The organism is Arthrobacter sp. 7Tela_A1 (assembly GCF_049311065.1).
Taxonomy (GTDB): Bacteria; Actinomycetota; Actinomycetes; order Actinomycetales; family Micrococcaceae; genus Arthrobacter_B.
The window spans coordinates 1-56,511 of sequence record NZ_JAXIOO010000021.1 but is presented as its reverse complement, the minus strand read 5'-3'; the positions used below and the strand labels follow the sequence as shown (position 1 = coordinate 56,511).

51 protein-coding genes, 1 tRNA gene and 1 pseudogene (1 of these 53 only partly in view) are annotated in these 56,511 nt (G+C 65.6%); 17 read left to right on the top strand and 36 right to left on the bottom strand.

Features of this window, described 5'->3' with window-relative positions; all coding sequences use genetic code 11:
* The 16 genes from TVB01_RS10465 to TVB01_RS10390 form a co-directional block, all read right to left on the bottom strand.
* Nucleotides 1–1,334, bottom strand: the start of a protein-coding gene (locus TVB01_RS10465) for a DEAD/DEAH box helicase (RefSeq protein ID WP_422455838.1). The gene continues 1,516 nt to the left of window position 1, outside the view; 1,334 of the gene's 2,850 nt are visible here — the first part of the coding sequence; its start codon is at nt 1,332–1,334; the stop codon falls past the left edge of the window.
* A gap of 30 nt (nt 1,335–1,364) precedes the next feature.
* Nucleotides 1,365–2,150 carry a twin-arginine translocase subunit TatC gene (gene tatC, locus TVB01_RS10460; protein WP_422455837.1) on the bottom strand — a complete coding sequence of 262 codons (786 nt, stop codon included), beginning with the start codon at nt 2,148–2,150 and terminating at the stop codon, nt 1,365–1,367.
* A gap of 47 nt (nt 2,151–2,197) precedes the next feature.
* Nucleotides 2,198–2,497, bottom strand: a complete 300-nt coding sequence (tatA, locus tag TVB01_RS10455; RefSeq protein ID WP_422455836.1) for a Sec-independent protein translocase subunit TatA — start codon at nt 2,495–2,497, stop codon at nt 2,198–2,200.
* Nucleotides 2,498–2,529: 32 nt separating this feature from the next.
* Nucleotides 2,530–2,868, bottom strand: coding sequence for a hypothetical protein (locus tag TVB01_RS10450; protein WP_422455834.1), 339 nt, complete (start codon nt 2,866–2,868; stop codon nt 2,530–2,532).
* A 73-nt stretch (nt 2,869–2,941) separates the two neighbouring features.
* Nucleotides 2,942–4,951, bottom strand: coding sequence for a helix-turn-helix transcriptional regulator (locus TVB01_RS10445; protein ID WP_422455833.1), 2,010 nt, complete (start codon nt 4,949–4,951; stop codon nt 2,942–2,944).
* Nucleotides 4,952–5,113: 162 nt separating this feature from the next.
* Nucleotides 5,114–5,509: an FKBP-type peptidyl-prolyl cis-trans isomerase gene (locus tag TVB01_RS10440; protein ID WP_227896651.1), complete on the bottom strand. Its 396-nt coding sequence runs from the start codon at nt 5,507–5,509 to the stop codon at nt 5,114–5,116.
* A 48-nt stretch (nt 5,510–5,557) separates the two neighbouring features.
* A complete protein-coding gene (locus TVB01_RS10435) occupies nt 5,558–6,439 on the bottom strand; it encodes an FKBP-type peptidyl-prolyl cis-trans isomerase (RefSeq protein ID WP_422455832.1) in 882 nt (293 codons plus the stop codon).
* A gap of 155 nt (nt 6,440–6,594) precedes the next feature.
* The gene (pafA, locus tag TVB01_RS10430; RefSeq protein ID WP_422455831.1) at nt 6,595–7,956 is read right to left on the bottom strand and encodes a Pup--protein ligase; all 1,362 of its coding nucleotides are present in this window, start codon (nt 7,954–7,956) and stop codon (nt 6,595–6,597) included.
* Entirely contained in the window at nt 7,956–8,711 is a 756-nt protein-coding gene (gene prcA, locus TVB01_RS10425; RefSeq protein ID WP_422455830.1) for a proteasome subunit alpha, read from the bottom strand. Before prcA ends, pafA begins: the two co-directional genes overlap by 1 nt.
* 3 nt (nt 8,712–8,714) lie before the next feature.
* Nucleotides 8,715–9,539: a proteasome subunit beta gene (gene prcB / locus TVB01_RS10420; protein WP_422455829.1), complete on the bottom strand. Its 825-nt coding sequence runs from the start codon at nt 9,537–9,539 to the stop codon at nt 8,715–8,717.
* A 3-nt stretch (nt 9,540–9,542) separates the two neighbouring features.
* Nucleotides 9,543–9,752 carry a ubiquitin-like protein Pup gene (locus tag TVB01_RS10415; RefSeq protein ID WP_422455828.1) on the bottom strand — a complete coding sequence of 70 codons (210 nt, stop codon included), beginning with the start codon at nt 9,750–9,752 and terminating at the stop codon, nt 9,543–9,545.
* A 39-nt stretch (nt 9,753–9,791) separates the two neighbouring features.
* Nucleotides 9,792–11,384, bottom strand: a complete 1,593-nt coding sequence (gene dop / locus TVB01_RS10410) for a depupylase/deamidase Dop (protein WP_422455827.1) — start codon at nt 11,382–11,384, stop codon at nt 9,792–9,794.
* Between the two features lie 14 nt (nt 11,385–11,398).
* The gene (gene arc, locus TVB01_RS10405; protein WP_422455826.1) at nt 11,399–13,153 is read right to left on the bottom strand and encodes a proteasome ATPase; all 1,755 of its coding nucleotides are present in this window, start codon (nt 13,151–13,153) and stop codon (nt 11,399–11,401) included.
* A gap of 109 nt (nt 13,154–13,262) precedes the next feature.
* Entirely contained in the window at nt 13,263–14,312 is a 1,050-nt protein-coding gene (locus tag TVB01_RS10400; protein ID WP_422455825.1) for a tRNA (adenine-N1)-methyltransferase, read from the bottom strand.
* Between the two features lie 70 nt (nt 14,313–14,382).
* Nucleotides 14,383–15,549, bottom strand: coding sequence for a site-2 protease family protein (locus TVB01_RS10395; protein ID WP_422455824.1), 1,167 nt, complete (start codon nt 15,547–15,549; stop codon nt 14,383–14,385).
* Nucleotides 15,546–16,268, bottom strand: coding sequence for an HAD family hydrolase (locus TVB01_RS10390; protein WP_422455823.1), 723 nt, complete (start codon nt 16,266–16,268; stop codon nt 15,546–15,548). Before TVB01_RS10390 ends, TVB01_RS10395 begins: the two co-directional genes overlap by 4 nt.
* A gap of 100 nt (nt 16,269–16,368) precedes the next feature.
* Between TVB01_RS10390 and TVB01_RS10385 the strand changes: the two genes are divergently transcribed.
* Nucleotides 16,369–17,247, top strand: coding sequence for a PAC2 family protein (locus TVB01_RS10385; protein ID WP_422455822.1), 879 nt, complete (start codon nt 16,369–16,371; stop codon nt 17,245–17,247).
* Nucleotides 17,248–17,320: 73 nt separating this feature from the next.
* On the opposite strand, the gene mshC is transcribed toward TVB01_RS10385, so the two are convergent.
* The 3 genes and pseudogenes from mshC to TVB01_RS10370 form a co-directional block, all read right to left on the bottom strand.
* On the bottom strand, nt 17,321–18,613 hold the full coding sequence (gene mshC, locus TVB01_RS10380) for a cysteine--1-D-myo-inosityl 2-amino-2-deoxy-alpha-D-glucopyranoside ligase (RefSeq protein WP_422455821.1): 1,293 nt from the start codon (nt 18,611–18,613) through the stop codon (nt 17,321–17,323).
* Between the two features lie 61 nt (nt 18,614–18,674).
* Complete coding sequence (locus TVB01_RS10375) at nt 18,675–19,499, bottom strand: undecaprenyl-diphosphate phosphatase (protein WP_422455820.1); 825 nt, start codon at nt 19,497–19,499, stop codon at nt 18,675–18,677.
* A gap of 157 nt (nt 19,500–19,656) precedes the next feature.
* A pseudogene (locus TVB01_RS10370) lies at nt 19,657–19,902 on the bottom strand (hypothetical protein); the annotation flags it as partial.
* A gap of 41 nt (nt 19,903–19,943) precedes the next feature.
* Here TVB01_RS10370 and TVB01_RS10365 point away from each other — a divergent pair.
* Nucleotides 19,944–20,177: a DUF5703 family protein gene (locus tag TVB01_RS10365; RefSeq protein WP_422455819.1), complete on the top strand. Its 234-nt coding sequence runs from the start codon at nt 19,944–19,946 to the stop codon at nt 20,175–20,177.
* A gap of 12 nt (nt 20,178–20,189) precedes the next feature.
* Here the strand turns inward: TVB01_RS10365 and TVB01_RS10360 are convergent, their stop codons facing one another.
* Nucleotides 20,190–21,341, bottom strand: a complete 1,152-nt coding sequence (locus tag TVB01_RS10360; protein WP_422455818.1) for an acyl-CoA dehydrogenase family protein — start codon at nt 21,339–21,341, stop codon at nt 20,190–20,192.
* Between the two features lie 50 nt (nt 21,342–21,391).
* Nucleotides 21,392–22,693, bottom strand: a complete 1,302-nt coding sequence (locus TVB01_RS10355; protein WP_422455817.1) for a M20/M25/M40 family metallo-hydrolase — start codon at nt 22,691–22,693, stop codon at nt 21,392–21,394.
* 193 nt (nt 22,694–22,886) lie between these two features.
* Between TVB01_RS10355 and TVB01_RS10350 the strand changes: the two genes are divergently transcribed.
* From TVB01_RS10350 to TVB01_RS10335, 4 genes are all read left to right on the top strand, one after another.
* Nucleotides 22,887–22,970, top strand: a tRNA-Leu gene (locus tag TVB01_RS10350).
* Between the two features lie 157 nt (nt 22,971–23,127).
* Complete coding sequence (locus tag TVB01_RS10345) at nt 23,128–24,441, top strand: hemolysin family protein (RefSeq protein WP_422455816.1); 1,314 nt, start codon at nt 23,128–23,130, stop codon at nt 24,439–24,441.
* Nucleotides 24,442–24,584: 143 nt separating this feature from the next.
* Entirely contained in the window at nt 24,585–26,057 is a 1,473-nt protein-coding gene (locus tag TVB01_RS10340; protein ID WP_422455815.1) for an APC family permease, read from the top strand.
* Nucleotides 26,050–26,472: a universal stress protein gene (locus TVB01_RS10335; protein WP_422455814.1), complete on the top strand. Its 423-nt coding sequence runs from the start codon at nt 26,050–26,052 to the stop codon at nt 26,470–26,472. Before TVB01_RS10340 ends, TVB01_RS10335 begins: the two co-directional genes overlap by 8 nt.
* On the opposite strand, the gene TVB01_RS10330 is transcribed toward TVB01_RS10335, so the two are convergent.
* Genes TVB01_RS10330 through TVB01_RS10315 form a run of 4 tightly spaced genes read right to left on the bottom strand, consistent with a single transcriptional unit; the run spans nt 26,469 to nt 31,318 of the window.
* Nucleotides 26,469–27,701 (bottom strand): kynureninase, encoded by a 1,233-nt coding sequence (locus TVB01_RS10330; protein WP_422455813.1) that lies wholly within the window; start codon nt 27,699–27,701, stop codon nt 26,469–26,471. The genes TVB01_RS10335 and TVB01_RS10330 overlap by 4 nt on opposite strands.
* A 38-nt stretch (nt 27,702–27,739) precedes the next feature.
* Nucleotides 27,740–28,648, bottom strand: coding sequence for a MaoC family dehydratase (locus tag TVB01_RS10325; protein ID WP_422455812.1), 909 nt, complete (start codon nt 28,646–28,648; stop codon nt 27,740–27,742).
* Nucleotides 28,645–29,985 (bottom strand): 3-oxoacyl-ACP reductase, encoded by a 1,341-nt coding sequence (locus TVB01_RS10320; protein ID WP_422455811.1) that lies wholly within the window; start codon nt 29,983–29,985, stop codon nt 28,645–28,647. Before TVB01_RS10320 ends, TVB01_RS10325 begins: the two co-directional genes overlap by 4 nt.
* 1 nt (nt 29,986) lies before the next feature.
* Nucleotides 29,987–31,318 carry an acetyl-CoA C-acetyltransferase gene (locus tag TVB01_RS10315; protein WP_422455810.1) on the bottom strand — a complete coding sequence of 444 codons (1,332 nt, stop codon included), beginning with the start codon at nt 31,316–31,318 and terminating at the stop codon, nt 29,987–29,989.
* A 72-nt stretch (nt 31,319–31,390) separates the two neighbouring features.
* On the opposite strand from TVB01_RS10315, the gene TVB01_RS10310 reads away from it, so the two are divergent.
* Complete coding sequence (locus tag TVB01_RS10310) at nt 31,391–32,155, top strand: TetR/AcrR family transcriptional regulator (RefSeq protein WP_422455809.1); 765 nt, start codon at nt 31,391–31,393, stop codon at nt 32,153–32,155.
* Nucleotides 32,152–34,248 (top strand): acyl-CoA dehydrogenase, encoded by a 2,097-nt coding sequence (locus TVB01_RS10305; RefSeq protein WP_422455808.1) that lies wholly within the window; start codon nt 32,152–32,154, stop codon nt 34,246–34,248. The genes TVB01_RS10310 and TVB01_RS10305 overlap by 4 nt, the downstream gene beginning before the upstream one ends.
* A 77-nt stretch (nt 34,249–34,325) precedes the next feature.
* Here the strand turns inward: TVB01_RS10305 and glgA are convergent, their stop codons facing one another.
* Nucleotides 34,326–35,522: a glycogen synthase gene (glgA, locus tag TVB01_RS10300; protein ID WP_422455807.1), complete on the bottom strand. Its 1,197-nt coding sequence runs from the start codon at nt 35,520–35,522 to the stop codon at nt 34,326–34,328.
* 107 nt (nt 35,523–35,629) lie between these two features.
* Between glgA and glgC the strand changes: the two genes are divergently transcribed.
* Together glgC and TVB01_RS10290 are read left to right on the top strand one after the other, a co-directional pair.
* Nucleotides 35,630–36,880 carry a glucose-1-phosphate adenylyltransferase gene (gene glgC, locus TVB01_RS10295; protein ID WP_422455806.1) on the top strand — a complete coding sequence of 417 codons (1,251 nt, stop codon included), beginning with the start codon at nt 35,630–35,632 and terminating at the stop codon, nt 36,878–36,880.
* 175 nt (nt 36,881–37,055) lie between these two features.
* Nucleotides 37,056–38,579 (top strand): SDR family NAD(P)-dependent oxidoreductase, encoded by a 1,524-nt coding sequence (locus tag TVB01_RS10290; RefSeq protein WP_422455805.1) that lies wholly within the window; start codon nt 37,056–37,058, stop codon nt 38,577–38,579.
* Here the strand turns inward: TVB01_RS10290 and TVB01_RS10285 are convergent.
* The gene (locus TVB01_RS10285) at nt 38,551–41,340 is read right to left on the bottom strand and encodes a cation-translocating P-type ATPase (RefSeq protein ID WP_422455804.1); all 2,790 of its coding nucleotides are present in this window, start codon (nt 41,338–41,340) and stop codon (nt 38,551–38,553) included. The genes TVB01_RS10290 and TVB01_RS10285 overlap by 29 nt on opposite strands.
* Nucleotides 41,341–41,457: 117 nt before the next feature.
* Here TVB01_RS10285 and TVB01_RS10280 point away from each other — a divergent pair, with 117 nt between their 5' ends.
* From TVB01_RS10280 to pepN, 3 genes are all read left to right on the top strand, one after another.
* Complete coding sequence (locus TVB01_RS10280) at nt 41,458–42,465, top strand: YeiH family protein (RefSeq protein WP_422455803.1); 1,008 nt, start codon at nt 41,458–41,460, stop codon at nt 42,463–42,465.
* Nucleotides 42,466–42,536: 71 nt separating this feature from the next.
* Nucleotides 42,537–44,189, top strand: coding sequence for a hypothetical protein (locus TVB01_RS10275; RefSeq protein WP_422455802.1), 1,653 nt, complete (start codon nt 42,537–42,539; stop codon nt 44,187–44,189).
* A gap of 4 nt (nt 44,190–44,193) precedes the next feature.
* The gene (pepN, locus tag TVB01_RS10270) at nt 44,194–46,806 is read left to right on the top strand and encodes an aminopeptidase N (RefSeq protein WP_422455801.1); all 2,613 of its coding nucleotides are present in this window, start codon (nt 44,194–44,196) and stop codon (nt 46,804–46,806) included.
* A gap of 41 nt (nt 46,807–46,847) precedes the next feature.
* On the opposite strand, the gene TVB01_RS10265 is transcribed toward pepN, so the two are convergent.
* The 7 genes from TVB01_RS10265 to TVB01_RS10235 form a co-directional block, all read right to left on the bottom strand.
* The gene (locus TVB01_RS10265; protein WP_422455800.1) at nt 46,848–47,180 is read right to left on the bottom strand and encodes a cupin domain-containing protein; all 333 of its coding nucleotides are present in this window, start codon (nt 47,178–47,180) and stop codon (nt 46,848–46,850) included.
* Between the two features lie 46 nt (nt 47,181–47,226).
* Nucleotides 47,227–48,297 carry a lipoate--protein ligase family protein gene (locus TVB01_RS10260; protein ID WP_422455799.1) on the bottom strand — a complete coding sequence of 357 codons (1,071 nt, stop codon included), beginning with the start codon at nt 48,295–48,297 and terminating at the stop codon, nt 47,227–47,229.
* A 103-nt stretch (nt 48,298–48,400) separates the two neighbouring features.
* Complete coding sequence (locus TVB01_RS10255; RefSeq protein ID WP_422455798.1) at nt 48,401–48,658, bottom strand: type B 50S ribosomal protein L31; 258 nt, start codon at nt 48,656–48,658, stop codon at nt 48,401–48,403.
* Between the two features lie 140 nt (nt 48,659–48,798).
* Complete coding sequence (locus tag TVB01_RS10250; protein ID WP_422455797.1) at nt 48,799–49,665, bottom strand: hypothetical protein; 867 nt, start codon at nt 49,663–49,665, stop codon at nt 48,799–48,801.
* A gap of 87 nt (nt 49,666–49,752) precedes the next feature.
* Complete coding sequence (locus TVB01_RS10245) at nt 49,753–50,559, bottom strand: TrmH family RNA methyltransferase (protein WP_422455796.1); 807 nt, start codon at nt 50,557–50,559, stop codon at nt 49,753–49,755.
* A complete protein-coding gene (locus tag TVB01_RS10240) occupies nt 50,560–51,360 on the bottom strand; it encodes a sulfite exporter TauE/SafE family protein (RefSeq protein WP_422455795.1) in 801 nt (266 codons plus the stop codon).
* Nucleotides 51,361–51,372: 12 nt separating this feature from the next.
* Nucleotides 51,373–52,161, bottom strand: coding sequence for an ABC transporter ATP-binding protein (locus tag TVB01_RS10235; protein WP_422455794.1), 789 nt, complete (start codon nt 52,159–52,161; stop codon nt 51,373–51,375).
* A 116-nt stretch (nt 52,162–52,277) separates the two neighbouring features.
* On the opposite strand from TVB01_RS10235, the gene serB reads away from it, so the two are divergent.
* Nucleotides 52,278–53,192, top strand: a complete 915-nt coding sequence (gene serB, locus TVB01_RS10230; RefSeq protein ID WP_422455793.1) for a phosphoserine phosphatase SerB — start codon at nt 52,278–52,280, stop codon at nt 53,190–53,192.
* Nucleotides 53,193–53,194: 2 nt separating this feature from the next.
* On the opposite strand, the gene TVB01_RS10225 is transcribed toward serB, so the two are convergent.
* Both TVB01_RS10225 and TVB01_RS10220 read right to left on the bottom strand, forming a co-directional pair.
* The gene (locus TVB01_RS10225; protein ID WP_422455792.1) at nt 53,195–53,938 is read right to left on the bottom strand and encodes an SDR family oxidoreductase; all 744 of its coding nucleotides are present in this window, start codon (nt 53,936–53,938) and stop codon (nt 53,195–53,197) included.
* A 118-nt stretch (nt 53,939–54,056) separates the two neighbouring features.
* Entirely contained in the window at nt 54,057–54,785 is a 729-nt protein-coding gene (locus TVB01_RS10220) for a beta-ketoacyl-ACP reductase (RefSeq protein ID WP_422455791.1), read from the bottom strand.
* 114 nt (nt 54,786–54,899) lie between these two features.
* On the opposite strand from TVB01_RS10220, the gene TVB01_RS10215 reads away from it, so the two are divergent.
* The 3 genes from TVB01_RS10215 to TVB01_RS10205 are packed head-to-tail and all read left to right on the top strand — an operon-like array spanning nt 54,900 to nt 56,422.
* Nucleotides 54,900–55,292: a DUF3099 domain-containing protein gene (locus TVB01_RS10215; protein WP_422455790.1), complete on the top strand. Its 393-nt coding sequence runs from the start codon at nt 54,900–54,902 to the stop codon at nt 55,290–55,292.
* Nucleotides 55,289–55,546, top strand: a complete 258-nt coding sequence (locus TVB01_RS10210; protein WP_422455789.1) for a hypothetical protein — start codon at nt 55,289–55,291, stop codon at nt 55,544–55,546. Before TVB01_RS10215 ends, TVB01_RS10210 begins: the two co-directional genes overlap by 4 nt.
* Nucleotides 55,547–56,422: an SURF1 family protein gene (locus TVB01_RS10205; RefSeq protein ID WP_422455788.1), complete on the top strand. Its 876-nt coding sequence runs from the start codon at nt 55,547–55,549 to the stop codon at nt 56,420–56,422.
* The last annotated feature ends 89 nt before the right edge of the window (nt 56,423–56,511 follow it).

Below are 56,511 nucleotides of genomic sequence, written 5' to 3'. Positions count from 1 at the left end.
CCTGCCGTGATGTCTACGTGGGCTTCACCGTTGAACTTGTCGAGCTTTTCCAGGACTACGGAGCGTGCCGGCATGTTGACGCCCAGGGCGAGGGTCTCCGTGGCGAACACCGCCCGGACCAGGCCTGCGGCGAACAGCTTCTCCACGACTTCCTTGAAGGTGGGCAGCATGCCCGCGTGGTGGGCAGCGAACCCGCGGACCAGCCCCTCACGCCAGGTCCAGAAGCCTAGAACTTCCAAGTCGTCCTCGGGAATGTCCCGGCTGGCTTCATCGACCGTCGCCGCTATGACCCGGCGTTCAGCTTCGGTGGTCAGGGCCAGCCCGGAGTCGACGCACTGCCGGACTGCGGCGTCGCAGCCGTTGCGCGAGAAAATGAACGTGATTGCCGGAAGGAGCCCGCGCTTGTCCAGCTGGCTGATCACCTGCGGGCGGGAAGCCCGGGGTGTGCGGGTCTGCGGAGCGCTGGGAGCGTAACTGCCGCGGCCCCGCTCGTATTTGCGGCCGCCCGAACCGGGGCGCTGCGAGCCCCAGCGGGAACGCTGGTTCAACCGGGATTCGTTGCGTGCCAGCTCAAGCAGTTCCGGATTGACCTTCACCTTTTCCTGAATGCCTGCCGGGCGCTCGGAATCATCGGCGGCTTCGTCGAAGGACACATCGGTGGCGAAGAGGTCCACGATGTCCCGGCCCACCATGACGTGCTGCCACAGCGGCACCGGACGGTGCTCGGTGACGACGACGTCGGTGTCCCCCCGGACCGTGTCCAGCCATGCCCCGAACTCCTCGGCGTTGGACACCGTGGCGCTCAGTGACACCAGCTGCACGTCAGAGCGCAGGTGGATGATGACTTCTTCCCAGACTGCGCCGCGGAAGCGGTCGGCGAGGTAATGCACCTCATCCATGACCACGTAGCCAAGGTCATCCAGCGTCGCGGAGTTGGAGTACAGCATGTTGCGCAGCACTTCAGTCGTCATCACGACGACGGGAGCTTCGGGGTTGATGCTGGTGTCCCCCGTGAGCAGTCCAACGTTCTCCGGACCGTAAGAGGCCGAAAGCTCCACGTACTTCTGGTTGCTCAGCGCTTTGATCGGCGTCGTGTAGAAAGCCTTCAGGCCCCGTTCGAGCGCCATGTAGACGGCGAACTCCCCCACCACCGTCTTGCCGGCGCCGGTGGGAGCTGCCACGAGCACGCCGCGTCCCGCCTCCACGGAGCGGCAGGCTTCGATCTGGAAAGGGTCGAGGTCGAAGCCCAGCGACTGCTCGAAGACTCCCAGGCGGGTACGTGCGTGTCCGGTGCGTTCTTTGGCGGCCTGGTACCGCTCAGACGGGGAAGTCATATCTCCAGCCTAAACGGTGTTCAGCCAGGGCTAGATGTCCTCGAGGGCTGAGGCCTTGTCCGCCTCAGCGTCCACGGCGGCTTCCCGGGCTGCGTTGCGGCGGGCACGGCGCTTGTCGTTCAGGAAACAGAGGCCGACGGCGACGGCGAAGAGCACCAGCAGCGGTGCGGCAAGGTAGAACATGCTCAGGGCATCGCCGCCGGGGGCAGCCATGGCGGCGAAGAGGCAAATGATGAAGACCGTGATCCGCCAGTACTTCACGATAGTTTTCCCCGAGAGCAGCCCCAGCAGGTTCAGCCCCACCATGACCACGGGGATCAGGAAGGCAATGCCGAAGGCGAGAAGCAGGCGCAGGACAAAGGCGAGGTACACCGAAGCGGTGATGACGTTGGCTGCACCCTCGGGGGTGAAGTCAGTCAGGACGCCGACGGCATTCGGGAGGATCAGCCAGGCGAGCCACACCCCGGCCAGGAAGAGCGGCACGGCGGCTGCCAGGAACCCGAGTGCGGCCCGCCGCTCCTTGGTCCGCAGGCCGGGAGTGATGAACGCCCACAGCTGGTAAAGCCAGAAAGGACTGGATACCAGCACGCCAATGAAAACCGAAACCTGGATCATCTGGTCGAACGAGGTGGCGACGCCGTCGAAGTTGATCGTCGCCAGCCGCCCCTCCTGCTCCGACAGTTCCCGGACAGGACGGGTCAGTTCGTTAAAGACGGGCATGTAGAGGAAGAATCCCCCGACCGTGCCCAGGACAACGGCGATTGCCGCCTTGAACAGCCGGTTGCGGAATTCCCTCAGGTGTTCCTTGAGGGCCATCCGCCCTTCAGGGTTGGATTTGCGCCCTCGGTTCAGCGCCACTGCCGTTACGGGGTGGTGTGCGGATTACCGGTGCCGGGAGTGGATCCCGGCGGCGGTGTCTGCGTCGGTGCCGGCCCCTGGTTGGGCGTGGCCGAAGGGTTGGCCGGGTTATTGACCACACGGCCTTCCACCGGCTCGCCGTCACCCGTTCCGGACGTATTCTCGTCCTTCATCTGGCGTACCTCGGACTTGAAGATCCGCAGGGACTGTCCAACGCTGCGTGCCAGCCCCGGGAGCTTGGGAGCTCCAAAGAGGAGGATCGCAATAACAATGATGATGACAATATGCCAGCCTTCTAGGCGCATGCCGGTGTCCTTTCGTTACAAGCCATTTTATGTCAGAGCCCAGGGATATCGCGCCACGCCCGCGGTTGACCGCGCAGGCGCCTCCGCTCGACCCGGCGTTCACGCCGGGCCTCTTTCCGTTCTGCCTTGCCGTCCTCGTACCGGAGCCTCGCAACGGCAGGATCGAGGAACACCGCCGGCAGCTGGTCCGCAATTTCCTGCGGGGCCGGCGCGGAAGCAGAGGGCGCAAAGGACAACCGGGATCCGGCTGACTGGACTTCGCCCAGCACCGCCATGAATTTGCGGAAGAGGCGGATGCCGATCAGCACATACAGCAGCAGGGCAACCGCCGTGACGGCTACCCATATAACGATCCACGACCACCAAGGCATGGTCCCAGCATAGTGGAGCCTGGCAAGGACCTCTGCCGCCGCGGTCTTCGGCGGGCGGGGAGTCCCGGGCAGTTCACGCGTAGTTTTCCAGGGCGGCATCGAGCCACGCGGCCGTGGTGGCCGCCAGCTCTTCGGGAGCCGCTACGGACGCTGTTCCACCCAGACGACCGATGAATCCCGGAATCCAGCCCGTGGCCGGGGTTCGCAGGACCACAACCTGGCTGCCGTCCGGCAATGCGGTGCGGAGCTCTGCCGAATACGCTTCAGCTACCCAGGAGGCGTCGGGCATAAGGCGGATTGTGACGGACTCATCGGACTCCCCCGCGGTAAACAGACTGGCAGGGAACTGGCGGACGGGTTCCGGGGTGTCCGGCGGGACGGCGCCGGCGTCCTCCCATTCCACGATCCGGTCTACCCTGAAGAACCGCGTCGCTTCGGCCCGGTGGCACCAGGCGTCGACGTACCAGGTGTCGTTCTCGGAGAAGATGCGCCGGGGTTCGATAACCCGCTCCGAGACCTCGTCACGGCTCGGCACCACGTACCGGATCGACAGTCGCCGCTTGTCGCTGACGCTCCTGCGCAGGTCTTCAAGCAGGGCCGGTGCCGCCCCGGACGGGAGGAGAGCGGCCGCTACGGCGGACCCGGCGGTGCCGGCAGTTCCGGCTGCCTCGCTGAGCTTGGCATGGGCACTGGCGACGGCATCAGTGGGGGCAGCGCCCGGCAGGGCGGCCAGGGTGTCGAGGCCGACGATGAGGGCGGCCGCCTCATCCATGGCCAGCCGGACGGGCTGGGAAAGGTTCTCTGCGTTGTCGATAAAGATCTGGCCCGTTTCGAAATCCACGTCCATGAGCCCGTTGGGGTAATAGCGCGGACCGCTGACGAACAAGAGGTTCAGGTCGGCAGCGAGCTGCTCCGGGCTCACGCCGAACCTGCCGGCGGTCTCTTCCAGGTCCGCGCCCTGGTTGGCGAGGATGTACGGGACCAGGTCAAGCAACCGGCTGAGCCGTTCCTGTGCCCCTGCGGCCTTCACTGCCCTGGTCCGCGGCGCTGCGGGTTCGGGGAACTCCGGAACGGGTTCCCGCTGTCTTTCGCGGGCCGCCGTCAGGGTCGTCTGCACCATGCTGCGCAGCTCGGGAGGGTGGACTGCCTCGGCAGCAGGCCCCAGCGCCGCAACGTCCGCAGCGAGCCCGTCAACATCCGTCACCGTGAGCCAGATCCGGTCCATTCCCGCTGCCGGTGCGCTGAGTCCTTCCGGCTCCGGGCCAGCTGGGCTGGCTGTTCCGGCGCGCAGGCGCAGTTCGGCGCCGGCTCCGGAACGCACGTCAACCACTGCCTGCTGCTCCGGGAACACTGCATCGAGGGAAGCGAGGGAGGCATGGATGTCGAAGTGTTCAGGAACTGTGTAGCTTCCGCGGCCGGTCTTGACCGCAGTGGTCATTCGGGAGAGGCGGAAGTAACGTTCGGCTTGGCGGTCCCTGTCCCAGCCGACCACGTACCAATGCCCGTAACGCGATCCCATCCCCCACGGTTCAAGGTGCCGGGTGGCTTCCGTACCGCCTGCTGCCCGGTAGCCGAAGGTGATGGGCACGCGGCCGGCCGTGGCACGGAACACGGCCGAAAACGTCGGATCACTGGTCCGGATTCCGGGTTGGATCGGGCTGGCCGCCGCGTCTTCGGCAATCACGCCCCGTGCCCGGAGCTTGCGCACTGCGCGGGCCGCTGCGGAACCCAGCGCTGCCTGTTCCCACATCTGGGCGGCCAGGGCGAGTACCGCTGATTCGGCGTTGGTGAAGGTCACCTCGGGCAGCCGGTACTCCTCGCTGCGGATCCGGTAGCGCTGGACGGTGTTGTCCCCTTCGAAGAGGGCATCGTCGCTGTAGGACTCCACGGGAATGCCCTGTTCGCGCAGGAAGGCTTTGTCCCGGTCGAAAAGCTTTTCGCGGGCCTCCGTGGAGGCGGCTTCGGAATAGAGCTCGATTTCTTCAAACAGCTCATGCTTGGTGAAGCCGCGCCGGCTGGAGAGCAGGGCGATGACCAGGTTGAGCAGGCGTTCAGTGCGTTTTTCGGCAGGTTGCTGGGACACACGGCTAATCTACCGCCCGAGCGGCGCCAAACACGCCAAGGGCGGCCCCGCGGCGGGGGCGCGGCCCCCCCCGCGGCGCCCCCCCCGCCACGGGGGTCCGGGGGGGGGGTGTGCGCCGCCGGCGTGCCCGCCCCTGGATGCGGATGGAGAGTGCTGCGGTCCTTAGCGGACGCCGAGCAGGTCCACGACGAAAATCAGGGACTCCCCCGGGGCGATGGCTGAGCCGGCGCCCCGGTCACCGTACGCCAGGTGTGCGGGAATCTCGAGGCGGCGGCGTCCGCCGACCTTCATTCCCAGCAGGCCCTGATCCCATCCCTGGATGACCTGGCCGATTCCGACCTTGAAGTCGAGCGGGGCACCGCGGTTCCACGAGGCGTCAAATTCTTCCCCGGTGGAGAACGCTACGCCGACATAGTGGGTGGAGACGGTGTCTCCGGGCTTTGCCTCGGCACCGTCACCGACAACGATGTCCTCGATGACGAGGTCTGTCGGGGCATCGTGCTCCGGGAAATCGATTTCCGGCTTCTGCCGGTCGTACTCGCGCTTTCCGAATGACATGGAACTCCTTCGTTTGGGACTGCCTGCAATCTTATCCGGCTAAGGCGGTTACTTCGCCTCGAGGATATCCACGACGAACACGAGGGTTTCGTTCTGGAGCTCGTGGCCCTCCTGGGAGCCGTAGGCCGTGGCGGGAGGTGCCACGATCAGCACCTGGGAGCCAACTGTCTTTCCGGCCAGTCCTTCGGTCCAGGCAGAGATCACCTGATTCAGGCCGAAGGTGGCGGCGCTGCCGCTCTCCCAGCTGGAGTCGAAGACAGTTCCGTCGGACCACTTCACGCCGTGGTACTGCACCGTGACGGTGTCATCAGCTTCAATGACAGCCCCGTCGCCCTTCTTCAGGTCCTGGGCGACCGGCTCGGTGGGTGCTTCAGCCTCGGGGACAGTGATGGTGGGCTGTCCTTCGTCGGAAAGCTCAACCGTCGGGAGGCCCTCTACGGGGTCCACATCCGAACCCCAGGCACGCGTGGGAACGTCGCGGGCATCGGTCAGGGTGAACACGATGAACTGGGACTGCGTTCCGGTGTCTTCGCTGCCGGGCACGTAGTAGGCGAAGTCAGAGCCGACCGGTGCGCCCACGAGGGCGCTGTACATCTGCTCATTCCCTTGCTTGAGGGAGTCATCCACGGCGATGTCCTCGGCCGTCTCGGCCGTGTAGGTCTCCTGGCCTGCTTCCCCGTTCTCGGGGTTGAGGACCACAAGGCGGACGGACGCCGTCTGGCCTTCGGTGAGTTCCTCGCCGTCGCCGTCGTTCACCCGCACCAGCGTGGGCTCGTCGACTGTCAGCGGCGCGTCGAACTCCACGGTGGGGACGCTGCCGTCGCCGGTGGAGCTGACCTTGACCGAGGACAGTGGGCCGCTGCTGTCATCGCCTGAACAGGCGGTCAGCAGGAGGAGGGCGGGCAGGAGTATAGCTAGTACTTTTCGCACAGTACTTCTTTCAGTGGCGGACAATGTGACTGTTCCCGGAAGCGGGCACCGCAGCGGCGCATGCGCATCCGGACAGCATGTCCCACCCTAACGCGTGCACCTGAGAGGAGCCTAGGACAGCGGTGCCCCAGCTCTGGAAAGCTGCCGTGCCGGGGTCAGAGGGTGGACAGCAGCGCCTCCACCCGCTCATCCACCGCGGCGAAGGGGTCCTTGCACAGCACTGTCTGCTGGGCGCGGTCATTGAGCTTCAGGTGCACCCAGTCGACGGTGAAATCACGGTTGGCAGCTTTCGCCCGGCGGACGAAGTCGCCGCGCAGTTTGGCACGCGTGCTCTGCGGCGGGACGTCCACCGCCTCTTTAATGTCACTGTCGTCGACCACCCGTGCTGTCTCTCCGCGGGACTGCAGGAGGTAGAACAGTCCCCGTTTGCGCGAGATGTCGTGGTAGGTGAGGTCGATCTGGGCCAGCCGCGGGGATGCCATGTCCAGGCCGGAGCGCTCAGCGTAGCGGTCAACTATCTTCTTCTTGATGGCCCAGTCGATTTCCGTGTCGATCCGTGAGGTGTCTCCGGTCTCGACAGCGTCCAGGGCACGGCCCCACAAATCGAGGATCCGGGGAACGTACCGGTTATGCGCACCGTTCGCGTCCACGAAGTCCGCAGCACGCTCCAGATAGAGGTGCTGCAGCTCCAGGGCGGTCATGCTGGACCCGTTGGCAAGTTTCAGCGGGGCCGACCCGGTGAGGTCGTGGGAGATCTCCCGGATGCTGCGGATAGGATTCTCCAGCCTGAGGTCGCGCATGATCACGCCCGCCTCGATCATCCGCAGCATCAGGTCCACAGTTCCGACCTTGAGCATCGAGGTGGTCTCGGACATGTTGGAATCGCCGGCAATGACGTGCAGCCGGCGGTAATGCTCGGCGTCGGCATGGGGTTCATCGCGGGTGTTGATGATCGGGCGCGAACGGGTCGTTGCGGAGGACACCCCTTCCCAGATGTGGTCGGCCCGCTGGGAGAACGCGTACAGGGAACCCGACTGCGTCTTCAGGACCTTTCCGGCGCCGACAAGCAGCTGCCGGGTGACCAGGAACGGGATCAGGATGTCTGCCAGGCGGGAGAATTCCAGCCGGCGGGGAATGAGGTAGTTCTCGTGACTGCCGTAGGAATTGCCTGCGGAGTCAGTGTTGTTCTTGAAGAGGTAGACGCTGCCGTTGAAGCCCTCCGCCTGCAGCCGTTCCTCCGCTTCGTCAACGAGGTCGTCGAGGATCAGTTCGCCGGCCCGGTCATGGGCGATCAGCTGCGCCAGGTCGTCGCATTCCGCCGTGGCGTATTCGGGGTGCGATCCGACGTCGAGGTAGAGCCGTGAGCCGTTGGTCAGGAAGACATTCGATGACCTTCCCCAGCTCACCACCTTGCGGAAGAGGTAGCGTGCCACTTCTTCCGGTGAAAGCGGCCGCGAATCCGGTCCAGAGTAGGCGATCCCGAATTCAGTCTCCACGCCGAAGATCCTGCGGTCCATCAGTCTCCTTCCGCGCCGGCCAGCAAGCGGTCCAGCTCAACGGTTCCAATCCTGCGGAAAGCCCGGACAGTCCCCCGGGTCGACAGCGGATCCCGGTCCAGGACGGCGACCTCCAGGAGGCCGGCCCCCAGCAGCTCGGGCGTGGACGCCGGCGAGTCGCCGCCGGATCCCGCGTCAGGAGCATTCCGCGTGGCTGAGAGCGCTTTGACGGCTACCTTGATGGCCTCGCTGAAGGACGTGTCCGGGGACCAGGCCCGGGCCAGGGAGTCGTTGACGATGTCCGCCTGCCCGCCCATGACCACGTAGTTGCTCTCGTCGGCAATCGAACCGTCGAAGGTGAGGCGGTAGAGGTGGTCGCTGTAGGGTTCGGATCCGACTTCGGCGACGGCGAGCTCAACTTCGAACGGTTTACCTTCGGTGGTGAAGACCGAACCGAGGCTCTGGGCATAGACACTGGCCAGTCCCCGGGCGGATACGTCTTCCCTGGCATAGGAGTATCCCCGTACGTCCGCGTAGCGGACTCCGGCCTGCCGGAGGCTCTCGAACTCGTTGTACTTACCCACCGCCGCAAAACCGATCCGGTCGTAGATCTCACCCAGTTTGTGGAGGGAGGGCGACGGGTTCTCCGCGACAAAGGCTATGCCGTCGCGGCAGGTGAGCACCACCACGGAACGGCCGCGTGCAATTCCTTTCCGGGCGAAATCCGCCCGGTCCTTCATGAGCTGTTCGGGCGATACGTAGAACTGCTGTGTCATCGGCTAAGCCTCCAGCCCGGCGACTGAACGCCGTGCCACGAGCTCTTCGGCCATCTGGTGCAGTTCCCGCTCGGGAATCTCGCGGATCCCCGCCGCATTGACGATGTACACCACGGGCCACAGCTTCCGGACCAGGTCCGGTCCCCCGGTCGCGGAGTCGTCGTCGGCGGCGTCGTAGAGGGACTCCAAGGCCACGCGCACTGCCTGCTCTTCATCCAGGCCAGGCCGCCAGAGTTTCTTCAGGGCTCCGCGTGCGAAGACGGAACCCGACCCGACACTGTGGTGCTCGTATTCCTCGTACCGTCCGCCGGTGACGTCGTAGGAGAAGATCCGGCCCTCGTGGCGGTCGGTGTCGTATCCGGCGAAGAGGGGAATGACGGCCAGGCCCTGCAGTGCCAGGGGAAGGTTCTGGCGGACCATGGCCGCGAGCCGGTTGGACTTGCCGTCCAGGCTCATGGGGGTGCCCTCGATCTTGTCGTAGTGTTCCAGCTCCACCTGGAACAGCCGGATCATGTCCAGCGCGATCCCTGCCGTCCCGGCGATGCCGAGCACGGAGTAGTTGTCCGCCGGAAAGACTTTGCGGATGTGGCGGCTGGCGATCATGTTGCCCATGGTTGCCCGCCGGTCCCCCGCCATCAGGACACCGCCGGCGTAGGTCAGGGACACGATGGTCGTTGCCTGCGGCGCTGCTCCGGCTGCGGATCCTGCAGGTATGGACCCCAGCCGCCGGGCGGACGGAAGAAGGTCGGGATGGTGGCGGCTCAAATGCTCACTAAACGACGAGCCGGCTGCCGCAGCCACCGCCTGTGCAGGGTCCGGTTGAGTCATCCGCTACTGACCGCCTTTCTGGATAAAGCCGCGGACAAACTCTTCTGCGTTGTTCTCCAAGACGCCGTCAATCTCGTCAAGAAGGTCGTCCACACCTTCGGTGTTGGCCGTCGACTGTTCGGCGGGTTCGGCTGCCGGAGGTGGTGTTGCCTCGTCGGTTTCCTCCTGCTCCTGGGGGCGGGATCCGGTGCTCTTTCTGTCCTGGGTTGCCATGACGCTGCCCTTTCCAGCTCGGTAGATGTGTCCTACGTCCTATGGTGCCACGGTAGGTTCCGGACCGGTCAGGAGCCTGGCCACAAAATCCTCCGCATCGGCCGAAACGTCGAAAAGCTCCCCAGTCAGAGCCTTCGTTCCGCGCAGCGGTTCACGCGTGGGAATGCGCTGGAGCCTGCGCCGTGACGGAAGCTCGAAGATGATGGAATCCCAGCTGGCACCAATGACCTCGTCGGGGAACCTGGTAATGCAACGGCCGCGGAAATAGGCGCGGGTGTCTTCGGGCGGCCGGGTCACCGCCGCTGCGATCTGCTCATCGGTCAGGATCCGTTCCATCTGGCCGCGGGCGGCGAGCCGGTAGTACAGCCCCTTCTCCGGCCTCATGTCGGCGTACTGCAGGTCGATCAGGTTCAGCCGGGCATCGTTCCAGGCCAGGCCGTCCCTGTCCCGGTAAGCCTGCAGGAGTTTGAGCTTGGCCACCCAGTCCACCTGGGCCGACGCCGCCATCGGGTCCCGTTTCAGCATGCCGACCACGGACATCCACCGGTTAAGGATGTCCTCGGTCGCTGCGTCGGCGCCCTCGCCCGTCCGGGCATGGGCCGCCGTCGCTTCGAGATACATCTCCTGGAGGTCCAGTCCGGTCACCATCCGGCCGTCCTTCAGCTCCACGAGCTGTGTCAGTGCGGGATCGTGGCTGATGAGCTGCAGGGCACCCACCGGATCACGCAGTTCGATCTCCGGCACGGCGTCGGCTTCGATCAGGGACAGGACCGCCGACGTCGTCCCCACCTTGAGCAGGGCCGAAACTTCACTGAGGTTGGCGTCGCCGATGATGACGTGCAGCCTGCGGTACTTCTCCGCTACGGCATGGGGTTCGTCCCGGGTGTTGACGATCGGCCGGCGGATCGTCGTCTCCAGTCCGACTTCGGTCTCGAAAAAGTCAGCGCGCTGGCTCAGCTGGTAGCCCTGCCGCTGGTTGCTGGTGCCAATCCCGACGCGCCCGGAACCGCAGATCACCTGTCGGGAGGCGAAAAACGGGAGGAGCCCCGATACCAATCGGGTAAACGGCACACTTCGCGGGACCAGGTAGTTCTCATGGGCGCCGTAGGAGACACCTTTGCTGTCCGTGTTGTTCTTGTAGAGGAGCACCGGGGCGAAGCCCGGAGTGCGCGCAATGTGGCGCATGGCCGCCAGCACGACGGCGTCGCCCGCCTTATCCCACAGCACAGCGTCACGGGGATTTGTCACCTCAGGCGAGGAATACTCCGGGTGCGCGTGGTCCACGTAGAGCCGCGCACCGTTTCCCAGCACCATGTTCATGAGCACAGTGCTGTCCTGCGTCTCGCCGTACAAGGCGGACGGCCCGCCGCCTTCCATGGCGATCTGCTCGGCATCCAGCACAGGCGGCGTGTCGGTCAGCTGCGTTGGATCGGCCGCAGTCCGGGGCACGGTATACCCGCGGGCATCGTTCAGCGGCGCCTCGTCCGTATAGTCCCACCGGGTCCCGGAGAGGTTGCCCATCCCTGAACGGACGGTGGCCGCGTAGGCATTGACGATCTGGCTGGAGAGAACGGTGGCGTTGGCGTTGGGCAGGGCCGGAGCGAGGACGCCGTACTCGGTCTCCGTCCCCATAACCCGACGGACCGTCACAGATATTGTCCCGGGTTCGCCGCGGTCTCGATGGTACGGCCCGGCTCCTGGCCGGCCTTGCCCTGGATGATGGTCCGGATGTACGTGATGCGCTCACCCTTCTTGCCCGAGATCCGTGCCCAGTCATCGGGATTCGTGGTGTTGGGCATGTCCTCATGCTCGCGGAATTCGTCGACGACGGCGCGCATCAGGTGGTCGATCCTCAGGCCCCGTTGGCGCAGGGTGAGGAAATCCTTGATCGCGTATTTCTTCGCGCGGTCCACGACGTTCTGGATAACGGCACCGGAGTTGAAGTCCTTGAAATAGAGCATCTCCGTGTCACCGTTGGCGTAGGTCACCTCGAGGTACTCGTTGGACTTGTCCTCGGCGTACATCTTCTCGACGGTCCGCCGGATCATCTCCCGGACCGTGGCTACCGGATCGTAGCCGTGCTCTGCCAGGTCATCGCGGTGCAGCGGGAGGTCCGGCGTCAGGTATTTGGCGAAGATCTCAGCTGCGCCCTCAGCATCCGGGCGCATGATCTTGATCTTCACATCCAGGCGTCCGGGCCGCAGAATGGCGGGATCGATCATGTCCTCGCGGTTCGAGGCACCGATGACGATCACGTTCTCAAGCTTCTCGACGCCGTCGATCTCGCTCAGCAGCTGCGGAACGATAGTGGTTTCGACGTCGGAGGAGACGCCCGTGCCGCGGGTGCGGAACAAAGAGTCCATTTCGTCGAAGAACACCACGACCGGGCTGCCGTCGGATCCCTTCTCCCGTGCACGGGCGAAGATGAGCCGGATGTGCCGTTCAGTCTCGCCGACGTACTTGTCCAGCAGCTCCGGACCCTTGATGTTCAGGAAGTAGCTGCGGGTTCCCGAGATTCCGGTCTGTTCCATGACCCGCTCTGCAAGCGAATGGGCGACCGCCTTGGCAATCAGGGTCTTGCCGCAGCCGGGAGGGCCGTAGAGCAGGATTCCCTTCGGTGCCTTCAGCCCGTGTTCGCGGTACAGGTCCGGGTGCATGAACGGCAGCTCGACGGCGTCGCGGATCGCTTCGATCTGCGGGCCCAGTCCGCCAATGTCGGAGTAGGAGATGTCCGGGACTTCCTCGAGGACCAGGTTCTCAACCTCGCTGCGGGGGATTTTCTCCAGCGCATAGCCGATCCGCGTATCAACCGTGAGCGCGTCTCCGACGCGGACCTTCTCTTCAATCAGCGGGCCGTTGAGCCGGACCACCCGCTCGTCGTCGGCCCGGCCCACTACCAGTGCCCGGTCACCGTCCAGGAGTTCCTGGACGGTGAAGAGCTCCCCGGCCTTCTCGAAGCCGAGGCCCGCGACCACCGTGAGCGATTCATTGAGCAGGACTTCCTGGCCGGGCACGATCTGCCCGAGGTCCAGCAGCGGGCTCACCGCTACCCGCAGCTTCCGTCCGGACTGGATGATGTCCACGCTCTCCTGGACGGTAGCCGTGGTGGAAACCCCGGGCTCCGGTTCGGTGCGGCTGTTTACGGCAAGCACGGTTCCGAAGCTGAACGGAGTCGCGCCTTCCTTCTCCAGTGCGTCCTTGAGCCTGATGATCTCCGCCCTGGCCGTTTCCAGCATGGCCACCAGCCGGGCGTTGTTGTGGGTGAGGGCCGCCAGCTGGCGGTCAACGTTGCGCAGCTTATCCCTGAGGACATTGAGCTGCCGCGATTCCGCGCTGGCTGTTCCGTACTCGCTGCGGGTACCTTCGGCCCCGGTTCCACTGGTGTTTTCCGCGTCAACCATTCTCCGACCACCTTCACTGCTAAGGTCCCTTCGTTTGACGATAACGTAGCGGGGCCAGCAATACACCGGGTCAGGAGTCTTGTGTTTTGCGGCTAAGTCATTATGGGTTCTACTCCGGCCCGTGCTCCTCCTGGAAACGTTCCGCATTGAGCAGGGCACCGCGTTGCACGGTGGAGCTGGCGTCCTTGGCCGCCCGGCGGAGTTTCTTGTCCGAGACTTCGCGTTCCCCTACTGCAGCGGGTGTCCAGGCGTTGAGATCTTCCTGGCTGAAGTCAGTCTTCGAGGCCCGGCGCTTGGCAACCAGTCCGGTGGCGCCTTCGGCAAGCCTGCGGGCGGACAGCAGGAAACCGGTGTGCGCAACCATCCGGTGGTCGGGGCGGACAGCCAGGCCTTCCAGATGCCAGCCGCGGACCATCGACTCCCAGCCTTCGGGTTCGGTGAAACGGCCGTCTGCGCGGATGGCTTCAGCCGTGCGCGAAAGCTGGGTGACGGTGGCGACGTAGGAGATCCAGACGCCACCCGGTGCCAGCACCGTGGCCACGGCGTCAGCGCACTCCCAGGGTGCCAGCATGTCCAGCACCACCCGGTCGACGCTCCCGGGCTCCTGGTTCTTGACGACCTCATCCTGGAAGTCGCCCAAGGTGATGTCCCAGGCGGGGTGCGGGCCGCCGAAGAATGTCTCGACATTGCCGCGGGCGATGTCCGCGAACTCGGCGCGGCGTTCGTAGGAATGCAGGGAACCGTGGTCCCCCACGGCGCGCAGCAGCGAAATGCTCAAGGCGCCGGAGCCGACTCCCGCTTCCACGACCCGGGCACCGGGGTAGATGTCCGCCATGGTGACGATCTGACCGGCGTCCTTGGGATAGACAACGGCGGCACCGCGCGGCATGGACAGCACGAAGTCGGACAGCAGCGGGCGCAGCACCTGGTACTGGTGCCCGGTGGTGTTGGTGACGATTGTGCCCTCGGGAACACCGATGATGCTTTCGTGCGGAAGGTAGCCGCGGTGCGTGTGGAAGGCGCCGCCTTCCGTGAGGGTGATCGTGTTCCGGCGTCCCTTCTCATCGGTGAGCTGGACGCGCTCGCCCGGACGCAGGGGGCCGCGGCGCATGTCCGCGCCGTGTGCTGCGGAGGAAGCGGGGATACCCGGGTTGTTCATCTGTCGTTGTCCTTCGTGTGTGGCTGGTCGATAGTCTCGGCGGAATCAGCGTGCTGCTCCGCCCGGAGTCTTAGGGCCGGACGGTTTTCGGCCGGCGCCCGGTAATGGCGGCAACGACGGTAGCCTGCCGGAGCAGTCCCACCACCGTTCCTTCCTTGTCGATGACGGCGTATTCGCTGCCGGAAAGCTTGGAGAGGTACTGGATCAGTTCCTGGCCCGTGGCGGCATCCGGTATATAGGCACCGGGTGCAAGGGCACGTGCTGCAGCCTCCACAGGTGTCCCGGCGGCGTATTCTGCCGGGACGGCGAAGAGGGCGCCGCTGTCGACGACGGCTTCGGGCCTGCCGGTGGCGGCAGTCACCACCAGTGCGGTACCGGTTCCCGCCTCCGCGGCGATCCGCTGCGCTTCCAGGACTGGCAGGCCGGCCGGGACCTGCCGGGCCGGTTCCATCAGGGCAGCAGCCGACACGGCGGGAAGCCGCAGCCGCATCCGCGCGTTGGTGATAGCCGCAGAGGCTCCCATCCACAGGAACCCGGAGACGAGTGCTGTCACGAGGACCAGGCTGAGCCCCGGAGTCCGGCCCTGGAGATAGGGCGGGATGAAGACTGCGGCAACGAGGGCTGCCGCAATAATCCGCCCGGCCCAGCCTGCTGCCACAGTCCCCTTCTCCTGGACTCCGGTCACCTTCCAGACGATCGTTTCCACGATCCTGCCGCCGTCCAGGGGCAGACCGGGAAGCACGTTGAAGATGGCTACCAGGACGTTGGCCCAGACGAAGATGTCGGTAAGGAGCCAGGCCACTGTGCCGGGCTCCAGGAAGGCCAGGACCACCCGGCCGCACAGTGCAAGGAGGAAGTTTGCCGCCGGGCCGGCCAGGGCCACGAGCAGTGACTTGCCGGGAGTGGCCCGCACGTCGCCGAACTGTGTGTGGCCGCCCCACAGCGTGAGCACGATCCTCGGCGTCGGCCATTTCCAGGCCTGTGCCGTCAGCGCGTGCGCCAGTTCATGGACCAGGACGGACAACAGCAGGAGAAGGGCGTAGCCCAGGGCAACGGCGTAGGGGGCGATTCCGCCAAGCTGCGGGAGCACATCCGCGACCCGGGGGCCGAACAGGAACACGATCGCGGCGGCGATCACGAACCAGGACCATGCCAGCGTTACCGGGACTCCCCCGATCTTTCCCAGGGGAATTCCTTCGCTTCGTTCTTTCTTCGGGGCGTCCGGTCCCTGTGTCATTGTGCCTCTCCTGCCGAAAGGGCAGCGAGCTCCTGCAGGTCCGCCAGGCTCCGTCCGGCCAGGGTGTCCCACTGGATCCTGTCCTGGTCCGGCGGGAAGGGGACCATATGCGGGACAGCCAGGGCCGGGAGGCCAGCTTCCCGCGCGGAGGTATAACCGGGATAGGAGTCTTCGACCGCCAGGCAGCGGGACTTGGCGAGTCCGGGGACGGCTGCGGAGAGCTGGTCGAAGGCAAGCTGATAGGGCTCGGGGTGCGGTTTGCCGCGTGCCACCATGTCCCCGCTGATGACGGAGCTGAAGGTCCCCTCCGGCAGGGCCGACGCGATGAGGCGGGCCAGCGGTCCGGTGGACATGGTGACCAGGGCGCAGGGGATGTCCGCGGCAGCCAGCTCCTCGAGGAGCTCGCGCGCTCCGGGGCGCCAGGGGACGCCGACGCGCAGATGCCGGGCAACTTCGCCGGCGAGGGCCGCGACAACGCCCTCGACGGGCAGCGCAACTCCGGCCTGCTGCAGCCGGCGTGCCGAATAGTCGAGGGCCTGGCCGACGAGTTCCTCGGCGTCATCGTCCGTCCACGTGCCGCCGTGGGCAGTGACAAGGTCCTTCTCCGCCTGGATCCAGTACGGCTCGGTGTCAACGATGGTTCCGTCCATGTCCCAGAACACCGCCTGCAGCACGGATGCGGAGCCGCTGGGCAGGACCGGGACACCAGGGAGGGACATAAGCCCAGTCTACGTGGCGGCTGCCATCTTCCTCGCCCCGGCGTCTCCTTGGGCGGCGCGTGGGCCTGACAGTGCGGTGCGGTGGGCATAAGGTGAATCTGTGAGTAATTCCGATAAGTCCCCTGCCGCCGGCCTGCAGGATTTTTTCGGCGGCACCGGTGAGCGGGTGACCGTGATGCTGGCAGCCTTCGAAGGGTGGAACGACGCCGGAGAGGCAGCGAGCGATGCCTTGAATTTCCTGTCCCTCTACTGGGACAGCGAGAAAATCGCCGGCATCGACGCGGACGAGTACTACGATTTCCAGTTCACGCGCCCGGCGATCGAGCGCAGCGCGTCAGGGCAGCGCCGGATCAAATGGCCCACCACGCGCATTTCCCGTGCCGAAGTTCCAGGTACGAACATTGACCTGATCCTGGTGACAGGTGTTGAACCGTCCTACAAGTGGCGTGCCTATACGGCGGAGCTGATTGGCCTGGCGAAGGAACTGGAGGTGGACTGCATCGTGCTGGCCGGCGCCCTGCTGGCCGACGTTCCGCACACCCGTCCCATACCGGTCACCGCCACGTGCGAAGAGGAGGACCTGGGTGAGCACCTGGGCGTTGAGGCCTCGCACTACGAAGGACCCATCGGCATCGTGGGCGTCCTGGCGGAGGTAGCCACGCTTGCCGACATACCCACACTCTCGCTCTGGGCTGCCGTTCCGCACTACGTCGGACAGCCGCCGTCGCCGAAGGCGCAGCTGGCGCTCCTGCACCGGATCGAAGAGCTCCTGCAGGTTCCGATCGACACGTCAGTGCTGACCGAAGAGGCCGAGGCATGGGAGCGGGGCGTGGACGAACTTGCCACGGAAGACCCAGAAATTGCGGCCTATGTCCGCCAGCTCGAAGAAGCCAAGGACACAGCTGAGCTGCCCGAAGCCACCGGCGAGTCAATCGCCCGTGAGTTCGAGCGCTACCTCAAGCGCCGCCGCCGGGACTAAGTTTCCGGGACCAAGTTTCCAGGACCAAGCCGCCGGGCCGGAACCTGCACCCCCGGAAATTCCGGGCCCCGCGCTACCGAAGGGTGATGCCCAGCAGGGCGTCAAACGCTGCGGCAGCAAGGCCGGCTCCTGCACTGCTCCCGGCGGACGGGTTGCCGGGCGGGTCAAGCAGGGCCGAAGCCCACTCGTCAGCCGCGGCCAGGGCGGCGGGCGCGTTCAGGTCGTCGGCAAGCGATGACCTGAACTGTGCCAGCAGGTCCGCAGCCGCCTCTTCGCTGGTGAACTCCAGTGCCTGGCGGTAGCGGCGGAGCCGTTCCTGCGCACGCCCCAGATCATCCGCTGTCCAGAACCAGTCGGAACGGTAATGGTGTCCGGCCAGGGTGGTCCGGATAGCGGCCGGTTCCACGCCGTCGGCGCGCAGCCGGGAGACCAGGACCAGGTTCCCCAGGGACTTGCTCATCTTCTCGCCGTCGAGCCCCACCATGCCGGCATGGGCGTAGTGCCGTGCCAGCGGCTCGCCGGAACAGGCGTAGGCATGGCCGGCGCTCATTTCGTGGTGCGGGAAGATCAGGTCCGATCCCCCGGCCTGGACCGTGAACGGTGCCGGCAGGAACCGGCGGGCGATCACCGAACACTCGATGTGCCAGCCCGGGCGTCCGTCGCCCAGACGTCCCCCCGGCCACAGCGGCTCGTCCGGCCGGGCCACACGCCAAAGAAGGGCATCGAGCGGGTGACGTTTCCCGGGACGATCCGGATCTCCGCCGCGCTCTGCAAAGACCGGCAGCATTGCTTCCCCAGTGAGCCCGGATACCTGCCCGAGCCACCAGGCACCGGGTCCGTCGGCTTCGAGTTCCTGGGCAGCCTCAACCGAGAAATAGACGTCGCCGCCGGGCTCGGAGCCGTGCTCCGGTACCCGGTAGGCGATGCCCCTGTCCAGCAGCTCTTCGACCACGGGGACAATCCATTCGATGGACTCCACGGCGCCGATGTAGCTGCGCGGCGCCAGGACGTTCAGCGCTTCCATGTCTTCCCGGAAGAGCTGGGTCTGTTCCTTGGCCAGGACCGTCCAGTCCACGCCGGTAGCGGCGGCACGCTCGAGCAGCGGGTCATCGACGTCGGTGACGTTCTGGACGTAGTTCACGGTGTGCCCGGCATCCCGCCACTGGCGGTTCAGCAGGTCGAACGCAACGTAGGTTGCCGCGTGCCCCATGTGGGTGGCGTCGTAGGGGGTGATGCCGCAGACGTAGAGTCCAGCCTCCTCGCCGGGCTGGACGGGGACCGTCCTGCGCTGGGCTGTATCAAAGAGAACGAGTTCCGGGGACTTGCCGGGCAGGTCGGGAAGGGGGCGGGATTTCCAGGCGATCACAGGTCAACTCTACTTACTTGGACGGCGGGAACACATTCGTAAAGCGGGGCGGCTGAGGCGCTCAGGGCTGCAGCACCCCAAACCCAAGCGCAGCGTAGATCGCCACGCCCAGGCCAATCCGGTACCAGACGAACAATCGGTAGCTGCGTGTGGAAACGTAGCGGAGGAACCACCCGATGATGATGAAGCCCACAACGAAGGCTACCGCTGTGGCGACGGCGGTCTCGGCGCCGCTGTAGGGTCCGGTTTCCCCCCATGACTTGGCGAGCTGGTACAGTCCGCTGCCGAAGACCGCGGGAATGGCAAGCAGGAAGGCGTAGCGCGCGGCGGCCTCCCGGGTGTATCCCATCAGCAGCCCGGCGGTAATCGTGCCGCCGGAACGGGACACGCCGGGGACGAGTGCCAGGGCCTGGGCAAAACCGTAGAAGATGCCGTGCTTGTACGTCAGCTGGTCCAGGGTCCGCTGCTGCTTCCCCACGGTGTCTGCGATGGCCAGGATGATGCCAAACACGATCAGCATGGTCGCAACGAGCCAGAGGCTGCGGAACGTGCTTTCGATCTGGTCCTGGAAGAGCAGGCCAAGGATGGCGATGGGCAGCGAACCCACGATGATCAGCCACCCCATGCGGGCGTCCGGATCGGAGCGGGGTACACGGCCGGCCAGCGAACCGAACCAGGCTTTCACGATCCTGACGATGTCTTTCCAGAAATAGACAACGACGGCGGTCTCCGTGCCGAGCTGGGTAATAGCCGTAAAGGCGGCGCCGGGGTCCTGGGCCCCGGGCAGCAGTTCACCGGCGATCCGCAGGTGCGCACTGGACGAGATGGGCAGGAATTCGGTCAGTCCTTGAAGGAAACCGAGGAATATCGCTTCAAACCAATTCACCCTACGACTCTAGGGCACGCGCAGGGGCCCGCCCGGCAGGCCTACCGGGCTAGCGGTCGCTGCCGGCCTGCCGGCCGTAGGGTTCAGGGTCGCCGTCGAACTCTTCGGTTTCTTCCTCGGTGCCGAAGGCCGTTGGACTGCTGGTACCTGATCTGCGCAGGATGTCCTCGTCTTCGTCCATCAGATCCTCGTCGCCCTCTTCATCGTCGTAAATCTCGAGCGGCGTGACTTCACCGTAGGCGTCGTAGAGCACTTCCTCGTAGACTTCGAAAGCATCAGCAATAGCCAGGTAGGCGCTTTCGACGGCGGGATCCTTCTCTCCGCGGCGGGTGGCAGCAGCAGCAAGGTGCTCTTCGAAAGCAGCAACCAGGGACTGGAGCGCAACGCGCGGATCTATGCTCATGGACTAGACGTTAGCCGCAAAGCAGGCAAAATGGGATGGAAATGCGAGAACAAATTCTGAAACCGGACCGGTCCTTTCCTGCCGCTCCCGCCAAGGACTATGAGTATCTGGTTCTTTCCGTCGGCCCCCACGAGTCGCTGCCGGAAGCCCGCCGAAAAATCACCGATCACGCGGAGTACGGCAAGTGGGAGCTCCAGCGCACGCGCATTTACCGCGGAGGCGTCCACCGGTACTGGCTGCGGAGAAAAGTCATGCGGGTCCAGCGGACTGTCTAGCCGTCAGACTTTTTACCTGTCCTGGACCGGCCCCAGCAGTGCATTCGCCATGGAGTTATGGGCAGAGTCCTCGCTTGAGGGATGGAACATTCCCGCCAGCACGTCCCGGTAGAGCCGCTCCAGTTCCTGGCCGCGGAAGTAGCTGCGGCCGCCGGCAGTTTTCATGGCGGTCTCCACCACGCTGCGCACGGTATCTGTTGCACGCAGCTTCAGGCCGGAGAGCCGGGGGAACCAGAAACTTCCGTGGTCAGCGCCTTCTTCCAGGTCACGCGCCACGGCTTCAAGCTGGAGCAGGACACCGTCCATCCTGATGGCGGCGTCGGCGATCCGCCAGCGGGTGTGCGGATCCTGCGACGCCGGAACGTCCTGGCTGGTACGGCCTGCGGCAGCCTCGGCAGCGAGTTCCACCGCGCGTTCCCCGATTCCCGTGTACACCGCGGACAGCAGCGTCTCAAAGAGGCTGAAGATACCGAACACGAAGGGGTCGGCGTGGGGGCCCACGGGCGTGTGCCGCACCATCCGGTCCGCCGGTATGAGGGCGTCCTGCAGCAGCGTGGTCCGTGACTGTGAAGCCCGCATTCCCATGGTGTCCCAGTCATCCAGGGCCGAGATTCCTGCAGTGGACCGGTCCGCGAAGCCAAAAACCAGACTCGGTTCAGCAGGGTCGGTGGAATCCTTTCCAAAGATGCCCAGCCTGGTCCACGCCGGAGACAGGCTGGTAAAGATCTTCCGCCCGGTGAACACGTAGCTTCCGCCGCCCTGCGGGACCGCAGCCGTGAACGAATCGAAAAGGACGGCTGAATTTCCGGGTTCGGAGATTCCAAAGGCAAAGAGCTCGCCGCGGGCGGCTTCTTCCAGGACGAAAGACAGGGAGTTGTCCCCCCTCAGGGACAGGAGGTGGGCGACACCGCACCAGACCAGATGCATGTTGATGGCAAGCGCGGTGGCCGGTGCCGCAGATGCCAGCAGCCGCTGGCACGCCACGACCTCCGGAATGCCCAGACCTGAACCGCCCTGCTCCACCGGCGTAAACAGAGCCAGGTAACCCGCGTCGCGCAGCTCTCGGAGGTCCTCGTCGAAGAAGGCATTGCGCTGGTCGTACTCCGGAGCACGGCGGCGCAGCCGTTCCAGCAGGTCGGGGGTGAGGATATCTGCGGCGGGCATCGGTTGGGGTTCCTTCCGGGCGGTCGGGTCGGGCGGGTCGTGGTGGGTGCCTAGTACCCGCGGAGCAGGCGGGAGAGTACCCTCGTGCCGAACTTCAGGGAATCAACCGGGACCCGTTCGTCCACGCCGTGGAACATCCCGGTGAAGTCAAGGTCCTCGGGCAGGCGCAGCGGAGCGAAACCGTAACCGGTGATGCCCAGGCGGCTAAGGGATTTGTTGTCGGTGCCGCCGGAGAGGGTGTACGGCAGCACCGGGGCACCCGGGTCTTCCGCCTGGAGGGCGTCCACCATCGAATCCACCAGGTTTCCGGAGAAGGGCACCTCCAGCGAGACATCCTTGTGTTCGTAGCTGACGTCGATTCCGTCACCCGCCAGACCGCGGATAACTTCCAGCAGATGCTCTTCCTGACCGGGCAGCGTCCGTGCGTCGATCAGCGCCTCCGCCGTGCCCGGGATGACGTTGTGCTTGTAACCGGCTGACAAGAGTGTCGGGTTGGCTGTGTTCTGCAGCGTTGCACCCACGAACCGGGCCACGGTACCGAGTTCGCTGAGCAGCTTGTCGGGGTTCTCGGGATCGAACTCGACGCCGGTCAGCTCGGTCACCCCGTCCAGGAAAGCGCGGGTGGTGTCGGTGAGTTCAATGGGCCACTCGTGGGCGCCGATCCGGGAGACGGCGCCTGCCAGGCGGGTCACTGCGTTGTCAGTGTTGATTTGCGAGCCGTGGCCGGCCCGGCCGTGTGCTTTCAGGCGCAGCCAGGAGATTCCTTTTTCAGCGGTCTGCAGCAGGTAGGTGCGCTTGCCGCCGATGGTTGCCGAAAATCCGCCGACCTCCGAAATCGCTTCCGTGGCGCCGTCGAAAAGCTCCGGCCGGTTGTCCACGGCCCAGCTGGCTCCGTAGCTGCCTCCGGCTTCTTCGTCCGCGAAAAAGGCGAAGATGAGGTCACGCCGGCCGCGGGTGCCTGTGCGGGCCATCTCGCGCATCACCGCGAGGATCATGGCGTCCATGTCCTTCATGTCGACAGCCCCGCGGCCCCAGATCAGGCCGTCCCGTTCCTCGCCGCTGAACGGGTCCACGCTCCAGTCCTGCTTCTGTGCCGGCACGACGTCGAGATGGCCGTGGACGACCAGCGCGGGCAGGGAGGGATCAGAGCCCTCAAGGCGGGTCACCACCGAGGTGCGGCCGGGCGCGGATTCGAACAGGTCAGCTGACAGCCCCACCTCTTCGATGAGCCCGGCGACGTATTCCGCCGCCTTGCGCTCCCCCGGTCCGGTTCCGTCACCGTAGTTGGAGGTGTCGATGCGGATCAGATCCTGGCAGATACGGGTGACTTCGTCTTCGGCGCGAACGCTCATGCACTTCTCCTTGCTCAGCGGGATAGGGCCAGCCTAGCCACTGGGCACGCCGGAAGCCCGGCTTTGTTCCAGCCGCGTCACGGAACTCGGAGCTGAACTGGGCCGATTCGTTCTTCCCGGTAAAACCGTGTTAGAGTTTTTCCCGTTGCAAACGAAGAAACGGAATAAAAAACGTTCTTCGGAAGACACCTAAGCGCGGGTGGCGGAATGGCAGACGCGCTAGCTTGAGGTGCTAGTCCTCTTATTGAGGGTGGGGGTTCAAGTCCCCCTCCGCGCACAGTGAAGACCCTCCTGGTAACCACGGTTACCGGGAGGGTCTTTTTGTATCTCCCGACGGCGCCGGGCAGCGTCCCTACTCCGCTGTGTTCCTCATCTCATCCGCCGCTGGTCTTTGGGCACTGTCACCGCGGCCTGCGCATGGGTACCCTCGCATCATGGACGGCAGTGCATTACTGAACATTGTCCTGGTGCTGTTCTTCATCCTGCTCGGCGGCGTGTTCGCCGCAGCGGAGATGGCCCTGGTGACACTTCGCGAGGGCCAGATCCTCCGGCTGGAAAAATCCGGGAAGCGCGGTGCACGGACCGCGCAGCTCGCGCGGAACCCAAACCTGTTCCTCTCTGCCATCCAGATCGGCGTCACCCTTTCCGGTTTCTTTTCGGCTGCCTACGGGGCGTCGGCGCTGGCGCCGGCAATTTCCCCCGGCCTCGAGGGCTGGGGACTGGCGCCTCCCCTGGCCCGGAGTGCCGCGTTTGTGGCCATGACGCTGGTGGTCGCGTATTTGTCCCTGGTGTTTTCCGAACTTGTTCCCAAGCGGCTCGCCATGCAGAACGCGGAAGGCTTTGTCCGTGTCCTGGCTCCCCCGTTGTCCGTTTTCGCTGCGGTGATGCGCCCGGTGATCCGGCTGCTGTCTGTCTCCACGGACGCCGTGGTCCGCCTTTTGGGCGGAGATCCCCAGCTGAAGAACGTCCCCATTTCCCAGCAGGAGCTGCTGGAGATGGTGAAATCGAGTCCCGCGATCGCGGATGAAAGCCGCAGCATCCTGGCGGATGTCTTCAGCGCCGGCCACCGGCTGCTGCAGGAAGTGATGCGCCCGCGGCCCATGGTCCAGTTCCTTCCCGCATCCCTCACTCTGGCCGAAGCACGGGTCCGCGTCCATGAGCTGCCCTATTCCCGCTATCCGGTCATGGGCGCGTCACCGGATGATGTGCTCGGCTTCATCCACGTCCGGGACCTCATCGGGCGCGATCCGGGCCCGTCCGGCGAGACACGGCTCGGTGAGATTGCCCGGCCCATCCTTTTCCTGCCGGGTACGGCAACCGTCCTGCCGACATTGTCCAGGATGCGGCGGGAGAACAGCCATATCGCCGTCGTGGCCGACGAATACGGGGGCACTGACGGCATCGTCACGCTGGAAGACCTGGTCGAGGAACTTGTCGGCGAGATCTACGACGAATATGACACCGCCCGGGACCCGGAGGACCGCCACCTCGCCCTGGAAGGCGGAATGCTCGTCGACGGCGGATTAATCCTCCAGGAGTTCGACCGGCTCACCGGCATAGAGCTGCCTGAAGGGCAGTACGAAACGGTTGCCGGCTACATTCTGGACCAGCTCGGCCGCATGGCCGTTCCCGGAGACACCGTCCCTTCCCCGGGCGGGCAGCTGCGTGTCATGGAGGTTGACCACCACAGGATCCAGGCAGTGCGGGTTATTCCTGGGTCCGAGTCTGAGCACGGAGTTCAGGGCTAAGATCCACCCGGCACCCGCACCCGGCACCCGCACCCGGCACCCGGCACCCGGCCGGCCCGCGCCGCTCCGGATTCGATGCCCGGAGGGGCTGCATCTGCCGGGTGCATTGCGGCGGTGGTGCTTCCGCGCGCAGAATACCGGGCATGAGTGTTCCCGGAGGTGAGCATGCGGCGACCAGCGGTCCGCCGCGCGAAGGCAGCGGCCCGGAGCTGAAACGGGTGATGGGAACCAAGCTCCTGCTCCTGTTCATCGTGGGTGACGTGCTGGGAACCGGCGTCTACGCCCTGACCGGACAGATCGCCGGAGAGATTGGCGGGGCGGCCTGGGCGCCGGTGCTGATCGCCTTTACGGTTGCCACGATCACGGCCCTGTCCTACCTGGAATTGGTGACCAAGTATCCGCAGGCAGCCGGAGCCGCCCTGTACACCCACAAAGCGTTCGGAATTCACTTCGTCACGTTCCTGGTGACCTTCGCCGTCCTGTGTTCCGGGATCACCTCGGCCTCGACGGCCTCGAAGTTCCTTGCCGAGAACTTCCTGGTCGGGTTCAACCTCGGCTGGGGGCAATTCGGCGTAACCGCCGTGGCCGTCAGTTTCATGGTGCTCCTGGCGGTCATCAATCTCCGCGGGGTCGGTGAAAGCATCAAGTTCAATGTCTTCCTGACCATCGTGGAACTGACCGGACTCCTCATCGTGATCGGCATCGGTTTCTGGGCCATGGGCCAGGGCAACGTGGACTTCTCCCGGGTCATGGTCTTCGAGACCGAAGGCGGGAAATCCGTGTTCCTGGCGCTCACCGCGGCTACCTCGCTGGCGTTTTTCTCGATGGTCGGGTTCGAGGATTCGGTCAACATGGCAGAAGAGACGAAAGACCCGGCGCGGATATTTCCCAAAGTCATGCTCAGCGGTTTGGGCATAACGGTCTTCATCTACCTGCTGGTCTCCATCGCCGCGGTGGCGGTGGTCCCGGTGGGGCAGCTCTCCGAAAGCCAGACTCCCCTGCTGGAGGTGGTGCAGACCGGCGCTCCGGGGTTCCCGATCGACGTCTTTTATCCGTTCCTGTCGATATTCGCGGTGGCTAACACGGCCCTGATCAACATGCTGATGGCGAGCCGGCTGCTGTACGGGATGTCGCGCCAGGAGGTGCTGCCCCGGGGGCTGGCCCTGGTCCTGCCCGGCCGGAGGACACCGTGGGCGGCGATCGTGTTCACCACGGCTATCGCCATTGGACTCATCATCCTGGTCACCAATGCCATGGGCCCGCAAACGGTGTCGGCGCTGGGCGGAACCACCGCACTGCTCCTGCTTTGCGTCTTCACGGTTGTGAACATCGCCTGCATCGTGCTGCGCCGGCGTCCGCCGGATGCCGGGCCGGAAACGGAGGACGGCGCCGCGGCCGTCCGCAAGACGTTCCGCTCCCCCGGCATCATGCCCTGGGTGGGGGCCGCGACCTGCGCCTTCCTGGTGGGTCCCTGGGCACAGGACCCCATTGAGTACCGCATCGCCGGAATCCTGCTGGCGGTAGGCGTGGTCCTGTGGTTCTTTACTTGGCTGTGGAACCGGGCGGTCAAAGCCAAACGAACCCGCTTCACTGATCCGGAGGAACTCCATGGCTAGCATCGTCGTTGGCTACGTCCCGGGAGCCGAGGGCGCTGCCGCCCTCGCCCAGGCAAGACGGGTGGCCGAACTGTTCCAGGACGAGCTGGCAGTCGTCAATGTCCGCACGACGGGCCGCGGCCTGGGGCACGGGCATGCCCACGGCGAGGACGCCGCCGCTGACCTGAACGTGATTGCCGCGGAACTGGAATCGGCAGGACTGTCCTTTCAGATCATCCATCCGGAGGGGGATTATGACCCCGCGGACGAAATCCTGGCGGTTGCCTCGCGGCTCGGGGCCCGGCTGATCGTCGTCGGCTTACGGCACCGCACGCCGGTGGGCAAGCTTTTCCTCGGCAGCACCGCTCAGCGGATCCTGCTGGAGGCGTCCTGCCCGGTCCTTTCGGTCAGGGCAAGCCAGACCCTTCAGGCTTAGGCGGCGTGCCGGAGCTCTGAGGCGATGGCTTCGAGTCCGGTCCAGGTTTCGGCGAAGGACGTGGACAGCGGAGAAAGTCCCAGCCGGATGCCGTTGGGGTTGCGGTAGTCAGGAATGATGCCGCGTTCCCAGAGCCGGGCCGTCACGTCCTTGAATGCGGGATGGTCAATCGTCACGTGGCTGCCCCTTTGGGCGGTGTCCCGAGGCGAGGCCAGCGTGACGCCAAGCGGAGCGAGGACTTCGTCGAAGGCCTGCACCGCGAAGGAGGTGAGCTGCACGGACTTGGTCCGCACGGCGTCCATGCCTGCCTCGGAGATGAGCGCAATCATGTCCTGTATGGCCAGCATGCCCAGGATCGGCGGCGTTCCCGAGACCACCCGCTGGATCCCGGCGGCGGGTACGTAGTCAGCGCCCATGGCAAATGGATCGCCTGCTCCGAGCCAGCCCTGGATGGGCTGGGCGAAATCTTCGTGGTGGCGGCGGGCAACGTAGGCCCACGCCGGGGCGCCGGGACCACCGCCCAGGTACTTGTAACTGCAGCCGGCGGCGTAATCGACGTTCCAGTTATCGAGCTCGGCGGGAACTGAGCCGGCAGAATGGCACAGGTCCCAGAGAACCCGTCCGCCGGCTTCGTGCACCAGCGCCGTGATGGCCGGAACATCGGCGATAAAGCCGGAGCGGTAGGCAACGTGGCTGAGCACCACCAGGGCCGTCCGGGGCCCGACGGCGGCAGCCACGGCTTCCGGCGTCACGCCGCCGTCGTAATCTGCCTCCAGCCAGCGCAGCGTCATACCGCACTCGCGGGCGATACCGTCCATGACATATCGGTCCGTGGGGAAGTTATCCCGGTCCAGCACAATCTCGGTACGGTCCCCGCCGGCAGCCACAGCCGCACGCGCCAGCTTGTAGAGCAGTACTGTGGTCGAATCCGCCACGATGCACTGCCCCGGAGCCGCACCGAGTACGGCCGCGCCCAGCCGGTCACCTATTGCAGAGGGAAGGGCGAGCCATTCCTCATCCCAGGAACGGATCAGCCGGCTGCCCCATGCGTGGGTAACGAACTCCCCCAGCCGGTCCAGCGTTGCCGCCAGCGGCCGGCCGAGGGAATTGCCGTCAAGGTAGGCACTGATGGCCGGGTCATTGTGTCCAATGAAACGTTCGCGCAGGTCAGCCAAGGGATCAGCGGCGTCCAGTTCCTTGGCAAGTTCGGCAAAACGGGATTCGTTCATGGCCGAACTCTAGCAGTCCGGTGCCCGCTGCCTCTGTGTCAGAGCGGCCGGGCCCAGCCGTGGAAGTGCCTGCGGCGGCTGCGCTGGTTCCAGCCCGTGAACGTTGTCCCGGTGATCTCCCCCGGAGTGCCGGCGTCTGAAATGCGGACGCTCACTGTCGCCGGAAGGAACACCGGCGATTCGAACTCGATGTTCCATTCGAAAGGTTCCGGCAAGGCCGGACCAGCTTCCGCGACGACCCGCGAGGCGAGGTACATCCCGTGGGCGATCGAACGCTTCATGCCCAGCGCTTTGGCGGAGAGGCTGCTCAGGTGGATGGGGTTGAAGTCCCCCGACACCTTCGCATAGTTCCGCCCCGCGTCCGCTCCGAGCCGCCACTGGGCCGTGGGAACCGGCGGCGTGAAGTCCTCCCGCTCCGTCCGGGCCTGGACGCGGTCGATCCGGGGAAGGAAGACACCCTTGGCCAGATAGACCGAACGTCCGGTCCACACGAGTTCGGTGCCGGAACGGACTTCGGCCACCAGTTCCACCTGCGTTCCCGCGCGGTGGCCGGCCAGGTTTTCCGCCCAGGCGGTGACACTCAGCGGCTCCGTGTAATGGATGGGCCGCAGGTGCGTGACCTGGTTGCGCAGATGCACCATTCCCAGCAGCGGCAGGGGAAAGTCCTCACGTGCCATCACGCTCATGGCCACCGGGAAAGCGAACGTGTGAACGTACCCCGACGGCAGCGTGTCCTGAGCGCTCCGGAGCACCAGCCGCTGAAAATCCGTCAGCTTCTCAAGGTTTACCCTGGCGTTGGTGACGGTGTGGCGTGCTGCCGGCAGCGTCTGGGTTGAAGCCGCGGATGACAGCTTGCTGCGCGCGGCGTTGCCGGCCGCGGAAAGGTACAGCCGGCCCAGTGCAGGGATTTCGTGGAGCTGGAATTGCTGCAGGTCCTGGACGCTCATGCTCCAACCATATTCTGGCCGCAGACCCGCAGGACCTGCCCGTTCACACCGGCCGCACCGTCAGAGGCGAGGAATGCGATGGTCTCGGCGACGTCGATGGGCTGGCCGCCCTGCTGGAGGCTCGAAAGCCGCCGTGCAACCTGGCGGGTCAGCGCCGGCATCCGGGCGGTCATATCCGTTTCGATGAAGCCGGGAGCGACGGCGTTGATCGAACCGCCGCGGGGCTCCAGCAGGGGCGCGGTGGCCCGGACCATACCGATAATCCCTGCCTTGGAGGCTGCGTAGTTCGTCTGGCCGCGGTTGCCGGCGATTCCGCTGGTGGACGCCAGCGAGACAATCCGGCCCTGCTGGCTGAACGCCTCCGAGGCCAGGAAACGCTCGTTCATCTTCAGCTGAGAGGCGATGTTCACCGCAATCACGGAATCCCAGCGCGAGGCGTCCATGTTGGCCAGCAGCTTGTCACGGGTAATGCCGGCATTGTGGATCACAATGTCCAGCCGGCCGTAGCGTTCGGCTGCGTGGGCGAGAATCCTGTCGGCCGCGTCGTCACGGGTGATGTCCACCTGCAGCGCCGTCCCGTGGATTTCATTGGCCACCGCTGCCAGCTGCTCCCCCGCTGCCGGAACGTCCACCACAATGACGTTGGCGCCTTCGCGGTGCAGCACGCGGGCGATCGCAGCGCCGATGCCGCGGGCGGCTCCGGTGACGACGGCGGTCTTGCCCGCCAGGGAAGCAGTCCACTCGGCGGGGAGCTCCCCGGCAGTGGATCCAACGGTGATGAACTGTCCGTTCACGTACGCACTGCGGCCCGAAAGCAGGAAACGCAGGGCGGCGGCCACGGACGGTGCCGTGGCACCGGTTCCGTTGGCCAGCACGATCCCGTTCGCGGTCGCCCCGCCGCGCAGTTCGTGCGCAAGGGAGCGCAGCGTGCCGTCGACGCCCTGGCGCGCCGCAGCGGCAGCAGGGTCCTGCGCCTCGGAAGCCGGCCGCGAGACGGTGACGATCCGTCCCCCGGCGGCAAGGTCCCGCAGGCTGGCGCCGGCGTCGAGGCTCACGGCGGACAGGTCCTCCGGAGACATCACTTCGTCCAGGACCATGAGGATGGCGCCGAGCTTTTCCTTGGGGGTCGCGTGACGGCGGACGTCCTGCTGCCAGGAAAGCAGCACGGAGGCCAGGGTGTCAGCGGATTCGCCTTTCCCCAGGACCAGGACGGGTCCCGGTACCAGCGGCTTCGACGGGTCGAAGCGCCGCAGCACGGCCGGCCGTGGAAGACCCAGCTTCTTCGCGATCTCCTTGGTGAGGCCGGAGTTGACCAGGTTCAGATAGGTATCCGACATGTCAGCGAGCCTCCAGGATGGCCACGAGTCCCTGGCCGCCCGCCGCGCAGATCGAGATGAGGCCGCGTCCCGACCCCTTTTCGGACAGCATCTTGGCCAGCGAGGCGACGATTCGCCCGCCGGTGGCTGCGAACGGGTGGCCGGCAGCGAGGGAGGAGCCGTTGACGTTGAGCTTGCTCCGGTCGATGCTGCCCAGCGGGCCTTCCAGTCCCAGGCGGGTGCGGCAGAACTCGTCATCCTCCCAGGCAGCCAGGGTGCTCAGCACCGTACCCGCAAAGGCTTCGTGGATCTCGAAGAAGTCGAAATCGTCGAAGGTCATGTTGTTGCGGGCCAGCAGGCGCGGGACGGCGAAGGCCGGCGCCATGAGCAGTCCGTCGCGTCCGTGGACGAAATCGACCGCCCCGGCCTCGGCATCGATGATGTTGGCGAGCATCGGCAGATCATGTTGGCGGGCGTATTCTTCCGAGCCGAGAAGCACAACCGACGCGCCGTCGGTGAGCGGGGTTGAGTTGCCCGCGGTCATGGTCGCTTCGTCACCCAGCGCACGGCCGAAGACCGGCTTGAGGGAAGCGAGTTTCTCCAGTGAGGTGTCTGCACGCAGGTTCGAATCGCGGGACAGGCCGCGGTACGGGGTCATGAGGTCGTCGAAGAATCCGCGGTCGTAGGCGGCTGCCAGGTTCCGGTGGCTGTTGTACGCGAGCTCGTCCTGGCTTTCGCGGGTGATCTTCCACTGTGCCGTGGTCAGGGCCTGGTGCTCCCCCATGGAGAGTCCGGTGCGCGGTTCTCCGGTGGTCGGTGCGTTCGGTGCCAGGTCCTTGGGGCGGATCTTGGCGATCGCTGCGAGCTTCTGCTTGGTGTTCCGGGCACGGGAAAGGTCCAGGAGCGCGCGGCGCAAGCCTTCACTGACGGCGATCGGGGCATCTGAGGCGGAATCGACGCCGCCGGCGATGCCGGATTCAAGCTGGCCCAGCTTGATCTTGTTCGCCAGGGAAACCACGGTTTCCAGGCCGGTGGCGCAGGCCTGCTGCACATCGTAGGCAGGCGTCTCCGGGGACAGTGCGGAACCGAGGACTGCCTCCCGGGTGAGGTTGAAGTCCCGGGAGTGCTTCAAAACCGCGCCGGCCGCAACAGCACCGATCCGTTCCCCCTGCAGCCCGAAGCGGGCCACCAGTCCGTCAAGTGCGGCGGTGAGCATGTCCTGGTTCGAGCTGTGCGCATACGCTCCGCCGGACCGGGCGAAGGGAATGCGGTTGCCGCCGATTACGACGGCGTTCCGTACGGCGGGACCTGAGCCCTGCACCGGCTGCGGTGCGGAGGCGGGTTGTGCAGCCATTCGTCATTCTCCTTGGGGGTCGTTGTGTGACGAGAGTTACTGTAACCCAGCGTACCTGATACGCTGAGTATCGTGAACAGCGCAGCAAAACAAGATACTCGGACGGCGGACGGCCGGTCCGTGCGGTGGGAAGCCCACCGCACCGAGCGGCGCGGAGCCCTGATCAAGGCCGCCCGCCGGGCAGTCCACACCCTCGGCGCGCAGGCGTCCATGGAAGAGATCGCCGCTGCGTCCGGTACCTCCAAGTCCGTGTACTACCGCTATTTCGGTGACAAGTCGGGGCTTCAGCAGGCCATGGGCGAAGTCGTGATCAACCAGATGCAGGAAAAGATCCTGGCCGCCGGTCGCAGCGCGGACTCCCCCCGCTCGGGTATGCGCGCCATGGTTTCGGCTTATCTTCAGATGGCCGAGACCTCTCCCAACGTCTATGCCTTCGTCACGGGCAGCCCGGCAGGCGAGGCTGCGGCAGGCAGCGAACCCGGTGTCGCCGTCGCCCTCTCGCATTTCATGGCGAATATCAGCTCCATGATGGACCACGCCGTGCAGCTGTACCTGAAAGGCCACCAGTCGGATGCCGTGACGCAGTCCGCCGCAGGCTTCTGGCCCATCGCAGCCCTGGGCATGGTGCGCGCAGCCGGTGAACGCTGGCTTGCGACGCCGACCGGACCGGATCGTCCGACTGAAGCCGAAATGACCGACCAGCTCACCATTTGGCTTTTCGACGGGATCGGCTGGGACTCCCCCGAACCCGCAGCAACGACTGTTACTCCCTCCACCACTGTGCGTGGCGGCCGAACCGGCTCCGACGCAGTGCCGACAAGTAAGGACACGCAATGACGCAATCAGTCTCCACCCCAGAGCGCCAGCTTCCGGCCAGCACCGTCATCAGCGATGACGATTCGGCTACCGTCAACGTAGAGGCACTGGGCCGCGCCCTCCTGGGGAAGTGGGAGGAGATCCGGATGAAGGCCAGGGCACTTGCCGGCACCGATGCCCTCCACACCCCCGCCGGGCTGACGCACACCGAGCACCGCCTGCGCGTCATGGACCAGCTGAGGATCCTCGTTGACGCCGATGCCGTGCACCGTGCCTTCCCTACGTACGTCGGGGGCCAGGATAACCACGGCGGAAATATCGCCGGGTTCGAGGAGCTCGTGGTGGCCGATCCGTCACTGCAGATCAAAGCCGGCGTGCAGTGGGGACTGTTCGGCTCCGCCGTCCTGCACCTCGGTAACCGCGAGCACCACGAGAAGTGGCTCCCCGGCATCATGAGCCTGGACATCCCGGGGTGCTTCGCGATGACGGAAACCGGTCACGGATCCGATGTGTCCAGCATCGCGACCACGGCGGAATACGACGAGGCAGCCGGCGAATTCATCATCAACACCCCTTTCCGTGCGGCGTGGAAGGACTACATCGGCAACGCCGCCGTGAACGGCAAGGCCGCAGTGGTGTTCGCCCATCTGATCACCAAGGGCGTCGACCACGGCGTCCACGCGTTCTACGTTCCGCTGCGGGATGAGAACGGGTTCCTGCCCGGCATCGGCGGCGAGGACGACGGAGTCAAGGGCGGCCTCAACGGAATCGACAACGGCCGGCTGCACTTCAGCAACGTCCGGATTCCCCGTACCAATCTGCTGAACCGCTACGGAGACGTTGCTGAGGACGGTACGTACACGTCCAGCATCGAAAGCCCGGGACGCCGTTTCTTCACCATGATCGGCACCCTGGTCCAGGGGCGGGTATCACTCGACGGCGCCGCAGTCGCCGCCTCCAAGCTGGGACTGAATATCGCCATCAAGTACGCGACCGAGCGCCGGCAGTTCAATGGTGCCTCGGATACCGTCGAGGAAGTGCTGATGGACTACCAGCAGCACCAGCGCCGGCTGCTGCCTCTGCTTGCCACCACGTACGCGGCGTCCTTCGCCCACGACGAACTGCTCGCAAAGTTCGACGACGTGTTCTCCGGCGCCGACGACACTGACGAGAACCGCCAGGACCTGGAAACGCTGGCAGCAGCGCTGAAGTCACTCTCAACCTGGCACGCACTGGACACCCTGCAGGAATGCCGTGAGGCTACCGGCGGTGCGGGCTTCCTGGCAGAGAACCGGCTCACGGCCCTCCGGTCGGACCTGGACATCTACGTCACGTTCGAAGGCGACAACACCGTCCTGCTCCAGCTGGTGGCCAAGCGGCTGCTCGCCGACTATGCCAAGGAATTCCAGAGTGCCGACTTCGGTGTCCTGGCCCGCTATGTGGTGGGTCAGGCCACCGAGCGCACCTTCCACCGCTCCGGGCTGCGGCAGATCGTGCAGACCGTCGCCGACACGGGCTCCGAAAAGAAATCCGCCATTGCCCTGCGTGACCCCCGCACCCAGCACGACCTGCTGGCCGACCGCGTCGCCACGATGGTCGCGGAGGTAGCCGGAGAGCTCCAGAAGGCCCGCAAGCTGCCCAAGGCGGAAGCCGCGGTGGTGTTCAACCGGAACCAACACGACCTGATTGAGGCTGCCCGGGCGCACGCGGAACTGCTGCAGTGGGAAGCCTTCACCCGCGGCCTGGAGCGGATTGAGGACGACGGCACGCGGCAGGTGGTGACCTGGCTGCGCGATCTCTTTGGGCTGGGCCTGATCGAGAAGAACCTGGCCTGGTACCTCATGCACGGACGGCTGTCTTCCCAGCGTGCCCGCACCCTGGGCGAGTACATCAACCGGCTGCTGGCCAAGATCCGCCCGCACGCCATGGACCTGGTGAACGCCTTCGGCTACGGACCGGAGCACCTGCGCGCCGCAGTTGCCACGGGTGCCGAGAAGGAGCGTCAGGACGAGTCCATGGAGTATCAGCGCCTGCTGCGGGCAAGCGGCGCGGCTCCGGTTGACGAGAAAATTCTGATCCAGCGGAAGAAACAGGCCGCCAAGGCCAGCCGCTAACAGCCGCACTAACCATAAAAGCGGTGGCCGCAGTAATTCCTGGGTACAACCGCTTTTTCGTCGCTGACCAGTCGTTTCTAGGGAAGAACTGAACGGTAGACGTCGATGGTCGCCTGGGCGATTCTGTCCCAGGAAAACTCCTGCTCGGCGCGCCGGCGGCCTGCCTGGCCCATCTGGACGGCGCGGTCCGGGTCTGTGACAACAACGGTTAGCGCGGCGGCGAAGTCCCGGACGAAGGTTTCGGGATCAAGTGGGGTACCGGTGCCGTCGTCGAGCTGGTCGAGGGGTACCAGGAGTCCGGTCACTCCGTCGTCCACTACCTCCGGAATGCCGCCGGTGGCACTGGCGACGACCGCCGTACCGCACGCCATGGCTTCAAGATTGACGATGCCGAGCGGTTCATAGATCGACGGGCAGGCAAACGCCGTCGCGGAACTGAGGACCTTGATGAGCTCGTCCCTGGGCAGCATGCGTTCGATCACGACAACACCGCTGCGGGTCTCCACCAGCTCGTCGATGAGGATGGCGGTCTCTGAGGCGAGTTCGGGTGTGTCCGCGGCACCCAGGCACAGAATGACCTGCACATCCGGGGGCAGGAGGGCGGCTGCGCGGAGGAGATAGGGCACGCCCTTTTGCCGGGTATTCCGCCCGACAAAGACGACTGACGGGGCATCCGGGTCAATGCCCAGGCCCCGCAGGGCATCCGGGTCGAGGTCGGGCCGCCAGTCGCTGGTGTCGATGCCGTTGTGGACAACGTGCACTTTCCCGGGCGTGACCTCCGGGTAGGCGCGGAGGATGTCCCGGCGCATTCCTTCAGAAACGGCGATGATGGCCGAGGCGGCGTCGTACGCGGTTTTCTCGACCCAGGAGGAGAGCGCATAGCCTCCGCCCAGCTGTTCGGCTTTCCATGGGCGGAGCGGTTCGATGCTGTGGGCGCTGAGGACGTGCGGAACCCCGTACAGCAGTGAGCCGAGATGGCCGGCCATGTTCGCGTACCAGGTGTGCGAATGGATGACGTCTGCGCCCTGGAAGCCCTGCAGCATGTCCAGGTCCGTTCCCAGGGTCTGCACAGCCGGGTTGGCGGTTTCCAGCTCAGCCGGAACGGGATAGGCCTTGACCCGGGCTCCGTGATAGTCCAGCTCCCGGGGTGCGCCAAAACAATGGACGTGCAGGTCGAGGAGACCGGCCAGCACCCGGCTGAGCTCAGCGACGTGCACACCGGCACCGCCGTAAATTTCCGGCGGGAATTCCTTGGAAACGATATCTACTCGCACTTGTACAACGTAGTGCACATCACGTGCGGTGATCTAGTGTGTTGGGCAGCAGGCTTACCTCTCCGGCAGGCTAAACAGTTTCCCACCTGCGGGTGGAAGTCAGGAGTATGCACATGGCACCGAAGAAAGTCCTGTCCGTTGTCCTTGCCGGGGGCGAGGGCAAGCGGCTCATGCCGCTTACTGCTGACCGGGCCAAACCCGCCGTGCCTTTCGCCGGGAAATACCGGCTCATCGACTTTGCCCTGTCCAATCTGGTGAATTCCGGTTATCTGCAGATCGTGGTGCTGACCCAGTACAAGTCGCACAGCCTGGACCGGCACATTTCCGAAACGTGGCGGCTGTCCACGCAGCTGCAGAACTACGTGGCATCCGTGCCCGCACAGCAGCGGGTCGGAAAGAGTTGGTTCCTGGGCAGCGCCAATGCCCTGTACCAGTCGATGAACCTGATTGACGATGCCCGGCCGGACATCGTCGTCGTGATCGGCGCAGACCACGTGTACCGGATGGATTTCTCCCAGATGGTCGATGCCCATATTGCTTCCGGAGCTCCGTGCAGCGTGGCAGCAGTGCGGCAGCCGCTCTCCATGGCCGACCAGTTCGGCGTCATCGAAACGGACCCCGCCATGCCGGGACGGATCGCAGCGTTCGTGGAAAAGCCCTCAAGCACTCCCGGCCTGCCCGATGATCCCGACAGCTTCCTGGCCTCAATGGGAAACTACGTCTTCACGACTGACGCACTGGTGGAAGCGCTGCGGGTGGACGCTGAACGCCTGATCACCAAGCACGACATGGGCGGGGATATCATTCCGTATTTCGTGGACCGCGGAGAAGCGGCGGTATACGACTTCACCGAAAACGTGATTCCCGGGGCCACCGGCCGGGACCAGCGGTACTGGAGGGACGTAGGCACCCTGGATTCCTACTACGACGCGAACATGGACCTGATTTCGCCCGTGCCCGCCTTCAACCTCTACAACCTGCAGTGGCCCATCTACACCCGGCAGAGCATTTCGCCGCCCGCCAAGTTCGTCCGCGGACCTTCCGATGAACCAGGTACCGCAGTGGACTCGATTGTCTCGAACGGTGCGGTCATTTCCGGGGGCAGCGTTTCCGGGTCCGTCCTGGCCCATGACGTATACGTCGACGCCATGTCCAGCGTCAGCGACAGCGTGATCATGGACGGCGTGCATGTGGGAGAGCGGGCAATTGTCCGCCGCGCCATCGTGGACAAGAACGTGCAGATCCCGCCGGGTGCCACTATTGGCGTGGACCGGGAGCTTGACCTTGCCCGCGGCTACACCGTGACGGCGTCGGGCCTGACAGTGCTGAGCAAGGGGCAGACAGTTCGCATCGACTAGGCGGTACGGAGTCCGCTTCACCCCGGCGGCCTTTCCTGGAGGCGCCGGGGTTCAGCGGGCTGTGGGCCCCGCCGCTTGATTCCGGCTTGGCGTGCCCGTGGCGGTAAGGTCGAAGTGCACCATTTTGCCCTCCGCCGTGCACACCCCCGGCGGACCACATCCCAGAAACGACTCCATGAGCAGCACTGACGTGAGCAGCACTGAACCGAGCCCCACTGAACTGAGCACCACTGAACTGAGCACCACTGAACTGGGCCCCACCGACAGCACCGGCCTCAGCCCCGAAGACCTGGACGCCTGCCTCCGGGTCCTGTCCCGGATCCACGTGCTTGAGGAAGACCATCCGGACCACGTCGCCGTCCGCCGGGCGACCGCCAAGATGTTCAAGGCCGTCAAGAAGCACCGAAAAGTTGCGAAGCGGGACGCGGTGGCGGAAGCAGACCGCGCCGTCGTGGCCCGCACTGCCACCGGCGCTCCGGACCGCATCGACGACGAGACCCGCGGTGCGCAGCTGCGCAGTGCGGCCCACGGCCCGTCCGCCGGAACCCTGCTGAAGCCGCGCAACTGCTACATCTGCAAGCAGCCGTACACCTTGGTCGATGCCTTCTACCATCAGCTCTGCCCGGAGTGTGCAGCCTTCAGCCACGCCAAGCGCGACGCAAGGACCGACCTCACCGGGCGGCGTGCACTGCTGACCGGCGGGCGCGCCAAGATCGGCATGTACATTGCGCTGCGGCTGCTCCGCGACGGTGCCCACACAACGATTACCACCCGCTTCCCGAAGGACGCGGCCCGCCGCTTCGCCGCGATGGAGGACTCGTCCGAGTGGCTGCACCGGCTCAAGATCGTCGGGATTGACCTGCGGGATCCCGCGCAGGTGATTTCCCTGGCCGACGCCGTCGCTGCCGACGGGCCGTTGGACATCCTGATCAACAACGCTGCCCAGACTGTCCGGCGGACGTCCAACGCCTACCAGCCGCTCGTGGAGGCCGAACACGAAGAACTGCCCTCCGGCCGGCCGATGCCGGAGCTCGTCACGTTTGGCAATACCTACAACGCCCACCCCACTGCGCTGGCCGGCTCCGTGGCGGAGCATCCGGTGCTCGCCGGCGACGCGGTGACGTCGCTGGCGCTGACCGCCGGCTCCTCGTCCCTGGCCAAGCTGGAGGCCGGCACGGCAATCGACGCCGGCGGCCTGGTTCCGGATACGGCACCGGTCAACAGCTGGACCCAGCTGGTGGACGAGGTAGACCCGCTCGAGATGCTCGAAGTGCAGCTGTGCAACGTGACGGCGCCCTTCCTTCTGGTGAACCGGCTGCGCCCGGCCATGGCAGCCTCTCCCGCCCGGCGCAAGTACATCGTGAACGTCTCCGCCATGGAGGGCCAATTCGCCCGCCGCTATAAGGGTCCCGGGCACCCCCACACCAATATGGCCAAGGCCTCCCTGAACATGCTCACACGTACCAGCGCCGGTGAAATGCTGGAGACCGACGGCATCCTGATGACCGCGGTGGACACCGGCTGGATCACGGACGAGCGCCCGCACCCCACCAAGGTTCGCCTGGCCGAGGAAGGTTTCCACGCGCCGCTGGACCTCGTTGACGGAGCAGCGCGGGTCTACGATCCGATCGTGATGGGTGAAGCCGGCGAAGACCTGCACGGCGTATTCCTCAAGGATTACCGGCCGTCTCCCTGGTAGCACGACGCCGGCGGATCGCTGCGGCTGCCTTGCTGGCTTCGGAGACGACGATGATGCTGGCTGCCGTCCCGATGCACAGCAGCCACTGGTCCGCGGTCAGGGGGGATGTGTCGAACAGGTTTTCCAGCACGCCTACCTGCACCACCAGGACCTGGAGCACGACCACGGCGCCCAGCGCCAGCCAGATGCTCCGGTTGGTGAACGTCTGCAGTGAGAAGACCGACGACGTTTCGCTCCGGACGTTCAGCAGGTTGAAGACCTGGAAGAACACAAAGGTAGTGAAGGCCATGGTGGTGGCGAAGTCCTCCCCCGGGGCTTCGCTTCCCGGGAAAATTGACGGCGAAGCGAGCCCGACCCAGCAGGTTCCCGCCGCCATCACAAGCCCGGACACGAGCAGCCCCACCAGCCGCTGGCCGGTTAACAGCGGTTCCCGCGGCTTCCGCGGCGGCTGCCGCATGACGCTGGGATCGGTCCGGTCCACCCCGAGTGCCAGCGCCGGCGGCCCGTCCATGATGATGTTGACCCAGAGAATCTGGATTGCGGTGAAGGGCGCTCCCCCGGCGAAGCCGAACGTTGCCGCGGCGAGGAACATCAGGACGAATCCCCACGCCGTGGTGAGCTGGAAGCGCACGAACTTGAGGATGTTGGCATAGATGCCGCGCCCCTCTTCGACAGCGTCGACGATCGTGGCGAAGTTGTCATCGGTGAGGATCATCCGCGCCGCGCCCTTGGAGACATCCGTTCCGGTGATCCCCATGGCAATTCCTATGTCGGCGCGCTTGAGCGCCGGGGCGTCGTTGACGCCGTCGCCGGTCATGGCAACGACACTTCCGTCAGCTTGGAGCGCCTCGACCACCCTCAGTTTGTGTTCGGGAGACACCCGGGCCAGCACGCCGTACTGAGCTGCCCGCGCTTCGAGTTCGTCCTGGCTGAGTCCGTCCAGGTCCGTGCCGGAAACAGCGCTGCCCCGGATACCGAGGTCCTGGGCAATTGCCGACGCCGTGACGAGATGGTCTCCGGTGATCATGCGGACGCTGATGCCTGCCCCGTGGGCACGCTCGATCGCCTCGCGCGCTTCGGGGCGGGGCGGGTCCATGATGCCGACGACGGCGTACAGGACAAGGTCCGTTGCTGCTTCCTTAAGGCCTGCCGGGTCCTCGGGCACCGCATCATCCAGCCAGCGTCCGGCAACGGCCATGGTCCGCAGGCCGGATCCGGCCAAGGCAGCCACTTCCTCCGCCAGGCGTTCCCGCCATCCGGCGTCCAGCGGTTCGATGCCGCCCGCAACGACTGCAGAGGAGCACATCTCCAGGACGACACCGGGCGCACCCTTGACGTTGCAGTGAACGCGTCCCGGTTGGTTCCTGCTGCTGTTGAAGGTCGCCATGTACTTGTAGGCGGAGTCGAAGGGGATTTCCGCCACCCGGGGGTGCGTGGCCCGCGCACCCATCGGATCGATGCCTCCCTTCTCCGCGAGCACCACCAGCGCTCCTTCCGTCGGATCGCCGGAGAGGACGCCGTCGGTGACGGAGGCATCGTTGCAGAGGGCCATGGCGAGGTACGCCTCGGTCAGTGCCGGAACCTGGTCACCGTCCGGGCTCAGAATCTTGCCGTCGACGCCGTAGCCGGTCCCGGTGACCCGAAAAGTGGGACCGGCGGGGCCCAGGATGCGGCGTGCAGTCATTTCGTTCAGTGTCAGGGTGCCGGTTTTGTCCGTGCAGATCTGCGAGGTCCCGCCGAGGGTCTCCACGGCGGAGAGCTGCTTGATGATGGCTCCGCGGGCCGCAAGGCGTGACGCGCCCATGGCGAGCGTGAAGGCGACGACGGCGGTCAGTCCCTCCGGGATGGTGGCCACGGCCAGGGACACCGAGGTTAGGAGCAGGGTGCTCAGGTCCTCGCCGCGCAGCAGCCCCAGCACGAAAACCAGTGCCACGACGGCCAGGGCGATCCACGTCAGGAGGGCGGCCAGCTGGTCAATGCTGCGCTGCAGTGTTGTCTTCTCATCCGGGGTGCTGCCGAGCATATGGGCGATGTGTCCCATTTGGGTGGCCATCCCCGTGCCCGTGACGACCATCAGGGCCCGGCCCCGGCTGATGTCCGTGCCCATGTACAGCATGCTGTGGCGGTCACCGAGGGGTGCGTCTGCGTCCTGGGTGGCCTGTGCGTCCTTGTTCACCGGCTGGGATTCACCGGTGAGGGCGGCTTCAGCTGCCTGGAGCCGCACTGCTTCCAGCAGGCGCCCGTCCGCCGGAACTGAATCCCCCGCTTCCAGGAGGACGATGTCCCCGGGCACCAGGTCTTCGCGCGGAACGGTGGCGGCCGTGCCGTCCCGGCGCACCCGGGTAGTGCCCACGTCCGTTTTCCGGAGGGCCTCCAGGCTGCTCTCCGCCCTCCGCTCCTGGACGTAGTTCAAGGTGGTGTTCAGGATGACGACGGCAAGGATGACGATGGGGGTTTCAAGTTCCCCGGAGACGACGGCGCTCAGGACGGCGGCGGCGAGGAGGACCAGGATTAGCCGGTCCGAGAGCAGCGCCAGGATCTTTCGCCACGCTGGTACCGCGGGTTTCCCGGCCAGCCGGTTCAGCCCGTACTCAGCGCGGCGTTCTTCGACCTCACGGGGCGTCAGGCCGCGTTGGGCGTCCGTGCCGAGAAGGGAAGCTACCTCTGGTCCCGGAAGGGTCCATGGTGCTGTGACGCGGTACTTGGGCTCGGTGGCCGGAGCGGGAGACGCGCCGGCCGGGCGATCGCTGCCATGCTGCATGGGCTTGCCCCTACTGGGCTCGGCGGATGGTCAGCCAAGTCTACCAACGGGCGCTCCGGGCGGTAACCGATCACAGCCGAGTTGGACCGCGGGGTCCAACTCATGAACAGTAAGACCATGCCGCAACCCGCCGTCCTCCGTAACCTGGCCCCCGGCTTCGCAGCCGCGGCTGTTGCCGTGCTGGCCGGCTACCTCCTCCACGGGCTGTTTTCCGGTATCCCGGTGCTCACCGCTGCCGTGGTGCTGGGCCTGCTGGCGGGCAATATTCCCGGCACCGGGTCATTGGTGGCAGGAAGCTGGCGGCCCGGACTCTCACTGGCTGCGAAGAGATTCCTCCGGCTGGGAATCGTCCTGCTGGGCCTCAAGGTCTCCCTGGTGGATATTGCCGGGCTCGGCTGGATATCCGTTGGACTCGTCATCGCCCTGGTCGGCTTTTCTTTCGCTGCCACGTGGGTCATCTGCCGGGTCTTCCGCCTGCCCGGTGAGGAGTCCGTTCTCGTCGCTGCCGGATTCTCGATCTGCGGTGTCTCCGCCGTCGGCGCTGTGGCCGCTGCCCGGGCGGTTCCCGCCGAGCGGACCGCTGTCCCGGCGGCCATGGTGACCCTGTGCGGAACCTTGGCCATCGCTGTGCTTCCCCTGCTGTCGGGCATGCTTGGCCTGTCCCCGGCGACCTTCGGGTTCCTCACCGGAGCATCGGTGCACGACGTTGGCCAGGTCGTCGCGACGGCCCAGACAGCGGGGCCCGCAGCCCTGGCCCTCGCCGTCGTCGTCAAGCTGGTCCGGGTGCTGATGCTCGCCCCGGTCAGTGCCCTGGCCGGACTCGACCACCGCCGGCGCAGCGGCGGAACCGGCATGTACCCTCCGCTCGTCCCGCTGTTCGTGGCGGGCTTCCTGGCCGCCGTGGTGCTCCGCACCACCGGGATACTGCCCGACGGAGTCCTCGACGCTGCTGCGGGTCTTCAGGAAGTGCTGTTCGCTGCCGCCCTCTTCGGACTCGGCGCATCCGTAAACCTCCGGCAGCTGGCACGGACGGGCGGCCCGGCAGTCGCCGCTTCGCTGGTGTCCTGGTCCGTCATCGTCGCCGGCGCGCTAATCCTGGCTGTCCTCCTGGTGCCCGCCCGCTGAGTATTGTCCCCAATGCCGCCTGCGCCTTAGGCTCGAGAATCTTTCGACCCACCCGGGCTGCCCGAGGGACCATGAGCCACACAGCACGCCAAGGACCTGTTGGCGGGTCCACACCAACCACCCGCGCCGCCGGGCTGCTGCCCCGCGCAGCCGGCCTGGCGTGGTGCGCGCTCATTCTGTGGCTGGTGCTGTCCAACCTTGTGGTGCCGTCCTACGGCTACTCCCGCTATGAGACGTGGGCTGCTGTCCTGGCAGGGGCCGCAGTGCTGGTCGCTGCGGCAGGCTGTCCCTGGCTGCTCGCCCGGCTTGATGCCGCACTGTCTTCGGTACGGTGGCTGCGGATACCGGCCGCGCTGCTGGGGTGGGCAGCGGTCTTCGCGGTGAGCGCGCGAGTGGCTGATGCGGTCAGGCTGCCCCCGGACTGGGACGCAGCTGCGATCTACTATTCCGGGACAGCGGTTTCCGAAGGGATACCCGAGGCAGCTGACCGGGATTATTTCGCGGTGAACCCCAACAACCTCCTGCTCATGCTGCTCCTGGGCAAGTACCTGGCAGCGGCAGAGTCCTCCGGTGCGGTGGACCTGCGGCAGTCAGTCGCCTACCTGAATGCCGCAGTGCTTTTCGCCGGCATGCTGCTGACGTATGCCTGCGGTTTGCTCTTCGGTGGAAAGCAGGTTGCCAGGCTGACCCTGGTTCCCTCGTTCATCCTGATTGCGCTTTCTCCCTGGCTGCCTGTCTTTTACTCGGATACGGCAGGGCTGCTGTTTCCCATCCTCATCCTGTGTCTGGTGGGGTTGGCTGAACGATCCCGGCTGCCCGTCCGGCTCCTGCTCTGGGCCGCCGCCGGGGCGGCTGCAGCCGTCGGCTACGGCATCAAACCACCAGTCCTGATCGCCCTGGCAGGCGCCGTGCTGGTGCTCCTGCTGTCCATCCGCCGCTCAAACTGGCGCCAGGACCTGCTGGCCGGCACGGCTGCCGCCGCACTTGCCGCAGCAGCCTTCGCGGGGACCAGCGCGGCAGTGGACAACTGGAAGGTGGCATCGGGCTTTCCCGCAGCGGGAACCGCGGACAGCCAGGCACTGCCCTTTACCCACTTCCTCAAGGTGGGAGCGCAGCAGTATCCAGGACCTCACGGGGATTACTACGGTGCATACAACGAAGACGACCGGACCACCACCCTGGCGGTCCAGGATCCCCAGGAACGGTTCAACGCAGGGCTGGAGGCATACGCGGAACGGGTTGAGTCCATGGGGCCGGTCGGGTACGCAGGCTTCCTGAACGCGAAACTGCGCTGGATCACCGGCGACGGATCCTTCTTCAGCTGGGGTGAAGGCAGCATGGACGCGAACGCTTTCCTGGCCGGGGACGGTTTCAGCCGCTGGGTCCAGGACTTCTACGGCCCGGGGCGTCCGGGTTTCGGGTTCCTTCTCTCGGTGTGGCAGGGCACCTGGTTCCTTCTGCTGGGGTTGTGCGGCGCGGCACTGTTCCTCCGGACAGAACGGCTCCAGGCGCTGGGGCCGGTAATTGCCAGGCTGTGCCTGCTGGGCTTGCTGGTGTTCCTGATGTTTTCTGAAGGACGGGCGCGCTTCCTGTACCTCTATGTGCCGTACTTCATTGTCCTGGGATCTCTGTCGCTGCAGGCTGCCGGAGAACTGGCCGGGCGCACCTGGCGGCGGCGTGCCCGGCGTGCGCCTGCGGATCCGTCACCCGAGATGGTTGAATGAACGGGTGTCGAACCAAAACCTGCGCCGCGATGAAGCTGCTGCCCGCTCCCGCCTGCTGACCGTCGAGTCCTACGACGTCGAACTGGACCTGGGGAATGCCGCTGACCCGGCGGCACCCGGCTTCCGTTCCAGAAGCACCATCCACTTCACCTGCAGCGAATCCGCGGCCTCGACTTTCGTGGATTTCATCCACGGCGGGGTCCAGGCCGTCGTCGTGAACGGGAAAGCCTACGATCCCGCGGAAACCGTGACGGGTTCCCGGATCGAACTTCGCAACCTCCAAGCCGGGATCAACACTGTGAGCATTGAAGGCACCGCCCTTTACAGCCGCAGCGGCGAGGGCCTGCACCGCTTCACGGATCCTGCCGACGGAAAGACCTACCTGTACACGCAGTACGAACCCGCGGACGCCCGGCGGGTGTTTGCGAACTTTGAACAGCCGGATTTGAAGGCTTCATTCACTTTCCATGTCACGGCGCCGTCGGACTGGGAAGTCGCTTCCAACGGTGTGGAAGCGGCGCGTACCCCTTTGGGCGACGGGACGCTGAGCCGCTGGGACTTCTCCCCCACCCAACGCATTTCCACGTACATCACCTGTGTGCTGGCCGGCGGCTACTTCAAGGCCACTGATCTCTGGAGCGCCGTCCTGGACGACGGCACCGAACTCGTGGTTCCGCTGGCTGCGTACTGCCGGGCGTCCATGGCGGAGCATTTCGATCCGGAGAACATCTTTGACACGACCAAGCGCGGGCTGGATTTCTTCCACCGCCTGTTCGCCTATCCGTACCCCTTCGGGAAGTATGACCAGGCCTTCGTTCCGGAATACAACCTTGGAGCGATGGAGAATCCCGGGCTGGTGACCTTTACCGAGGCCTATCTCTTCCGCACCAAGGCGACCGAGGCCCAGTACGAGGCCCGGGCCAACACCATCCTGCACGAAATGGCGCACATGTGGTTCGGCGACCTGGTGACCATGCGGTGGTGGGATGACCTGTGGCTGAAAGAATCCTTTGCTGACTACATGGGTGCCCTGGCCGTCGACGAGGCAACCGGCTGGACGAACTCCTGGGTGAGCTTCGCCAACCGGCGCAAGGCCTGGGCCTATGTGCAGGACCAGCTGCCGACGACCCACCCCATCGTCGCCGACATTCCCGACCTCGAAGCGGCAAAACAGAACTTCGACGGCATCACCTACGCCAAGGGCGCTTCAGTGCTCAAGCAATTGGTCGCCTACGTGGGTTTCGAGGCATTCATCGAAGCATCCCGGACCTACTTCTACCGGCATGCCTACGGAAACACGACCCTGGAGGACCTCCTCGATGTCCTCAGCAGCGCCTCGGGCCGCGACATGCGGCTCTGGTCCCGCCAATGGCTCCAGACCGCAGGCGTGCCGGTTCTGGAGGTTGAAGCGGAGACCGGTGCTGACGGAACCTACAGCTCGGTAATCGTGCATCAGGATGCGCCTGATCCGGTCAGCGGAGAGCAGGTGCCGCGGCCCCACCGCGTCCGGCTGGGCTCCTACGGTTTCACGTCCGACGGCTGGCTCGAGCGGACGGGAGTGGTGGAGCTCGACGTCGTTGGCCGGCACACGCCGGTTCCGGAACTGGTGGGCACCGAGCCGCCCGCGCTGCTGCTGCCCAACGACGGTGACCTCACCTACGCCAAGATCCGGTTCGACACCGCGTCCCTGGCCACCGTGCTGGAAGTCCTTCCCCGGCTGCGGGATCCGCTGGCGCGGGCTATCACCCTCTCTGCCTTGTGGAACAGTGTTCGCGACGGCCTGCTCTCCGCCCGCGACTACGTACGCCTGGTGATCCGGACGGCTCCGTCAGAACCCGGGGCGGGTGTCCTGCAGGCACTCCTGGACAATGCCCGGTACGCAGTGGAGCGTTATGCGCCGGCCGAGATTCGGGACGAAGTGCGCGAACAGCTTTTCGAGGCGGTCAGCGGCCAGCTCGCAGAGGCGCCCGGCGGTACCGACCGGCAGCTGATTCTGGCTCGGACCGCGGCGGCATTGGGCCGCCACAGCACCAGCCACAACGAACTTCTGCGCGGACTGCTCTCGGGAAGCGTTGCCTATCCGGGGCTGGCCGTGGACCCGGACCTGCGTTGGCGGCTCTGGCAGGCGCTTTCAGCCACCGGATCGGCCGGTCCCGAGGAACTCAAGGCGGAACTGGCCGGGGACAACACTGCCGCGGGACGCGTCGGATACACGGTGGCCGCCGCGGCGATTCCCGATCCCCGGGTCAAGGCAGAAGCCTGGCAGCGGGCCGTGCACACCGTAGAGCTCTCGAATGAGCTGCTCTCCGCCACGATTGAAGGAATCACCCTCGGCGGGCATGAGCTGCTGGACGGTTACGTCAGCGATTACTTTGCTTCCCTCGAATCAGTGTGGTCCAGCCGCAGCATCGAGCTCGCCTCCCGCGTGGTCGCCGGCCTCTATCCCGGGGCACAGGATCTCCCCCTGCACACTGTTCCCGCCGACCATCCGGTCCTGGCGCTCAGCCAGGAATGGCTTGAGCTCAATCCGGAAGCACCGGCGGCACTTCGAAGGATCGTGATCGAACAGCAGGACCATCTCCTGAGGTCCCTCCGCGCCCAGGCGGCTGCGCGCTGACCGCGGACAGCCGGAAACAGCCGGACTGCCGAGGTAACAGCCTAGGGGTGTTTGGCCACAGTGAGCAGGAAGGCCGAGTCCTCGAGGGCGGTCACGGCGTGCCTGGCCTGGGGAACTATCAGAAGGTCACCGGCGGAACCTTCCCAGTCAGTGCCCTCGGAGCTGAGGCTTAACCGTCCCTTGAGCACCATGACCGTGGCCTCGCCGGGGTTTTCGTGTTCGTCCAGGACGAAGCCGGCTGCCAGGGTGATGACCGTCTGGCGGAGGATGTGCTCGTGCCCGCCGTAGACAGTGGCGGAACTGCGGCCGGACGAAGCCTGCCGGGCGGTTTCCAGGTGGTTTCTGACAAGCGCCGTCAGCGACTTCTTTTCCATGCTCGGCAGTCTAGGGGGCGGCGGACGCCCGGCGGTATAGGGGCCGCTACGGGACCCTGGTGATCCACTCCGAAGTGTTGAACTTCTGCTCCACCTTTTCCTTTGCGCGCGCCATCTCCGTGTCGGTGATGCCGGTGGTTTTGGCTCCGTAGCGCTCGGTGAAGGTCTGCATCATGGTGTCGATGATTTCTTCCCGGCTGAGTCCGGTCTGCCGCCGGAGCGGGTCCACCCGCTTCTTCGCGCTGCGGGTTCCCTTGTCGGAGAGCTTCTCCTTGCCGATCCGCAGGACCTGGACCATTTTGTCGGCGTCGATGTCATAGGACATCGTGACGTGGTGGAGCATCCCGCCGGAGCTCAGCCGCTTCTGTGCGGCCCCGCCGATCTTGCCCTGGTCCGTGGCGATGTCGTTCAGGGGCTGGTACCAGGCCTTGATGCCCAGCCGCTCCAGGGACTCCATGACCCACGCGTCGAGGAACGGGTAGGAATCGGCGAAGCTCAGCCCATCCACGAGTGACTGCGGAACGTAGAGCGAATAGGTAATCGCGTTGCCGTGCTCCATGAACATGGCTCCGCCGCCGCTGATCCGCCGAACGACTGTGACGCCGTGCCGTTCGGCGCCGTCGGGATCCACTTCGTTGCGCAGCGACTGGAAGCTGCCGATCACTACGGACGGGGTTTCCCATTCCCAGAACCGCAGGGTGGGGTTCCGCAGACCGGCACCGACCTCCTCGGTCAGGACCTCGTCCATGGCGACGTGCATATGGGTGGACAGGGGGGTGGGAGGAATGATTTCCCACTCGTGGTCTGCCCAGCCGGTGGCTTTCGCCAGTGCCCGCCGGACGGTAATGGCCACGGCCTCCGGAGAGAAACCGAACAGGACGGCGTCAGGGTGCAGGCTCGAACGGACCGCCAAGGCAATCTGCTCCGCAGTGCTGTCCGCCGGCAATCCGGTGAGGGCGCGGTTGATGTCTTCCAGGGCATCGTCCGGCTCCAGGAAGAAGTCTCCGCTGAGCGAGACGGAATCCAGGACTCCGTCCCGTACCTCGAGGTCCACCACGACCAGTTTGCCGCCGGGCACTTTGTACTCCCCGTGCCGGGACTCCTGCTGTTCACTCATGGCGGGTCCCTGCTGGAATGTCTCTGGATGACAAACCGCTCGGGCCGGCCGCACCATCGGGGACGGACCTTTCAATACTAAGCTGCAGCAAAGAAGTGCGTTGTTACTTCTTGCCGCCGAAGCCCTTGAAGCGTGCGTTGAAGCGCTCGACACGGCCGGCGGAGTCCATGATGCGCTGCTTGCCCGTGTAGAACGGGTGCGATGCGGAGGAGATTTCCACCTCGATGAGGGGGTAGGTGTTGCCGTCTTCCCACTCGATCGTCTTGGCGGACGTAGCCGTGGAGTTGGTCAGGAACGCGGTGTCGGACGCGAGATCGCGGAAGACTGCCGGGGCGTACTTGGGGTGGATATCAGACTTCACAGTAATACCTTCTTTAGGTGACTGGATTTTGCCAGGCACGATGGGGTTCAAAAGCTTGGACGGCCAGTTGGCCAACAATCAATGTTAGCGCAAGGCCGGCCCATATGCCGAAAACACGGCAGACAGGTTCTTCCCCCACTTTAGCGCGGCTGCGTGCTTGCCGCCCAGCCGGTGATTTTTGCCCTGATGGCGGATTCGATTCCGCGGGTCTTGCCGACGTACTCAATGGCCAGGGGCCGGTAAAGGTCATCGAGAACCAGCACCAGAGAACCGGTGAAGTCCCCCGGTTCATCGGCTTCAACCATCGCGGTGAGGCGGGTTGCCGGCGTCCCGTCGTAAACGGCGTCGTACTCGACGGCCGCCGGATTCGCGGATTCAAGCAGGCCGCGCACCCGGTCCGGATTGCTGGTCAGCTCGGCCGCGTCAACCAGGACGGCGGCGTAGGCCTCCTCCGGGCTGCCGGAGGCATTCGCCGTTACGGATGCATTCTCCCCGGTACGCAGGGTCCTGACGCCGCCGTCCACCGTGATTTCGAGCGATTTGTCAGCGCTGGTGAGTTCCATGGCGAAGTCCGGGCTGGTGGAGAATTCCATGCTGTACGTTCCGGGCGGGAGCCAGCTGGCCGTCGTGGAGACGCTCTGCGCGGCACCGGTGCCGGCGACCATGGCCGCAGCCAGGCAGTCCCCGGACTGGTCGGAGGGGAAAGGCCGGGGATCCCGCTGCAGCAGCCACTGGCAGGCATCCTGGACGTCCTGTGCCATGGAGGCCTGCGAGCCGCTGACCCCAACACTCATCGTCTCCGTGGGAGAGGGCGAAGGTTCCGGTTCAGCTGTACGGATCCGTGGCTGCTGCGGAGCGGGGGTTACGGCCGGGGCAGCAGTCGCCTCCGCGGTCCGGCGGGCAACCTGCTCAGCTGTGGGTCCGCAGGCCGCCGCAGCCGGCGCCAGCAGCGCAGCAAGGAAAACGGCCGCAAGGCGCCGGCTGTACGGGATAGCGCGTCTGGACATGGAATGGACCCTGTGCTCGCCGGAGGTACCGCATCGTGCACGGCCCAGTGTTGCACCGGCAGCCCGGGAACAGAACAGCAGGGGGAACTAAGGGACCCGGCACTCCCAAAATGCCACGGCGCTGGCAGCAGCGACGTTCAGGGAATCCACGCCGCCCTGCATGGGGATGCGGACCGTTACGTCGACTTCTGCCAGCGTGCTGCGGGAAAGTCCATCCCCTTCTGTTCCCAGGACCAGGGCAAGTTTGTCGTGGTGCTGCGCACCCAGTTCCTCCAAGGTCAGGGAATCGTCCTGCAAGGCCAGCGCGGCGGTCACGAATCCGGCGGCACGCAGGCGCGGAAGTACACCGGGCCAGTCCGTCAGGCGCAGCCACGGGACCTGGAACACCGTGCCCATGCTCACCCGAATGGACCGGCGGTAGAGAGGGTCGGCGCACTGCGGGCTGACCAGCACCGCATCAACGCCAAGGGCAGCTGCGGAACGGAAGATCGCGCCAATGTTCGTGTGGTCCACGATGTCTTCCAGGATCGCCACGCGCCGGGCGGAGGCCAGAACGGGTTCCAGTTCCAGCGGGGCGGGGCGGTGCATGGCCGCCATGGCACCGCGGTGGAGGTGGAAACCCGTGATTGACTCGAGAATCTCCGGGGTGCCGACAAACGCGGGAACGCCGGGGAAACGGTCCAGGATGTCCTGCAGGTCCGGCAGCCATTTTTCAGCCAGGAAGAATGAACGCGGGAGGTGCCCCGCCTCAACCGCCCGGCGCAGGACCTTGGAGGATTCCGCAATGTACATGCCTTCTGCGGGCTCCCGGAGGCGGCGCAGCGAAGTGTCTGTCAGTCGGGTGTAGTCGCTGACACGGGGGTCATCGGCTGATTCAAGATGGATAACGCTCACTTAGAAAACCATAATCCAGAGTGCGACGAGCCCCAGCAGCACGATCACGGTGCGCAACGCAACGGGGTGGAGCCGCCGCCCGACCGCGGCACCCACGAACCCGCCGATCAGGGATCCCACGGCGATGAGGGCCACCACGGGCCAGACGATGCGGTCGAAGGCAAAAAGCAGGTAAGACGCCGCTGCCACCAGGTTCACTCCGAGGACAAGAATGTTCTTGACGGCGTTCGCGTTCTGGAGTGTCCCGTGCAGGAAGATCCCGAGGATGCCGACCAGCAGGATGCCCTGCGCGGCCACGAAGTAGCCTCCATAGACTCCGGCGAGGTAGATCAGCACCGTCAGCGTCCACGACGGACGGGCGGGACCCTGCCTCAGTGTCCCGGGCCCCGTGTCCCTGGCGGCGCGTTCCCTCACCCAGGACTGCAGCTTGGGCTGGAAGACGACAAAGAACAGGGCCAGCACAATCAGGAACGGCGCCACGGTCCCGAAGACATCCTCGGGCAGGTGCAGCAGCAGCCAGGCGCCGGTGATGCCGCCGAGGACCGACGCCGGCAGCAGGCGCAGCAGTGTGCCGCCGAGCCCGGACAATTCCCTGCGGTATCCCCAGGAGCCGGCCACATTGCCGGCGATCAGGCCCATGGCATTGGAAATGGTCGCGGCAACCGGTGCATAGCCCAGGGCCACGAGCACCGGGAAGGTCACCAGCGTTCCGGAACCCACAATGGCGTTGATGGTTCCGGCCCAGAGACCGGCAAAGAGGACCAGGGCGTCATGAAGCCACCCTGCCGAAGACAGGAACATGGTTGGGTCTGGCTAGCGGCGCGCTGTGGCGGTGTACCGGCCCGACGCATCCCGCAGGACGGACAGCGGCAGGTCAAACGCCTTGCTCAGGTGGTCTTCGGTGAAAACGGACCCGATCTCGCCTGCGGCGACGACGGCGCCGTCTCGCATCAGCAGCGCGTGGGTGAAGCCCGGGGGTACTTCCTCAAGATGATGCGTGACCAGCACGATGGCCGGCGCTTCCTCGTCGGCAGCCAGGTTGGCCAGGCGCTCCACAAGGTCTTCCCGGCCGGCAAGGTCCAGGCCGGCCGCGGGTTCATCGAGGAGCAGCAGTTCAGGATCCGTCATCAGCGCACGGGCGATCTGGACACGCTTGCGTTCGCCCTCGCTGAGCGAGGAGAAGCGGCGGTTGATGTACGTGGACATTCCCCAGTCGTGCAGCAGGCGGAAGGCGCGGCGCTCGTCGAGCTTTTCGTACTTCTCACGCCAGCGGCCGGTCATGCCGTAGGCCGCGGTCAGGACTACGTTAAGGACGGTTTCATGCTCCGGAATCTGGTTGGCCAGCGCGGCGGACGCGAGCCCAATGCGGGGACGCAGTTCGAAGACGTCCACGGCGCCGAGGACTTCCTCCAGGATTCCGGCCATGCCGCGGGTGGGGTGCATCCGGCCGCCGGCAATCTGCAGCAGCGTAGTTTTGCCGGCTCCGTTGGGTCCCATGATGACCCAGCGCTCCCCTTCCCTCACCTGCCAGTCAACGCCGTCCAAGAGGGTTTTTCCGCCCCGGACGACACTTACTCCGGCAAATTCAAGAACATCACTCATAGCAGTAGACACTAGGCTAAAGAAAGGCGCGTTGGCGAAACGCGACGCCGCCGCATGTCCGACCGGCCGTGTCCACCCACCGGCCGCTCCCCGCCGCACGCAGAACGGAACCCCGCATGTCCCCCGAAGCATCTCCGGAATACAGCGTCGTCAGCTATGGGCGCGAGCTCGCTGACGCTTATCTGGCCGGTGTCCAGAAGGCCGTCATGGCCGCAGGCGCTCGAATCGTTGAGCTGGAAAACGCTGAAGGGGACGGCTATGTGGTCTCGAAACTGTTTGTAACGTACGACGGCGGGCTGCAGGCACTGCGCCTGGCCGTCGCCTCTGCAGCCGCCGCGGCGCTGGACGGCGGTGCGGCGCCCGCCCAGAGCGCCGTCGTACCCGCTTCCCTGATCGAGCCGGGGCGCAAGCTGCTGGTGATGGATGTTGACTCCACGCTGATCAAGCAGGAAGTCATCGAACTTCTTGCCGCACACGCGGGCCGGGAAGCCGAAGTAGCCGCCGTGACCGAAGCCGCCATGCGCGGCGAGCTGGATTTTGCCCAGAGCCTGCATGCGCGGGTCAAGACACTGGCCGGGCTGCCGGAATCCGTGATTGCCGAGGTAGGGAACAGGATTGAACTCTCCGACGGCGCCGAAGCCCTCGTGAAGGCCTTCCTGTCGGCGGGACACGCCGTCGCCGTGGTTTCGGGAGGATTCAACCAGGTGCTGGCTCCGCTCGCGCGGCGGCTGGAGCTGACCTTCGCCCGCGCCAATGAGCTGGGGATCGAGGACGGTGTCCTGACCGGTGAGGTAACCGGCCGCGTGGTGGACCGTGCGGTGAAGGCGCAGTCCCTTCGCGAATGGGCTGCTGAGCTGGGGATCCGCGAAGACCGGACGATCGCCGTGGGCGACGGCGCGAACGACCTGGACATGCTTGCGGCGGCCGCACTGGGCGTGGCTTTCAATGCCAAGCCGGCTGTGCAGGCCGCCGCTGATGCCGTGCTGAACCTGCCCGGACTGGACGTGGTTCAGCACTTCGCGAAGCTGTAGGACTAGGCGCCGAGGTAGTCCGCTCCGCCCACGTACTCGGTGTGCCCGGTGGGGACATCGGCGAGGGCCATGCGGGCTACCTCGGCGGCGAACTCTTCAACCGAGTACAGCCGCCCGGCCTCTTCCCGGCGTGCTTCGATGGCGCCGGGGTTGGCGCGGTCCAGCAGTGTGGCCGTGACCGTGCCTTCGATCATGTCGCCGGAGACCACCACAAGGGTGATTCCCTTTTCTTCCAGTTCAGGGATCCTGGCGCGCAGGGCGTCCTCCCCCGCACGCTTGCTGCGGGCCACCGGCTCGTACTCCGGCATGGTGGGGACCGTATTGATGAAGTGGGCCTGGTGGCTGGTGACGAAGACCACCCGTGAACCAGGCTTCATGTGTTCGGCGGCCGCCGTGAGCATGTTGACCTGGGCGTCGCGGTTGAGTTTGAGGGCGTAGTCGTCCCCGAGACCGGTTTCCATGCCGCCGGAGGCGTTCAGGACCAGCACGTCCAGTGTGCCGAAGGATTCCAGGGCGGCGTCCACGAGGGCAACGGGCCCTTCCGGGGAGGTGAGGTCAGCGCCTACGGCGACGGCGCGGCCGCCCGCAGCTTCGATCCCCGCCACAACCTTGTTGGCCCGCGGTGCCTTCTGCCGGTAGTTGACCACCACTGCGGCACCCTCCGCGGCGAGCAGCTTGGCTGCCTCCGCTCCGATACCGCGGGATGACCCGGTGACGATTGCGGCTTTGCCCTCTAGCTGGCCCATGGATACTCCTTTGTGGAAGGTGACTAAACTCTGCAGCGCTGGATCTTATCCTTCCAGCCCGGATGCCGCCGCGCGTTGGTGGAAACCTCCAAGGAATCCCCGGCGCCCAGTGTCGCGCCTAGTGCCCCATGCCCAAGCCGCCGTCGACAGGAATCACGGCGCCGGAGATGTAGCCGGCCTCGGGGCCTGCGATCCAGCGGACCACCCCGGCGACCTCCTCGGGATCCGCGAAACGGCCCGCCGGGATGGAGGAGAGGTAGCTCTTCTGGGTGTCTTCAGGCAGTGCGCGGGTCATATCCGTGTCGATAAATCCGGGGGCCACCACGTTGGCCGTGATGTTGCGGGAGCCGAGTTCGCGGGTGAGCGAGCGGGCGATTCCGATCAGACCGGCCTTGGACGCGGCGTAGTTGACCTGGCCCGGGGAACCGTAGAGCCCCACCACCGAGGAAATGAGCACGACCCGCCCCCGGCGAAGCTTCAGCATGCCCTTGGAAGCCCGCTTGACCACCCGGAACGCACCGGTGAGGTTGGTGTCCACGACGTCGGTGAAATCGTCTTCGCTCATGCGCAGCAGCAGCGTGTCCCTGGTGATGCCGGCGTTGGCGATGAGCACTTCCACCGGACCGTGGGCGGCCTCCACTTCCGTGAAGGCGGCATCAACCGACGCCATATCCGTCACATCGGCCTTGACGCCGAGCATGCCTTCGGGGACTTCTCCGCTTCGGTAGGTGATGGCAACCTTGTCCCCTGCTTCAACGAACGCCTTCGCGATGGCCAGGCCAATTCCGCGGTTCCCTCCCGTGACGAGGACGCTTCGGCCGGTGGGGGTCTGGGAATCGTTGTGCACGCAGAATCCTTACGCTGGGGGGCGGGTTGCTTGAGCAACGATCCTATCGGCGCCGGGGGCAACTTCAAGAACACTGCCGTCAGTGAGACAATGGGGAAACTTGTTTGGAGAGTGATGATAAAGGGACTCAAGAAGGCCGGCGGCGGTATTCCGCGGATTACGGACGCCCGTACGGCGCACACAGATGAGATGCATTCGCGCATGGTCAAGTACACCGTGTCGATGAGCATCCGCATGGTCTGCCTTTTCCTGCTCTTTTTTGTCCATGGCTGGATGATGTGGGTGGTGATCGTGGGCGCCGTCGTGCTGCCCTGGTTCGCCGTCGTCATCGCCAACGGCGGCAGCGACACCCGGAACATGGACGCTGCGGATTCCCCGTATACGGACGCTCCCGCCCCCGCCCTGGAAGCGCGTGCTCCCCAGGCGCAGGACTCTCCCGAGACGACCGTCCTCTCCGGCGAAATCATTGACGACGACGGCACGGACGGCCGGAGCGCCTCCGCATGAACCTGCTGGACCAACTGTCCGGAGGCCCCGGAGCCGAAGACCGCGCCCGCTGTTCCCGCAAGGGTTGCCGGGCGGACGCAGTGTGGCAGCTGCTGTGGAACAATCCGCGGATCCATCCGCCGGAGCGCCGCAAGATCTGGCTGGCCTGCGAAGAGCACCGCGGCTGGCTGCAGGAATACCTGCAGGCCCGTTCCCTCTGGAAAGAAACACTGCCCCTTCCCGGGGCCCCGGTTAGCGAAAGCGACAACGCCTAGATGTACAAGTTCCTCCTTTCCAGCCGCTGGCTTGGCTGGTTTGCCCTCGTCTGCGCGCTGGCCGCAATCTGCGCCTTCCTCGGGACGTGGCAGCTGGAGCGCAGGGACGCCATCAAGGAGGACATCGGCTGGGTGGAAACCAATTACTCCGCCGATCCCGTTCCGTTTGCCGAAGCTGCCCGCTACTTCGAAGAGTTCGACCCGTCAGCGGAGTGGCTGCCGGTGGAAATGACCGGTGTCTATGACACGGCCAATCAGAGGATTGTGCGTAACCGGCCACTGAACGGCCGTCCGGGCTACGAAGTCCTGGTGCCCTTGAAGCTGGAAGACGGAACAGCCGTTGCCATCAACCGGGGCTGGCTGGCCATCGGCAATAACGAAGCCGGGTGGCCGGATGAGATTCCCGCCGCACCGGAGGGCGAAGTGACCGTGACGGCCCGCATCAAGCCTGCGGAACCGGCGTTGCTGCGCGGCGCTCCTGCCGGCCAGCTCGCTTCCATCGACCTGGCGGAGTATGAATCCCAGCTCGGCTATCCCCTGGAACAGGCTGCCTATGCCCTGATGGACACCGAGGATCCCGCGCCGGAGACCCGTCCGCAGGCTGCTCCCAAGCCGTCCCTGGACGAAGGTCCGCATCTCTCGTACGCCCTGCAGTGGTACGCCTTCGGGCTGCTGTTTTTTGTGGGGCTGGGATATGCGGCCCGTCAGGAAGCCTGGAACCGGATCGAATCCGGCGAGGACGAGGAGTGGGAAGACGACGACGACGAGCTGCACTCCGCGGCGCCGGTACCGCGTCGGACCCGCCCGGTCCGGAAGCGCCGGGGACCCACGGGCGAAGAGGAAGAGGACGCTCTCCTGGACTCCCAGGGTTTCTAGCCTCGCAGGGTTTCTAGCTCCGGCAGGTCCTCCCCGGCGGCTGCGCGCACCGGGAAACCCCCCCAGCGGGGCGGGCGGCGCCCCCGCGC

Excerpts from the sequence above, each read along its gene's own strand:
- TVB01_RS10450 (WP_422455834.1), bottom strand. The coding sequence starts at position 2,868 with ATGCCTTGGTGGTCGTGGATCGTTATATGGGTAGCCGTCACGGCGGTT.
- TVB01_RS10205 (WP_422455788.1), top strand. The coding sequence starts at position 55,547 with ATGTACAAGTTCCTCCTTTCCAGCCGCTGGCTTGGCTGGTTTGCCCTC.
- prcA (WP_422455830.1), bottom strand. The coding sequence starts at position 8,711 with ATGACACAGCAGTTCTACGTATCGCCCGAACAGCTCATGAAGGACCGG.
- serB (WP_422455793.1), top strand. The coding sequence starts at position 52,278 with ATGTCCCCCGAAGCATCTCCGGAATACAGCGTCGTCAGCTATGGGCGC.
- TVB01_RS10250 (WP_422455797.1), bottom strand. The coding sequence starts at position 49,665 with ATGTCCAGACGCGCTATCCCGTACAGCCGGCGCCTTGCGGCCGTTTTC.
- TVB01_RS10390 (WP_422455823.1), bottom strand. The coding sequence starts at position 16,268 with ATGTCCCTCCCTGGTGTCCCGGTCCTGCCCAGCGGCTCCGCATCCGTG.
- TVB01_RS10240 (WP_422455795.1), bottom strand. The coding sequence starts at position 51,360 with ATGTTCCTGTCTTCGGCAGGGTGGCTTCATGACGCCCTGGTCCTCTTT.
- pafA (WP_422455831.1), bottom strand. The coding sequence starts at position 7,956 with ATGGACCGCAGGATCTTCGGCGTGGAGACTGAATTCGGGATCGCCTAC.
- TVB01_RS10225 (WP_422455792.1), bottom strand. The coding sequence starts at position 53,938 with ATGGGCCAGCTAGAGGGCAAAGCCGCAATCGTCACCGGGTCATCCCGC.
- TVB01_RS10415 (WP_422455828.1), bottom strand. The coding sequence starts at position 9,752 with ATGGCAACCCAGGACAGAAAGAGCACCGGATCCCGCCCCCAGGAGCAG.
- TVB01_RS10285 (WP_422455804.1), bottom strand. The coding sequence starts at position 41,340 with ATGCAGCATGGCAGCGATCGCCCGGCCGGCGCGTCTCCCGCTCCGGCC.
- TVB01_RS10210 (WP_422455789.1), top strand. The coding sequence starts at position 55,289 with ATGAACCTGCTGGACCAACTGTCCGGAGGCCCCGGAGCCGAAGACCGC.
- TVB01_RS10215 (WP_422455790.1), top strand. The coding sequence starts at position 54,900 with ATGATAAAGGGACTCAAGAAGGCCGGCGGCGGTATTCCGCGGATTACG.
- TVB01_RS10235 (WP_422455794.1), bottom strand. The coding sequence starts at position 52,161 with ATGAGTGATGTTCTTGAATTTGCCGGAGTAAGTGTCGTCCGGGGCGGA.
- TVB01_RS10355 (WP_422455817.1), bottom strand. The coding sequence starts at position 22,693 with ATGAGCGTTCGCGCCGAAGACGAAGTCACCCGTATCTGCCAGGATCTG.
- TVB01_RS10345 (WP_422455816.1), top strand. The coding sequence starts at position 23,128 with ATGGACGGCAGTGCATTACTGAACATTGTCCTGGTGCTGTTCTTCATC.
- prcB (WP_422455829.1), bottom strand. The coding sequence starts at position 9,539 with ATGACTCAACCGGACCCTGCACAGGCGGTGGCTGCGGCAGCCGGCTCG.
- TVB01_RS10320 (WP_422455811.1), bottom strand. The coding sequence starts at position 29,985 with ATGTCGGATACCTATCTGAACCTGGTCAACTCCGGCCTCACCAAGGAG.
- tatC (WP_422455837.1), bottom strand. The coding sequence starts at position 2,150 with ATGGCCCTCAAGGAACACCTGAGGGAATTCCGCAACCGGCTGTTCAAG.
- TVB01_RS10265 (WP_422455800.1), bottom strand. The coding sequence starts at position 47,180 with ATGGAAAAGAAGTCGCTGACGGCGCTTGTCAGAAACCACCTGGAAACC.
- TVB01_RS10275 (WP_422455802.1), top strand. The coding sequence starts at position 42,537 with ATGAGCCACACAGCACGCCAAGGACCTGTTGGCGGGTCCACACCAACC.
- TVB01_RS10315 (WP_422455810.1), bottom strand. The coding sequence starts at position 31,318 with ATGGCTGCACAACCCGCCTCCGCACCGCAGCCGGTGCAGGGCTCAGGT.
- glgC (WP_422455806.1), top strand. The coding sequence starts at position 35,630 with ATGCACATGGCACCGAAGAAAGTCCTGTCCGTTGTCCTTGCCGGGGGC.
- TVB01_RS10365 (WP_422455819.1), top strand. The coding sequence starts at position 19,944 with ATGCGAGAACAAATTCTGAAACCGGACCGGTCCTTTCCTGCCGCTCCC.
- TVB01_RS10440 (WP_227896651.1), bottom strand. The coding sequence starts at position 5,509 with ATGTCATTCGGAAAGCGCGAGTACGACCGGCAGAAGCCGGAAATCGAT.
- TVB01_RS10335 (WP_422455814.1), top strand. The coding sequence starts at position 26,050 with ATGGCTAGCATCGTCGTTGGCTACGTCCCGGGAGCCGAGGGCGCTGCC.
- tatA (WP_422455836.1), bottom strand. The coding sequence starts at position 2,497 with ATGCGCCTAGAAGGCTGGCATATTGTCATCATCATTGTTATTGCGATC.
- TVB01_RS10305 (WP_422455808.1), top strand. The coding sequence starts at position 32,152 with ATGACGCAATCAGTCTCCACCCCAGAGCGCCAGCTTCCGGCCAGCACC.
- TVB01_RS10260 (WP_422455799.1), bottom strand. The coding sequence starts at position 48,297 with ATGAGTGAACAGCAGGAGTCCCGGCACGGGGAGTACAAAGTGCCCGGC.
- TVB01_RS10290 (WP_422455805.1), top strand. The coding sequence starts at position 37,056 with ATGAGCAGCACTGACGTGAGCAGCACTGAACCGAGCCCCACTGAACTG.
- TVB01_RS10280 (WP_422455803.1), top strand. The coding sequence starts at position 41,458 with ATGCCGCAACCCGCCGTCCTCCGTAACCTGGCCCCCGGCTTCGCAGCC.
- arc (WP_422455826.1), bottom strand. The coding sequence starts at position 13,153 with ATGGTTGACGCGGAAAACACCAGTGGAACCGGGGCCGAAGGTACCCGC.
- dop (WP_422455827.1), bottom strand. The coding sequence starts at position 11,384 with ATGGGGACGGAGACCGAGTACGGCGTCCTCGCTCCGGCCCTGCCCAAC.
- TVB01_RS10395 (WP_422455824.1), bottom strand. The coding sequence starts at position 15,549 with ATGACACAGGGACCGGACGCCCCGAAGAAAGAACGAAGCGAAGGAATT.
- TVB01_RS10340 (WP_422455815.1), top strand. The coding sequence starts at position 24,585 with ATGAGTGTTCCCGGAGGTGAGCATGCGGCGACCAGCGGTCCGCCGCGC.
- TVB01_RS10360 (WP_422455818.1), bottom strand. The coding sequence starts at position 21,341 with ATGCCCGCCGCAGATATCCTCACCCCCGACCTGCTGGAACGGCTGCGC.
- TVB01_RS10325 (WP_422455812.1), bottom strand. The coding sequence starts at position 28,648 with ATGAGCGTCCAGGACCTGCAGCAATTCCAGCTCCACGAAATCCCTGCA.
- TVB01_RS10330 (WP_422455813.1), bottom strand. The coding sequence starts at position 27,701 with ATGAACGAATCCCGTTTTGCCGAACTTGCCAAGGAACTGGACGCCGCT.
- TVB01_RS10400 (WP_422455825.1), bottom strand. The coding sequence starts at position 14,312 with ATGAACAACCCGGGTATCCCCGCTTCCTCCGCAGCACACGGCGCGGAC.